Genomic DNA, 57,671 nt, shown 5'->3' with positions numbered 1-57,671 from the left:
CGTCGTAGGCGACGGCGAGGATCGGCGCACCTAGGCGGTCATGCTCCGCCAGCAGCGATACCGCATGGGCGTGGTGATGCTGCACCCGCATGACGGTCTGACCCTGGCGCATTGCCCATTTCGTGGTCGCGTAGGACGGATGCATATCGCAGGCGATCAGATCGGGCTGCCGATGGGTCATGGACGCCAGATGGTCATATGCCGACTCGAAACAAGACTGGGTGCGCGGATCGGACATATCGCCAAGGTGGGACGAAAGATGTGCGCGACCGTCGGCGGACATCAGGCAGAAGGTGGTCTTCAGGTCTCCCCCGGTCGCCAGGACCACCGCCTGCGTCCGGACACCGCGCACCGTGACGGGCAGCGGTGCGTAACCCCGCGAACGCCGAATGGGGACCGCGGCGCCGTCGCCGGCCAGCGCCACTACCGAGTCTTCGCACGGGACGTGGATCGGGCGGTCGTGGGCGATCACTCCGTCGGCCAGTCCGTCGATCCAGTCGCTATCGTCGTCACGGAACACGATCGGTGATCCACCGAGGTTAGCCGACGTCATCACCAACGGTTGGGGGCCCAGTCGGTCGAACAACAGGTGGTGCAGGGGCGAATAGGCCAGCATCAACCCGATCTCCCCAAGCCCGGGTGCGACGGCCGCCATTACTGCCTCGTCTCGTGCAGGCACGAGCACGATCGGTGCGCAGGGCGATGAAAGCTGCCGCGCTGCTACATCATTGATCACCGCGATCCGGCTGGCTGCAGCGAGGTCGGCGACCATCACAGCGAATGGCTTGACGGGTCGGCTCTTTCGCCGGCGCAGGTCCGCGACGGCGACGGCGTTGTGGGCGCGGCACGCCAGGTGATAGCCACCGATGCCCTTGACCGCGACGATCAAACCGTCTGCAAGGGCCGCCGCCGCAGCGGCCAGTGGTTCGCCCGCGCCTGGCCCCGACCAGGACAACGTGGGACCGCAGTCGTGGCAGGCGATGGTCTGGGCATGGAACCGGCGGTCGGCCGGGTCGTGATACTCGGCGGCGCATCTCACGCACATCGGGAACTTCGCCATCGTCGTTGCCGGCCGGTCATAGGGCAGGTCGGTGATCACGGTGTACCGCGGCCCGCAGTTAGTGCAGGTAATGAACGGGTGGCCGTAGCGCCGGTCGCCGGGTGCACGCAACTCACGCAGGCAGTCGTCACAGATCGCTATATCAGGCGGCACGAGCGTGCGCCGATCGCCGGGAACGCGGCGGCTTTCGACGATCGCAAAGCCTGAGTCCCCTTTCGGCGCCAGCCTTGTCACCGCCAGCTCGTCGATGCGTGCCATCGGCGGCGGGCGATTGCGGATCATGGTGACGACGGCGTCAACCGCACCGGCCGCACCTTCCAACTCGCAGTGCACCGCACCCGCGTCGTTGTAGACGAATCCACCTACGCCGTGCTCGATCGCCGCGCGGGCGACGGCGGGCCGGAACCCGACGCCCTGAACGACGCCGGTGATCTCGAGCCGGAGTCGCACGCTCGGTACAGATACGCTCGGACTGCTCCTCATGGACCTCCTGAGCAGCGTTGGCCGGCTGTGCCCGATGGGCTGCCGACACGGGCCGGTCACCTCAGGCTAGACCTGGCAAACTACGACGACAATCACCATTAGGAACAGAATGGGAGCACCATGGCAGTGTGCACGAACTCTCATTGTGTCAGGCCATCGCTGGTGTAGTCAGGCCGCACGCGGTCGGCAGGCACGTCGATATCGTGCGGGTCCAGGTAGGCGCCCTGCGCCAGGTGGTACCAGAGTCGCTGGAGTTCTGCTGGTCGCTGCTGCGGGAACACGAGGGCATGCCCGATGCCAAACTGGAACTCGAGTTCATCGCGGCCGAGGTGGTCTGCCGGTCTTGCGGACAACGCTGTGAGATCACGTCGAAATGGTCGGTGCTGTGTCCGCTGTGCGACAGCGCCGATGTCGAGGTCGTGCGCGGCAAGGAGTTTCTGGTGACGTCACTAGACGTCACCTGACCGAGCGAAAGGTCTCACGATGGGCAGATTCCATCGTCACGACGACGGCGCTGCGCACAGCCACGAGCACACCGGCAGCAGCCACGACCACGGCGACCACACCGGCTACTCGACCGGTACGCTGCGGGTCGACGTACTGGAATCGATCTTCGCCGAGAACGATGTCAGGGCAAAAGTCAACCGAGAAGCGTTCGAGGCCAACGGTATTCGGTCGCTGAATCTCATGAGCTCACCCGGTTCCGGCAAGACCACCGTGCTGGGTGCCACGCTCGACGAGCTCGCCGGGCAGCTCGCGGTCGGGATCATCGAGGGTGATATCGCTACCGACCTGGACGCAACCAAGCTGGCCGGCCGGGGCGCGCAGATATCGTTGCTGAACACCAGCAACGGCTTCGGCGGAGAGTGCCATCTCGACGCGCCGATGGTCAACCGGGCGCTGCAGGGCCTCGACCTGCCCGCGCTGGACCTGGTCATCATCGAGAACGTCGGCAATCTGGTTTGCCCCGCCGAGTTCGATGTGGGCGAGCACGCCAAGGCGATGGTTTATTCGGTCACCGAGGGTGAGGACAAACCATTGAAGTACCCGGTGATGTTCCGGTCGGTCGACGTAGTCCTGCTGAACAAGATCGACCTGGTGCCTTATCTCGACGTGGACATCGACCAGTGCATCGCCCACGTTCGCGAGGTCAATCCCACCGCGACCATCCTGCCCGTCAGCGCACGCACCGGCTCTGGGATGCAGGAGTGGTTTGGTTGGCTGAGACGATTTGTCGACAGTGCCCTAACTTGAGCGAAATCCGCTGTCCACCTTAGGGATACCGCTGCGACCAGGGTGCCTGTGAAATGGCTGTCGCGCCGATATCAGCCGGCGGCTCCTGAGAGGACAGTTAGACCTTCGTACCTGTCACCTCGAATCCGTTGACAACAACGTGTGATCTGGGCCACGCTGGGTCTAGCGACGCGCAAGTGGGCCGAAGGGCGACTCCTGCGCCGCAGGGATCCCAGCCCGGTCCCGGGAAGCTTCAGCATGCTCACGGAAGCAGCAGTCAAAGCCGAACAGACATTGATCCACGTTCTCTGGATCAACGCCGGACTCAGTTGTGACGGCGACTCGGTCGCACTGACCGCCGCCACGCAGCCCAGCATCGAGGAGATCGCGCTCGGCGCCCTCCCCGGTCTCCCCCAGATCGCCGTGCACTGGCCGCTGATCGACTTCGAATGCGGACCCAATGGTGGAGCCGACGATTTCCTCGAATGGTTCTTCAAGGCCGACCGCGGGGAGTTGGAACCGTTTGTGCTCGTCGTCGAGGGGTCGATACCCAACGAACAGCTGCACAACGAAGGCTATTGGTGCGGATTCGGTAACGATCCCGCGACCGGACAGCCGATGACCACCAGTGAGTGGCTCGATCGACTGGCGCCGAAAGCCACCGCGATCGTCGCTGTCGGAACCTGCGCCACCTACGGTGGAATCCATGCCATGGCGGGCAACCCGACCGGTGCGATGGGTGTTCCGGACTACCTCGGCTGGGAGTGGAAGAGTAAGGCGGGCATACCGATTGTCTGTGTGCCGGGCTGCCCCGCACATCCCGACAATATGGCGGAGACGCTGACCTACCTGCTGTACATGGCTACCGGCCAAGCGCCGATGATCCCGCTCGACGAAGCCCTGCGCCCGAAGTGGTTGTTCGGGAGGACGGTTCACGAGGGCTGCGACCGGGCCGGCTACTACGAGCAGGGTGACTTCGCGACCGAGTACGGATCGCCGAAGTGCATCGTCAAGCTGGGCTGCTGGGGACCGGTGGTGAAATGCAATGTGCCCAAACGTGGTTGGATCAACGGTATCGGTGGCTGCCCCAACGTCGGCGGCATCTGCATCGGCTGCACGATGCCGGGATTCCCCGACAAGTTCATGCCGTTCATGGATGAGCCGCCGGGCGGCAAGATCTCCACCACAGCGTCGGGACTGTACGGGTCGGTGATCCGCAACCTGCGCCAGGTGACGGGGCGGACGGTGGACAAAGAGCCCAAGTGGCGTCACAAAGGCCGCGAACTCACCACCGGCGCGCAACGCACCTGGTAGTCGGTGTCAATGGAATTGCCGCGCGCCAGCGGTATTTCAGTAGTCAATTAGAGAGCGAAGTCTGATGACAACGATCATCCCCGAACCGTCGCAAGTAAAGCGGGATCCCGGTTCCCTGGTCGAAATGGCGTGGGATCCGATCACCAGGATCGTCGGCAGCCTCGGCATCTACACGAAGATCGATTTCGAGAACCGCGAGGTAGTTGAGTGTCACAGCACCTCGTCGATCTTCCGCGGCTACTCGATCTTCATGAAGGGTAAGGATCCGCGCGACGCTCACTTCATCACCAGCCGCATCTGCGGGATCTGCGGTGACAACCACGCCACCTGCTCGTGCTATGCGCAGAACATGGCGTATGGCGTCAAACCCCCGAACCTCGGCGAATGGATCGTCAACCTCGGCGAGGCGGCCGAATACATGTTCGACCACAACATCTTTCAGGAGAACTTGGTCGGGGTTGACTATTGCGAGAAGATGGTGGCCGAGACCAACCCGAGTGTTCTGGCGAAAGCCGAGAACACCCTCGCGCCCCACTCCGCCGCGCACGGGTACCGGACCATCGCCGACATCATGCGCTCCCTCAACCCCTTCACCGGCGAGTTCTACCGCGAAGCGCTGCAGGTCAGCCGGTGGACCCGAGAGATGTTCTGCCTCATGGAGGGCCGGCACGTCCACCCGTCGACACTCTATCCCGGCGGAGTCGGGACCGTCGCGACGATCCAGCTGATGACGGACTATATGACTCGGCTGATGCGCTATGTCGAGTTCATGAAGAAGGTCGTGCCCATGCACGACGACCTCTTCGACTTCTTCTACGACGCGCTCCCCGGGTACGAGAAGGTCGGGCTGCGCCGCACGTTGCTCGGCTGTTGGGGCTCCTTCCAGGACCCCGACGTCTGCAACTTCGCCTATAAGGACATGGAGAAGTGGGGCAACGCCATGTTCGTCACCCCCGGTGTCGTCGTCGACGGCAAGCTGGTTACGCATTCCCTGGTGGACATCAACCTCGGCATCCGGATCCTTTTGGGCAGTTCGTATTACGACGACTGGACCGATCAGGAAATGTTCGTCAAGACCGATCCGCTGGGTAACCCGGTTGACCGCAGGCATCCGTGGAACCAGCACACCAATCCCCGCCCGCAGAAGCGCGATATGGACGACAAGTACAGCTGGGTGATGTCACCACGCTGGTTCGACGGCACCGACCACCTGGCGCTCGACACCGGCGGCGGACCGCTGGCCCGGTTGTGGTCGACCGCGCTGGCCGGCCTGGTGGACATCGGCTACGTGCAGGCCACCGGTCACAGCGTGAAGATCAACCTGCCCAAGACCATTCTCAAAGGGCCGGTCGAGCTGGAGTGGAAAATCCCCGAGCACGGCAGCAATACGTTGGAGCGCAACCGCGCCCGCACCTACTTCCAGGCGTACGCGGCAGCGTGTGCGCTGCATTTTGCCGAGAAGGCATTGGTGGAGATCCGCGCCGGACGGACCAAGACGTGGGAGAAGTTCGACGTGCCCGACGAGGCCATCGGCTGCGGATTCACTGAGGCGGTCCGTGGAGTTCTGAGCCATCACATGGTCATCAGGGACGGCAAGATAGCGAACTACCACCCGTACCCGCCCACCCCGTGGAACGCCAATCCGCGCGACACCTACGGCACACCGGGACCGTATGAAGATGCGGTGCAGGGCCAGCCGATCTTCGAGGAGAATGACCGGGAGAACTTCAAGGGCATCGACATCATGCGCACGGTGCGAAGTTTCGATCCCTGCCTGCCATGCGGTGTGCACATGTACCTCGGAGACGGCAAGTCCCTCGACAGGCTGCATTCGCCGACCCAGTCGGTCACCGGGGAGTGAACGACGAGGCGCGTTGGCGCACCGCGGGTGATCGCATGCAGACCCTTCTCGAGGCCAGCGCCACAGGCGGTCCCGTGGCTCGTGAGCGGGCCGAACAGCTGGTCCGCGAAGTGGTCGACCTCTACGGCGCGGGGCTGGCACGGGTACTGCAGATTGCGGCGCAACACGATCCCGCAGTCGTGGAACACTGCGCCACCGACGATTTGGTGGCCAGCCTGATGCTCGTGCACGGCTTGCATCCGCACGACGTGCACCGCCGTGTCGCCGACGCCCTCGACAGCGTCCGACCGTATCTCGGTTCGCACGGCGGCGATGTCGAGCTGCTCGAGATCATCGGTGGCACGGCGCGGCTCAGGTTTGCCGGCAGCTGCAAAAGTTGCGCCTCGTCCGCGGTGACACTGGAGCTGACGGTGGAGGACGCCGTGCGCAGCGCCGCTCCCGAGATCAGCGAGATCGAAGTCGTTGCGGCTGAACCGGCTCCGGCCTCGACCGTCATCCCGGTCGAATCCCTGCTCAGCCGGGTGCACTCGGAAAGCCACGGCGGTGCGAGCTGGCACCCGGTGCCCGATCTGGCCGATCTGCACAACGGTGAGGTCGGCGGTTTCATGGTGGCGGGAACCTCCGTTCTCGCCTGCCGGATCGGCGACGAATTGTTCGCCTATCACGACCGGTGCGGCAGCTGCGACGCTTCGTTGGCCGGCGCCGCGCTGCACCGGCGAATGGGCGGGGCAACCGGCGGACCCGTGCTGAGGTGCCCGCGCTGCCGCGCCCACTTCGACGTCATCCACGCGGGCGCCGCCGTCGACGCCGAGCTGGGCACCGCTGTGCACCTTGATCCCATCCCCCTGCTGGTGCGCGACGGCGTCTTGTCGATGGCGGTCCACGCGACAACCACGGCGGTGCCGTGATGGACAGTGCGTACGACGTGCTGGCCCGCATCCGGGCCACCAAGGCGCCCCAGCCGGCCGGGGAACGCTGTGAGATGTGTTCGGAGGATATCGCCGACGAACACCAGCACGTCGTGAACGTCGAAGGCAGACAGCTGATGTGCGTCTGCCGCGGCTGTTATTTGTTGTTCACCGACAGCACCGCCCAGCTGCGGTACCGTTCGGTGCCCGATCGCTATCTGCACTTCCCCGATCTCGCACTGGGCCGCCTGGAGTGGGAGGCCCTGCAAATCCCTGTCGGGCTGGCGTTCTTCTTTCGTAACTCGGCGCTGGACAAGACAGTCGGCTTCTATCCCGGCCCGGCCGGTGCCACCGAATCGGAATTGGACCTCGACGCGTGGTCGCTGATCACCACCGCGGACGCCAGGCTGACGATGCTGACCGATGACGTGGAGGCGCTGCTGGTGCGGGTGCCCGACAACTCAGGCCGGGACGGTGACCCCGAGTGCTATCTGGTGCCGATAGACGCCTGCTACGAGTTCGTCGGCAGGTTGCGGATGCTGTGGCGCGGTTTCGACGGCGGCCAGCAAGCGCGCAGCTACATCGACGAGTTCTTCGACCAGATCACCGCGCGCTGCCGGGAAGTCAGCAGGGAACGCGCGTCGTGACAGAGGTGACTTTCGCCGTACTCGACGTGGCCCCCGAACCGTACGCGGTGAGCCCTGCGCTCACCGCGCAAATCGCCGTGGTGGCAGACGATCCCGTGCATGCCATCGCGTTGCGCTGCCAGGTGCGCATCGAACCCCTTCGCCGGCCGTACCGCGATGACGAGGCCGCCGGGCTCACCGACATGTTCGGCCCGCGCGAACGGTGGGCCAACACCCAGCGCACCTTTCTGTGGCAGCACACCGCGGCAATGGTGCAGGGTTTCACCGGCAGCACCCAGGTGGCGCTGCCGCTGGAATGCACCTACGACTTCGAGGTGACCGGTGCGAAGTACCTGCACGCGCTACGCGAGGGCGCCATCCCGCTGCAATTCCTGTTCAGCGGAACCATTTTCCGCCCACCCCTGGCGAACGGCCAACGAGGATTCGCCGTGCAGCAGGTGCCGTGGGACCAGGAAGCTCAATACGACCTGCCAGTCAGTGTCTGGCACGACCTCATCCAACAGCATTACCCCAACAGCGGCTGGGTGCGGCTTGGCCATGACACGGTGACAGCGCTGACCTCCTACAAATCCGAGCGGGGCATGCTCGACATCGACGAGGCGGTCACCTCGCTGTTGGCGGGCGTGCGGGCCGGAGAGCTCCGGTGAGCACGGGCTGGGACCGGGCCCGCACCATCGCCGACGCAGTGCTTTACGAGGGCTATCTGCTATACCCGTACCGCGCGTCGTCCGCCAAGAACCAGTCCCGTTGGCAATTCGGGGTTTTGGGGCCGCCAGGAGCGGCGGAGACGGCGCTCGGCGAGGACGACACCCTTTCGGCGCAGTTCCTGATCGACGGCGACGCGACGATCACACTGGTGGTCAGGTTCCTGCACCTGCAGCGGCGTGCGGTCGAGAAGCGCACCGAAGACGGTCGTTACGAGCCGGTCGACGAATTGACCGGTGCGGGAACGTCCTGGCTGACCTGGGATGAGGCGGTGGAGTCCGAGCTGACCTTCGGTCCGCTCGATCTCGGTGACGGCGCGCAGTCGTGGACGTACCAGGTGGCGGCGCCGGCGGCCAGCGCCATCGACGAGGTCGATGGCGGCCGGCTCGTCCGTTCCCGTCGCGCCGTGCATGGACGCCTCACGGTGACAGCTGAATCCGACCACGGACTGTGGCGGGTCACCACCGCGCTGCACAACACCACCAGGGTCGCAGACGATCTCGCCTGCGATAAGGACGCCATTATCGCCGCGTCGATGATCGGCACCCATCTCATCGCCGAAGTGAGAGGAGGGCAACTGGTCTCACTGCTCGACCCGCCCGACTCGGCGGCAGCTGCGGTGGCCGAGTGCCACCAGCACCGCTGCTTCCCGGTGCTGGCCGGACCGCCGGGTGACGATGCGCTCCTGCTGATCTCGCCGATCATCCTCTATGACCACCCCGAGATCGCCGAACAGAGCGAGGGCGCCCTCTACGACTCGACCGAGATCGACGAGATCCTCACGCTGCGGGTGATGACGATGACCGACGAGGAGAAGGCACAGGCCCGCGCCACCGACCCGCTGGCCGCCCAGATCATCGACCGCTGCGATGCGATGACGCCCGAGGCGATGCAGCGGCTGCACGGTGTCCTTCGCGACCCGCACCCCGGGCTGATCCCCGAGATCCCCGACGGAGTCGACTGGTGGGACCCGATCGCCGACAACGCTGTTGCCCCCGACATCGACGCCGTCCTGGTCAACGGAGTCCGGGTGGCGCGCGGCAGCAAGGTACGGCTGCGGCCGTCGCGGCGGGCCGACGCACAGGACATGTTCTTCGCGGGCAGGCTCGCCACCGTCACTTCGGTGCACGAGACCGTCGACGGAGATCAGCAGGTCGGGGTGACGGTCGACGACGACCCGGCCGCCGAACTGCACGACTGGTATGGGCGATATCTGTATTTCGCACCCGATGAACTCGAGCCGTTGAAGTCAAGCCTGGAGACACACACCGAGAGGAGCTCGACATGGCAACAATAGGGTGGATAGCGACGGCCGCGGTTGGCGCCATCATCGTCGGCGGCGTGGTGGTGGGCGTGATATCCGTCCCCGACATCCGCCGCTACCTCAAGATGCGGAGCATGTAACCCACGTCGCGCATACTCGTCGCCGGCATCGGCAACATCTTCCTCGGAGACGACGGATTCGGTCCCGAGGTGCTGCGGCATGTGGCAGCTCAGCCGGCCGACGAACGGGTCCGGGTCACCGATTACGGCATCCGCGGCATGCACTTGGCCTATGACCTGCTCGACGACTGGGACGCGCTGGTGCTCGTCGATGCCATCCCCGACTGCGGCGCCCCCGGGACCGTCCGGGTTTTCGAGGCCGATCACGAAACACTGTCGACTCCAAACGGGTTCGATGCCCACAGCATGGATCCCGGCGCGGTGTTCGCCAGCCTGGCCGCCCTCGGCGGCACCGCGCCCCGGACTGTGGTGATCGGCTGCGAAGTGCAGACCGTCGCAGACGGAATCGGGTTGAGCGACGCGGTCAACGCCGCGGTGCCCGAAGCCGTGCTGGCAGTGCAGACAGTGGTGACGATGCTGCGGGAGGGCTGAGCGATGTGCCTCGGAATTCCAGGACAGGTGATCCGGATGCTGGATGGTTACGGCGATCAGCTGGCACTGGTCGATGTCGCGGGCGAGAACCGCAAGGTCAACATCGGCATGCTGCCCGAAGAGACTTTCTGCCCGGGCGACTGGGTGATCATCCACATGGGTTTCGTGGTCGAGAAGACCGATAGGGCAGGCGCGGACGAGGCGATGGCCGGCCTGCGGCTGATGGGATCGGGCCTCGACGAACCCGGTAAGGGTCAGCCGTGACCACGGTGTCCAACACTCCACTGCCCGGCCGTGAGTTGTTCGCCAGCTACGCCTTTCCACCCAACGAGCTGGGCTATTGCGGACCACCTGATTCGTCGGTACTGATCAACGGTCGCGGCCCGGCCGCCATCGACCGGCACGCCAAGGGCTTCGACGGCGCCTGGCCCTATCTCGAGGAGATCGCGGCAGCGTCCGGCCGCGACGACCCGCTGGACTCCGAGGTGGTTCGGGCTTACTGGGTCGGTGGCCCGCTGCTTGCGCGGGTGGACGGGCACCGCATGCTGAACCGGTTGCGATCGGCGCTGCCCGGCCAGCCCACCGGCCTGCTCGCGGACATCGACGACCATTCACCGGTGTTGGCTCACCACAGTTTCCACGTGTTCGCGGTGTATCCGTGGGTGCGTTTCCTCGATACCGATCCCGGTCATCCTCTCCGGATTCTGCAGTCCTGCCGGATCCGCTGGGGCGTCGTAGATTCCGTCGATGATGACCATGTCTTCATAACCTCACCGCCGGTCCGCTACGACCGTGGCCTCCTCGTGCTCGGCGACCCGGTGCCCGAACGGGTCCGTTGGCGCCGCCACGACGGGGTGTCACTGGCCCCGCGACCGGCGCCGGGTGCGACGGTTGCCGCCCACTGGGACTGGGTGTGCGGCACCATCGACGGGCCGGGGCGTGAAGCGCTGGCCGCCGCCACCTGCTCGACCCTGAACCTGGTTAACCGGGTCCGCTGCCAGTGGCAGACGGGTCAGCGATCGACTTCCCGCCAAATGCAAGCGCCACCGCAGAAAGGGCCGGTGACGCCGTCAGCCGGCGGGTAGTAGCTCGGGTCCGATGAGCTGCAAGCTGCTGCTGCCGGGGGCGCTGCCGGTAACCACGACACCGCCGGTGCGGGGGTCGACAGCGACCGAATTGGCCTGCTGCACGGTGGGGACGTCGCCGAGCACCCGTGGCGTCGCCGGATCGGCGAGGTCGACGACGCGCAGCACGTTCGACGCGGTCAGGGTGACGAACAGCCGGTGCCGTGCGGCATCATATGCCAAGCCGTAGGGTTTGCCGGGGGCGTCCACTGTGGCGACCTGGCTGATCTGGGGATCGACACGCTCGATCAGTACCGCGCCGCCGTCGGTGTCGGCGAACGCCGCCAGCTGATCCGATAGCCCCAACGCGTGGGTCAGCTTCACCCCGACCGGTGCCTGGGCGACCTGCTGTCGGGTAGTGCCGTCATAGACCCAGACTCCGTTGCCCTCAACGTCGGCGACGGCGGCGTAATCGCCCACGGCGGCAACTCCTCCCGGCTGGAGGGGGCCCGCAGGTAGCGACCCGACAACGGCGTCGTCCCGCACGAAGATCACCCCGCCGCCCACCTCGTTGGTCACCACGACGGTGCCCCCGGAGGTGCGCGCGGCGTCGTGTGGTTGGCGGCCGACGCTCGTCACCCTGGAGAGCACCTTTCCGTCAGGCAGGGACAGGTCATCGAGCTCGTTGGACTGCTCCAGTGGTACCAGGACGGGCCCGTCGGGTCCGGCCAGCTCGAGGTGCCGGGCCGCGCCGTTCGTCGGAATCGTTTGGCGCACAGCGCCGGTGGTGGCATCGAAGAACTCGACACCGTCGGGGTCACGTACTGCGACCGCCCCGACGCCCGATGCGCCGATCACGATTCCCTCCGGTGCGTTGCCGATCGGTACCACCATGCCGGCCGCCGGCACGGATGGCGGCCCGGCGCTTCCCGGCTCGGCGGCAGGAGCGCGAGTGGGGGTGAAAACCTGCGCCATTGAACTCGACGGCGCCATGCTGCTCGACGAGGATGCGGCCGGCGAACCGGGCCCAGCGCCACAGGCGACCAGGGCAATGCCGATCAGGCTGGAACAGCCGGTGGCCGAAAGACGACGCATGCCTCACGGAATGCCCAGGAGCGGGTCACGTCAACCAGGGTGCAGGCGCCGCCTAAGTGCTGCAGCCAAACCCGTTGGGATTCTTAGCCGTAGATCAGGGAGAATGCTCCGCCCTCGTCTGGCCGTCAACCTCCTGAGGACCTCCTGATTGTCGTCGCATAATTTGGTCCTACCCGGGTTCGTTGCGGGCTCGCAACTATTGCAGGTTGTTAGCATTCGGGCACGGCAGAGTGCCGTCCCACCAGCGGAGTCCCTCGTCGCGGTGACAACGACGAGCGACGCCGGCGGCACGCAGTGAGTCAGTCGTCCATGGAGAACGCGAGTTTTGAACTGCTTCGAAGCGAGGTCTGTCTTCGTCTGGTGCGACCGGCAATTCCGGCTCCTACAGCGGGCGCGCGACGACCGGTATCGGACTCGAGTGAGCGCCGACGATCGACTACTCGAAGCGGCGGTCGCCACCGAGGGGCCGGACGCCAGCGTCGCAAATGTTTCTCGGCCCAGCGACGCGATGCCGATCCGACGCGAACGCGTCACCCTTGCCCTGTTGGTCACCGCAGTGATGCTGTTGTTGACCGGCTGTCAGGCCACGCCCCCCGATCGCCACGATGACATCGATCGCCTCGGTGCCCAACTCGGCTCCCTGCCTGGTGTTTCAGCAGTCAACACCCGCACCTCGTACAGCCCGGCGCAAGGGCTCATCAATTTCACCATCACGGCCGAGTTGGCTGATGGAATCAGTAGTGATCAGGTCGCGGAGGTCACATCCCGGTATTTGCGTGATCTGCGGACCGCAGCCTTGACGGGATACCGAGCCGAACTTGATCTCACTCACGGGTGGGACTTGTTCGCCGTCGATAGCGGCTGGCTCCCGATCGCTAATGATCGACAGATCGTCGACCAATCTCGTGACTGGATCGCGTTGCGAGGCGAATTCCCCCATGCCACAGTCCGCTTCCGCGCCACCATCAAACACCCCGGCGGCCAGCTCGCCCCCCAGGAGGCCGGCCGGTCGAACAGAGCGACCATTACCATGGCGGACACGGCAGACTACCGTGACGTCGCCACGGTCCTGACGGCACTGTGTTCCAGATTCTCGGCTCTTGCGGGTATGGACTGGGACGTCAGCGCCGGCAAGCTGCACTCGGCACAGATCAGAACCTCGGCCCGCTATCCCACGCCAGCTGAGCTCGGCGTTTGGGATGCGCTCAACTCCGATCAAGCCATCCCCCACGTCGATCGACTCACCATCAACGGTCCGGTTAGTCCGCCGATCTGGTTTGCGGAGAAGACAATTCATTCCCACGACGTCGCCGTCGCGCTCGATCTCGCCCGCAAACACTTACCCGCCGTCGCTACGCTGCCCGGCCCGGTCCTCTACACCGCCTCTGATCAAATATCGGGCCACATCGGCGGCGCCGGCAACGCTCGCGGCCCAGTTGCGATCACCGTGGGCGGCTGCACCAAATATGACCCGCTGGTCTACCTGCCCTCCCCAGCCGAACTCACACTCCTCGACGCCTACGAATCCTGTCACCGATAGCTAACCTCCCCGCCAACGTCGTAATGCGCGGAATCGCATCGCGAGAGGGCTATCCAATGAATCTGGGGACTTCACCCGCAAAGGTTTCGTGTCATGAGTCCAGCTGTGCGCGTCCGACAATTGGCGCACGTGTCGATAGATGGATCTGCGAACGCTGTCAAATGCCGAGACGCGTGCCGCATGGCGACGGTCAGTGAAGTAGCATTTGCCCAGCTGACGGATGGCGACAAGACCAAGACCGACCATCCGGTTCGGGTGTATCGCGACGGTGTCTCAGTTACATCGGCCACAGAGTCTGCCCGTGCACCGCCGAGGCTGCGCGAAGATGTCCGCCCTGCGGACTACCATTTCGGCGGCATACCCGTGCTTGCCGAGTGGATCGCCGGCCGGGGCGCTGCGCGCTTCGGTCCTCTTTTCCCAGGCCTTGATGGAAAGGACGAGCAGTGAGTTACACCGCGGCTGACATCACCGAACTCGACGATGTCCAGCACACACGCCTGCGGCCGGCGGTGAACCTCGGGTTGGACGTGCTCAACACCGCGCTGCGTGAGTTGGTTGACAATGCGGTCGAAGAGGTTGCCGATCCGAGCCACGGTGGGGCATGCGTGACCATCACCTTGCACGCTGACGGATCGGTCAGCGTCGCCGACGACGGTCGTGGTCTGCCCGTCGACTCCGACCCCGTGACCGGGAAGAACGGCATCGTCAAGACACTGGGCACCGCCCGGGCGGGTGGCAAGTTCTCCGCTCACTCTGATGCCACGAGCACCGGGGCCGGGTTGAACGGGATCGGCGCTGCCGCAGCGGTTTTCATCTCGGCGCGGACCGATGTGACGGTGCGCCGCGCCGGCAAGACGTACCTGCAGAGTTTCGGCCGTGGCTATCCTGGCACGTTCGACGGCGAGGAGTTCGACCCAGACGCTCCGTTCACGCGCTCCGACACGCAGAAACTGCGCGGCTTGAGCAACCGGAAGCCGGATGCACACGGCACAGAAGTGCGCATCCTGTTCGACCCGGCCGTGGTGCCCGATTCCAGCGTGGATGTCAACGAGGTACTACTGCGAGCCCACGCGGCTGCGCGGATGTCCCCGGGCGTGCAGCTGATCGTCACCGACGAAGGCTGGCCGGGCGACGAGGTCCGGCCCGAATTGCTCGAACCGTTCAATGGCCCGTGGGGCACCGATACTCTGCTCGACCTCATGTGCGCCGCCGCGGGCACCCCTGCGCCCGGCGTCCGTGCCGTGGTAGAAGGCCGGGGCGAATACACGACCGGCCGCGGCCCGACCCCGTTCCGGTGGTCATTGACGGCCGGCCCCGCCGAGCCGGCTACTGTCGCCGCTTTCTGCAACACCGTGCGCACCCCGGGTGGCGGATCTCATCTGACGGCCGCGGTCAAGGGCCTGTCGGAGGCGCTGGCCGATCGCGCCTCCCGAATCCGAGACCTGGGCCTGGCCAAAGGCGAGGACGGTCCGGAGCCTCAGGACTTCGCGGCGGTGACCGCGCTGGCCGTGGACACTCGTGCGCCGGACGTCGCGTGGGATTCCCAAGCCAAGACTGCGGTGTCGTCGCGGTCCTTGAACGTGGCGATGGCCCCCGAAGTGGCGCGCAGCGTCAACATCTGGGCCGCCAACCCCGGCAACGCGGACGCCGTGTCGATGTGGACCACGCTGGCGCTGGAGGCCGCCAGGGCACGGCGCAGTGCCGAGGGTGCCAAAGCCCGCTCCCGTGCGGCGTCGAAAGCCAAGGGGCTGGGGACGAACCTGTCACTGCCGCCCAAGCTGCTGCCCAGCCGGGAAAGTGGTCGCGGCTCGGGTGCGGAGTTGTTTCTGTGCGAGGGCGACTCAGCACTTGGCACCATCAAGGCGGCGCGCGACGCCACCTTCCAAGCAGCATTCCCGCTGAAAGGCAAGCCGCCCAACGTCTATGGCTTCACCGTGAGCAAAGCCCGGGTCAAGGACGAATTCGATTCGATTGAACGCATCCTGGGGTGCGGTGTGCGGGATAACTGCGATCCGGAGTCGTGTCGGTACGACCGGATCTTGTTCGCCTCCGACGCCGACCCCGACGGCGGCAACATCAACTCGAGCCTCATCTCGATGTTCCTCGATTTCTACCGCCCGCTGGTCAAGGCCGGCATGGTCTATGTGACGTTGCCGCCCCTGTTCGTGGTCAAGGACGGCCAGGAGCGGATCTACTGCCAGGACGAGTCCGAGCGTGACGCCGCGGTAGCCCAGATGAAAGCCACCTCCAAGCGCAAGGTGGAGGTGCAGCGCAATAAGGGTCTTGGCGAGATGGACGCCGACGACTTCTGGAACACCGTGCTGGATCCGCAGCGGCGCACCGTGATTCGGGTGCACCTCGACGACGGCGATCCAAAACTGCACCACACTCTGTTCGGCGGACCGCCGGAGGGCCGGCGCACGTGGATGGCCGATGTCGCCTCCCGCGTCGACACCCTTGCTCTCGACCTCAGCTAGGAGAACCCGTGACCGCCACCCTGGATGTTCCTGAGCAGAATCCGGATCTGGTGCTCGATCAGAGCGCTGACGACTACTGGAACCACTACCAGCTGACCTTCGCGCTCTACAGCGTCAGTGACCGTGCCATCCCGTCCGCGTTCGACGGGCTCAAGCCGGGCCAGCGTCGGCTGCTCTACCAGATGCACGACTCCCGACTGCTGCCAGGAAACAAGCCGCAGAAGTCCTCCAAGGTCTGCTCAGCCGTAACGGGCAACCTGCACCCGCACGGAGGCGCGTCGATGTACGGGGCGGCGGCACTGATGGCTGCCGAGTTCCAGCGCGTGAAAGTCATTGACGGACAAGGGGCTTTCCCTCGCATCCAAGGCGACATCCCCGCCGCTGATCGCTACACCGAAATGCGGCTGTCGGCACCCGGTGCCGCACTGACCGCCGAACTCAACGACCACGCCGTGCCGATGGTCTCGACGTTCGACGGTGAATGGATCGAGCCCACGGTACTGCCCGCCCAATGGCCGGTGCTGCTGTGCAACGGTGCCGTCGGCATCGCCGAAGGCTGGGCCACCAAGGTGCCCGCGCACAACCCGCGCGAGATCATGGCCGCCTGCCGGGCGCTGCTGAAGACCCCGAACATGACCGACGACAGGTTGATGAAACTCATCCCCGGCCCCGACTGGGGTTGCGGGTCCACCGTGGTGGGCACGGCCGGGCTGCGGGAGTACATCACCACCGGGCGGGGTCAGCTTACGGTCCGCGGCACGGTGTCGGTGGACGGGAAGAACGTCGTCATCACCGAGTTGCCGCCCGGAGTCGCGAGCAACACTGTGCAAGAACGGATCCGGGCGCTGGTCGAATCCGGAGAGATGTCCGGGGTGGCCGACATGTCGGATCTGACCGACCGCCGCAACGGGCTGCGCATCGTTGTCACCGCCAAACGCGGCCACAGTGCCGAGCAGATCCGCGACCAGCTGCTCGCCCTGACACCACTGGAGTCGACGTTCGCGGCGAGCCTGGTCGCGCTCGACGAGGACCGGGTGCCGCGCTGGTGGACCGTCCGCGAGCTGATCAGCGCTTTCCTGCACCTGCGCGATTCAGTGGTGCTGCGGCGCAGCGAGTATCGGCTGGACAAGGTCACCGACCGGCGCCATCTGGTGACCGGCCTGATGACCATCCATCTGGATATCGACGCCGCAGTGGCCGTGATCCGCGGTTCCGACACCGTCGATGAAGCCCGCACCGGGCTGCAGGAGCGATTCGCGATCGATGCCGTTCAGGCCGATTACGTTCTGGCGCTGCAACTTCGGCGTCTGACGAAACTCGACGTCATCGAACTGCAGGCCGAAGCGGAGAAGCTGGACGCCGAGTTCGCCGAGCTGACCGAGTTGGTGGGCAACCCCGACGCGCGCCGGGTGGTTATCGACAAGGAACTCGTCGAGACCGCCAAGCTGTTCAAAGGCCCCGAGTTCGACCGGCGCACCGTGCTGGACTTCGCAGCGGTGCCGGTGACCTCCAGTTCGGACGAGGACGGCGCCCGCGAGCGAAAGACCAACGCCGCGTGGCGACTTGATGATCGCGGAGTGTTCTCCGACAGTCACGGTGAGCTGCTGACATCCGGCCTGGGGTGGGCGGTCTGGTCCGACGGGCGGGTGAAGTTCACCAACGGAAGTGGTCTGCCGTTCAAGATCCGCGACATCCCGGTAGCGCCGGACATCACCGGACTGGTGCGGTCAGGCGTGCTGACCGAGGGCCACCACTTGGCGCTGGTGACGCGTCGCGGGAAGGTGCTGCGCATCGACCCCGCCGCGGTGAATCCGCAGGGCGCGGCAGGCAACGGTGTCGCCGGAGTGAAGCTCAGCGGGGACGACGACGCCGTCATCGCTGCGTTACCGCTCACGTGTCAGAACGGCGAAGCGATCCTGTCGACCTCGGAAAAGGGCTGGAAGGTCACCGAAGTCGCCGACATCCCGGTAAAGGGCCGCGGCGGCGCCGGGGTCGGCTTCCACCCGTTCGTCAACGGCGAACAGGCGCTTCTGTCGGTGGCGGTCTCCGCCAGCGGGTTTATCCGCGGCAAGAGGGCTGTGCAGCCACAGAGTCGCGCCAAGGCTTCGGTCAAAGGCTCGGGCAGTGACGTAACACCCGCTACGTAGACGGCGGTTGGAGGCGGCCCATGGTGCCACCCGGCATGGCTCGTCGGTGTCAGGGGCATTTCGAACTCCGCCTGTCAATTTCCTGGATGCCGGTGGTGAATCAACTGAGTGTCGCGGCGGGTATTTGCCGAGGTGAGTGAGAATCAAACGCAGAGTGCATGCGCGGGAGTGGTCAGCCTGCGCCTGCCCACGGTGGGTTTCTTTCGTGCTTCAAAGAAGTCGCCCGCAGGATCGCCCGCATGCTGACGGCCCGAACCAGAACTCAGAAACAGACGTACACGAAGCTCGAATCCGTAGCGTCGGTTTGGGCCCGCTTTTTGAGATCCGCGGTTCGGCGGTTACGAACGGTCGACAGCTCGGTTCCGTTGGCCGAGAGGGCGCTTCGAGGGGCTTTGGTGGTGCCTCCCTTCACGGCATTGTCATTGCTGCTCAGGTTTTCGGCCGGTCGGAGACATTTGACCCGCCTTTTCGGGATAACCAATTTCGGAGCCACCCTCACGTGCCGGCTTCCTGACCTGATCGCGACTTATATCTGGGTCTTCGGGGTGTGGGAACCGGACCTGACTCGCTTCATTGCCACTCGACTCGATGAGGGGGACGTGTTCGTCGACGTCGGCGCCAACATCGGTTATTACTCGCTGCTGGCGGCGCGGTCGGTCGGTCCTTGCGGTGGCGTGGTCGCGGTAGAGGCATCCCCGACAATGTTCAACGAGTTGGATCGAAATGCCCGAGCCGATGCGTTCGGCGATCGGATCCGTCAGGTGAATGCGGCTGCTGCGGCGAAAACAGGAACGCTCACGATCTTCGCCGGTCCCGCACACAATGAGGGGATGTCGACGACTCTGCCGACCCGCGGCCTCCGCGTCGAGTCGACCGTCGATGCGATACCGCTCGATCAGCTCTTGACGTTCGATGAAGTCACTGCGGCGCGGATCATCAAGGTCGACGTCGAAGGCGCCGAACCCGACGTCTTGGCGGGGATGGTGAATTTGATAGGTTCTCTGCGGTCGGATGCCGAGATCGTCGTCGAATTGTCTCCTGACTGGTGGCCTGACCGTCAACTGCGACCGATCGATGTGCTGAGGCCGTTCGTCGATGCCGGATTCCACGTCTACACCCTGCCGAACAGTTACGCAGCGTGGCGCTATCTGTGGCCCAACGTGGTCGGCGACGTACGCCGGTTCCGCGGTGATCTCACCCAACGGGTGTCTCGCCTCGACCTCGTGCTGTCACGTTATGACGGCGACGTACTGCCAGTTGTTAGAGGCTAGTCCAGGGCTACTGAGGGCACCTTTGACTGTGGCGAGTGCGTGCCTAGGCGCATTGCGGGCTCTATGTGGCACCGCTATGGCACTCTCGCTACGTGACCACGTCCGAGAGCGGCGCCGCGCTGTTGGTCGTCGAGGACGACCGGGTGCTCAGCGCAATGCTCGCCGACTTGTTTGCCGATCAGGGCTATCGCGTCGACGCCGCGTATGACGCGCAGCAGGGACTGCATCGCGGCCTGACCGGGACCTACCAGGCGCTGGTCGTTGACCGTGGCCTGCCGGTGATGGACGGATCGGATCTCGTTGCGTTGCTTAGGTCACAAGGCGTTACTACCCCCGCGCTGATCTTGACTGCGCGGGGATCGGTCGAGGACCGTGTCGACGGTCTTGACGCGGGCGCTCAGGACTACCTCGTCAAGCCATTTGAAATCCCCGAGCTGTTAGCGCGGATCCGAGCGCTGGTCCGGCGCACCGATAGCGCCGCAGCCATAATTTGCGCGGGCGGGCTGCGCTTGGACCGTGTCGCGCGCACTGTCTCAGGCAACACTCCGGCAGGAGTCGAGGTGGAATTGTCGGAACGGGAGGCGCGCCTGCTGGGTATTCTGATGGCCGCACCCAAGCGGGTGTTCACGCGTGCGCAGCTTCTCGACACTGTGTTCCTCGGAGTGCAATCCACCGGGGCGGTCGATCTTTACGTGCATTATCTGCGCCGAAAATTGGGCCGGCAGGTGGTGTCCACGGTTCATCGCGCGGGTTATCGGTTTGGGCTGGAATGAGGCTGCGACACCGGTCGATTGGGATCGTCCAACATGAATCACATACCCCGGCCAGCGATCTGGCGTTAGTCCGCCGGGCCGCACGATTCATGGCAATCCGGGCCTCGCTGGCTCTTGCGCTGGTGCTCTTCGTCGTCGGAATTGTCGTGTACATCGTCGACGCCAGGGCACAGAACCGCCAGATGACCGCCGAACTGCAAAGAGTGGCCAGCATTGCCGATGACGCGGACGATGCCCCACCGGACATGGAACTGGCGATACGGACCCGCAGTGGGAAAGTGTCCCACAGCGACGGTGGCCTCCCGGGGGTGGCACTCCTTTCGGGCCCAACAGGATTCAGCAACCTCGACACTGAGGGCCGACGCTACCGCACGCTGGTGGTGGACCGGCCGTCCGCGCGGATCGTGGCGATGATGGATCTCGCCCCCTATCATGCTGCCCGCGACCGACTGCTGTTGTCGCTTGCCGTCGCCGAGTTGGCCGGCATCGCCGCCTCAGGTGCCGCTGTTGTGTTGTTCACCCGCCGGTCGGTGCAACCGCTTGTTCAGGCGCTGGCACTGCAGCGCCGCTTCGTCGCCGACGCATCTCACGAATTGCGCGCGCCGCTGACAGTGCTGTTTACCCGAGTCCAGCTGCTGGCGCATCGGGTCGATCCTGCCCTCAGAGGCGAGGTCGATGCCGTGGTCGCCGACACCCGGGCGCTGGGCGAAATCGTGGGTGACCTGCTGGCGTCGGCGACGATGACGGCACGCCGGCCGGCTTCCGAGCGGGTGGACATGTCGGCCATCGCCGAGTCCGTCTGCGCGAGTATGGCGCCCTTCGCCGAATCCCAGGGCGTAACACTGCGCAATCAACTCGAAAATGGCGATACTGCGGCAGAATTCGAGGTGACGGGATCAGAGACGGCACTGCGGCGCGCATTGACGTCACTGATTGACAACGCGCTAGGTCACGAACATCCCGGCGGCACAGTCGATGTGACAACAAGTCGCAACGACTCAGCGGTGAGCTTTGTGGTGAAAGACAACGGCGTCGGTATCGACCCAGAGACCATGAGCACCCTGTTTACCCGGTTCTCTCCGGGTACCAAGCACACCGCCAACGGCCGCGAATCGCACGGCATCGGGCTGGCATTGGTGCGCGAGATCGCCCAAGCCCACGGAGGCGACGTCACCGTGGCCTCGGAGCCGGGTGACGGTGCTGTGTTCACCTTCGCGGTCCCCCGCTCGGCTTAGGTGCGGGCGTATGACTTTTTACGACATTCCAACTCAGTTTTCGGTGCCCAGAGCTTGGCTCCTGAATTGGCACTTCCCGACCCGTCAGCGAAGGCGAACCATGTCGCGGATCATCCGTGCCAGGATGTAGACGTGGATGAACGTATCGAGGTTCAACGAGTCATCTCCGCTCCGGCTGCGGACGTCTTCGCGGTCCTGTGCGATCCGCAAGGTCACGTTGCGATCGACGCCACCGGCATGCTGCAGGACGCCGACGGGCAGCCGGTGCGTGCCCAAGGCGACACCTTTGTCGTACACATGAACCGCGAATCGCTCAACGATTATCCATTGGGCAAATACGACGTCACAGTGTCGATCACGCAGTTCGAACAGGACCGGCTCATCGCTTGGACGATCTTCGGCCAGCTGAAGCCGAACATCGGGCACGTGTATGGCTACCGATTAGATCCCACGGACGGCGGAACGGCGGTCACGTCGTTTTACGACTGGTCCGAGATCGATCAGCACTGGCGCGACGCCAAGATTTTCCCGATCATCGGCGAGCCGGCATTGCGCGCGACGTTGGGCATCCTCGAACGCGCCGTGCGACGAGGCTATCCGCGGTCGTCAACCTAGAGGGCACCCGCGTGTCAACGTTGGCTTGGCCGGCACCCTTTTGCTCTCTCTGGGAGTCCACGGTGCACATGGCCGAGTTGACCCAGTTCGGCCAGCACGCGCGTGGCGACCGAACCCACGGCATCGGCGAGGGCTCGCCACAAATCGTCGGTCCCGGTGTGGCTCGTGCCGCAGCCGCACGAGCAATTGGCCGCGTTGATCAGGATGGCTTTGGCGTGCAGGTTGTAGGGCAAATGCATCACGTGAGGAGGGTCATGGGATTGCGCCCCGTAGACCTGCTCGAAATGGCTCCGAATTATCTCGGGCGCCGCTCCGTTCCTGGTCAGGGAAGACGTCATGGGCTCTCCGGTGTCTGCGAGCAGCCCCAACAGGAGATGCACCGATCCGAGGAAGCCACTCCCGTAGCGATAGGCCTCGTAGTGGGCAGCGGTCACCGCGGCCTTCGCCGACTCATCGAGAGTGCCCAACGCTCGGGCAAGCTGAGCCGTGCTCATATCGCCCCTGGGTAAGGGCGCCCCCGCGACCATCATGAGAGCCTAACAATACGATCGTATTGCTCCAATACGATCGTATTGGACGCTCAGTAATTTGCCAGCGGCTCCTCGCTGGCGCTCTATCTGTTGAGCTGGCCTCCGATGAGGGTGTTGACCGCCTGCTCCCACCGGCTGAGCTGGCCGGGGCTGGTGAAGGCCTCAGGAAGATAGCGGTCCACGTGTCGGCGAAAGGTGATGGCGCCCAGCGTCAAAATCAAAGGATTGAGACCGGCCCAGACGGTGTCGAGGTCATCTATGGTGGCACCACCACGCGAGAGGTCGTCCCACCGTTGGATGCCCAAGGAGGCCACGGCGTCGAAAAACGCCTTGCCTGCCGCGGTGCCCTCGACCACTTGTCGAGCCACATAGTCCAGAACCGGTAAGTGATCGCCAAACAATGCCGTTACTCGCCGGCCCACCTCGGGAATCGACTCGGTGGCCGATGGCGGCGTGGGCTCGGCCATGGCCGTACCAATGATGCGCAGCGCGTAGCTGTCCACGGCTTCGATCAAGCCGTCCTTGGAACCGAAGTAGTGCTGGATCAGGCCAACAGACACCCCGGCGGCTTTCGCAATGATCTGCAGACTGGAATCTGCCGACCCACGGGCGGCGAGAACCTCCAACGCCGCTTGCACGATGGCGTCTCGTCGCGAGCCGTCGAGCTGGCTTTTGGGTTCCACTCGCCCACCTTCCCACGACCAGCAACGTGTTGTCCGCCCGGATCGGTCGTGTGATCCGACGTTTCGCCTCGCGTCTTTCTTGACGATGACTGACGGTTTGGCGGCTAGAAACTAATCAAGGCGATCGAGATCAACCTCAGTCAAAGAGCCAAGCCCGGTCTCGGGGGCATGCTTACTGGTGTGAAAGTGACAGCCGAGATCGTCGAGATCCGGGGAATCCCGCAGGGCGTGGACTGCAAGAATCCGTCCCGGCTCGATTTGGGTTGACGACCTGGACATCCTCGAGGGCGTTGGATCGAAGTCTCCGCTGCGGGAGGTCTACGACTATGAGAAGGGCTGGGGCATAACGTCAATGGCCGACCTGGTGGCGATCCTCGGGCTGATGGCGGCCAATCTCACTGCACCAGCCATACCTTGAAGTCGTTGCCCCACACCGTGGGGTTCGCGCGGATCATATCGATGACCGGGTCGATCGGCTGCGCCTGACTGCCCTGGACGCCGCCTGGTTCGTTCCCGTCGTCGGTGCTGGAGCTCATGCCGACGACGGTGGGACCCGGGGTGTACCACGGTCCGCCGGAGTCCCCGGGCAGCTGCGTCATGTCAGACCACACCAGTGCGAAATCGGGGGGGCCGCGGACCGACTTCACTTTGATGACGGTCCCCGTCGATTCGCCGGTGCGCACCCATTTTCGACACAGCGTCGCCCCGGTTGAGAGCACCGCCGACTGTGGTGAAGAACGGGTTCACCGAAAACCTTTGGTACACAGAGAAGGCGGCATTGCCGCGCGAGCCGGTCAGCCCATGAGCCGCCGGTGACCGCCCGAACCACCACTGCTCGTGTCACACCCGCTGTCGTAGCCGTGCCACAAATTAGCACCTCGGACGCGTAATCACGGCCATTCGGTTTGAAACTGACAAGCTCGGTAATTCTCCCTATGCAGCAATAACCCAGTGACCCATTACGGATCGGATTGATCATGATCGTTCTCGGCATCGTCCTTCTCTTGATCGGCTACTTCACCGGCATCTCGATCCTGTACACCATCGGCGGGCTCCTTGTTTTGGTCGGCGTCGTGTTGTGGATCTTGGGTGCAGTCGGCCGTCCGGTCGGTGGCCGAAAAGTCTGGTTCTAGCACGTCGCCAACCGGCTCTGCTGTTGCTGTAGACCGCGTCGGCGCACCTCCCCACAGTTAACGCGCAGTGAACAAACGTCGTCGCCCAAGGAAACTGAGGCGTAATTGACGTAGGGGTTCTGCACGAGGAGGCGCTATGACGAAATGGCTGCGCAACTGTACGTTCCTGGTGGCGGGCGGCCTGATGGCAGCGCTGGTCGCTGTACCACTGGCGAGCGCCGACGCATCGGCGGTGCCGACAGCGGGCTCGGAGTCCGCTGCTGCGACCGTGCGCGACTTGCGAAATCTCGGCTACAACGTCCAATTGAACTGGGTCAACGGCTCCTACGGTGTCGGCTTGTCGCAGTGCACGGTCGACAACATCAACACGACCGACATAGTCACGGCCTACGTCGATGTCGACTGCCCGAAGTGACGCCGACCGCAAACGTTGAACGGCACCGCTGCGCACTGAGCTGCAGCGGTGCCGTTCGGGTTTCAGGTATGTGATCGATTCAGCGCGGTCGCCGTGGTCCGAAGACCCAGACCCGGAGCAATACGAAGCGGATCAGAGTGGCCGCCAGATTTGCGACCACCAGCATCGCGACTTCCACTGTCCGCGAGGGTGATACCACGAGAGCGTGCAGAGCATCGAGGGCACCGCTGGTGATCGCGAGTGTTATCGCGAAGACGACCAGGCCCTGAAGCTGGTGCCGCGCCGCGTTGGCACTCCCCCGCACCCCGAACGTGAATCGGCGGTTGGCGGCCGTGTTCGCGATCGCGGTGATGAGCAGCGCTGCCAGATTTGCCCCCTGGGCGCCGAGTAGTCCGTGCAGCAGCACAAACAGAACCAGATACGCTGCGGTGCTGGCAATCCCGATAGCTCCGAACCGCAGCACCTGGTTCAGACCCGAGACCGGAACGGGGCCACTGACGGAAGGTGCCAGATCGGTCGCGATCGTTTCGACCGGGATGAACCCCCGGCGGAGGTCCCTGCGCATGCGTGCGACGCCTTTGAGATCGGCCGTGGCGGTCGCCACGATGTCGACCCGGCTGTCGGGGTCGTCGATCCAGTCGACGGGCACTTCGTGGATGCGCAGGCCGCTGCGTTCGGCGAGCACGAGCAGTTCGGTGTCGAAGAACCAGCCGGTGTCCTCTACGTAGGGTAGGAGCCGCTGTGCGACCTCGCGGCGGATAGCTTTGAAGCCGCACTGGGCGTCCGAGAAGCGTGCGGCCAGTGTCGATTTCAAGATGAGGTTGTAGCTGCGGGAGATGAACTCGCGCTTCGGGCCGCGCACGACGCGAGAGGACCGGTCGAGACGGGTACCGATCGCCAGGTCGGAGTGACCCGAGATCAGCGGCGCCACCAGTGGCCCGAGCCCGGCCAGGTCTGTCGACAGGTCGACGTCCATGTAGGCCAGCACAGGAGAATCCGATGCCGACCACACCGCGTTCAGTGCGCGTCCCCGGCCCTTCTGCTCCATCCTGACGAAACGAACACCGGGTAGTTCGTCAGCCAGCTCGACACCGATTCGCGGGGTGTCGTCGATGCTGGCGTTGTCCGCGATGGTGATGCGCGCCGAATACGGGAAGTTGTCTTCGAGATAGCGATGCAAGCGGCGGACCGAGCCGGCCAACGCTACTTGCTCGTTGTAGACCGGGATGACGACGTCGAGCACGGGCACGCCATGCTGCCTTGCGATTGTCGCGGCGTTGGGCCGATGTGCGTGGCTCAGGCGCGGTGTGATGTCGAAGTCAGTGTCGGCGGTGGCGACCATCGTCTCAGTCATGACACCTATCTTCGGGGCCGTCCTTGTGCTGGATGTGAGTCGTTGCTACGAGCCCGCTATGAACGTTCCGCGCCAGCAAGTCCACAGGCCCCAGACATGACGATGCCAGGCATGCAGCCGGTCCGAGTTCAGGCAGAATGACTGGGTGCAACGGCAGACGGGCTCGCCGCCGGTGCCGACGCCAGCGCGTTGGGCGCGGTGGGGGGCGCAGTCGGCAAGGGAATCTGAGGAACTCCAGGGGTGCCGATCTGTCCGGCAAGCCACGGGAGCGCTGCGGTGAACACCTGAGCCGCAAACGTCCAGCTGTGCTTGCCAGGCGCGGCGACCACGGCGCAGTTGATCCCGTTGGCCTGGCCCAGTGCGCACAGAGAATTGGCCGCTTCGGTCTGGTCGCCCGGATTGCCGGCCGCATCTCGGCCGCCCAACCCGACAGCGTCATTGCTCGCTGCGGCGTTGGCGTTCTTTCGGGGTTGCGGCGCATCCCCCGAAATCGAGAACCAGCCTGAGACACCCTGGTAGGCGCCGTGTTTGGTGATGACTGTGCTGGGATCGAATGCGGCCCACTCGGCTGCGTTCCCGCCGTAGAGTCGCGCGATGGTCTGATCCTTAGTGCCCGCGTTGGGTCCCATATCGCCGGCGATGTCCACGAAGCTGCTGAACAGTTCTGGGTGCATGACAGTGAGGTCGACGGCGCAGGTGCCGCCCATCGACCAACCGACGATGCCCCAGTTTGCCGGACTGGCGCTCACGCCGAACTGCGAGTCGACATACGGGACAACGTCTTTGGTGAGGTGATCGGCAACGTTGCCTCTGGTGCCGTTGACGCACTCGGTGTCGTTGTTGAACGATCCGCCCGAATCGACGAACACGAAGACGGGCGCGTCTCCGTGGTGCGCCGCGGCGAAGTTGTCGATGGTGGAGATCGCGTTGCCGGTACGCGCCCAGTCCGCGGGGGTGTTGAATTCGCCGGCGATCATCATCACCGTCGGAAGTTTGGGCGCCGGATTGCTCGCGAACCATGCCGGGGGCAGGTACACGTACTCGGTGCGATGTTTGAACTGGGACGCATCGTCGGGTGTGCTGACCGGGACCACTTCGCCGTGCGTCGGGACCTGCCCCTTTTGCTGCATGCTCATTGCCGTCGCGAGGTCGGTCTGATCAGGCAGCGGGCCCGCGGTGACCTCCCCCCACGCGGCCTGCACGGTCGGGAAGTATCCGACCCACAGATTCAGCGCGAGTCCCGCGCTCAGAATCGACAGCGGCACGGCCAACAACGAGACACCGCGACGCCACCACCGAGCACTCCGCCACCCCAGCACGAGGACGCCCAGGGCCAGCCCGCTCAGGCCGATCCAGATCCAGAGCGCGCGTGGTGCGGGGTCGCCCGCCAGCCCCTGAGAATCCATGTACCAGTGCGCCCCGGCGGCAACGGCAATGCCGAGCACGAGGGCCACGGGCAGCCAGACCAACCGCCAGCGACGTGACCTCCAGCCGATCGCGACGACGAGAACGACGACGGCGACGGCCTCCACGACCGGCGGCAGCCAACCGTGCAGCAGCGAGAGCCCGTGCTGATATCCGGCGTTCGGCGCGGCGACGGGGTCGGCGAGTAAGGACGTCGTGGCAACGTTCGGCGTTGGATTTGTCACGTCCCCAACGATCCCGGCTCCTGCTATGAGATTGCTATGCGATGACCATGAGTCCGATTTGCACTCGATGAGGACCCGGATATTGCGGGTGATTTCAGGCTGTGTCGAGCGCGTCAGACGTCGGCGGCGATGAGCTGGTAGTGGGAGACCAGAAGCTATTACCAGAGTCATCCGGGCTGTCGAAGTACACGTTGGTGATGTTCCAGGTGGTGTTGCCCAGGTCGATGGTGAAATTCCCCCAATCGCGGTACACCGGTACCTCCGCGTCCACCCACCCCCACTGACTGGGCTGAAGCTGATAGGTGACGGTTTGCGTGAAGGTGTAGGTGTTGGTCCACACGTGGCCGTAAGTAGCTTTGATGCCGAGGTTGATTTTGTCCTTGATGACGGTGAAGTTCGCACTGAATTCGAAACTGATGCTATTGGTTTGGGACTTCGCCGCACTGTAGCTGCTAGACACCGTCTCCGGCGATCCGGTGTTGTTGTAGATGATCGCGCCCACGATCTTGGGTTTGGACAGCAGTACTTGTTGCCGATTGGGGTCGGCGGTGAAGTCGCAGGTCCCCAGTGCATTGTTGTCGCACAGGTCCTTCAGTGTCTGGGAAATCTGCTGGGCGTCAGCGCTTTGGCTCGCATCGAGGTTGACCACGGTGCCGGGCGGATCGAGCAGGGCGACCTTGTAGCCCGGAATGGCCTTGCACTGATCACCATCGTGGACACCGCAGCTCGCGATGTGCCGGGTGACGTTTACGTTCTTGAGCACGACCGAAAGGCTCGTGCTCAAAGGGCCGCCGTTGGGCTGCGGCAGTAAGAAATAGGGTTGCACGGTGTTGTTGTGGCCGCTGTAGATCACGACTTCGAAGTCGATGTAAGAACCGGGAGCGACTACCGTGCCGGGTGCGGGCGCCGGACTCTGTAACGTGCCCTTCCCGAGATACCCGCCGAGCGTGGCGGCTTCGCCGGCGAAGTTGTAGACCTGAAATCCCTTGGTAGAGCCCAGAAGCTGGCTGGACGACGTCGATCCGGGGGTCAATGTCGGGGTCAGCGCCACCTGGTCGATGATGCTGCTGGCCAGATTCGTCACCAAGGCGGTCGTACCGCCGGGACTCAAGGCGATGCCGCTGGGCCCGCCATCGGCGCTCGTGTCCAGCCGAGTGGTCACGGTGTTGGTGACGGTGTCGATGATCGCCACAGAGTTGGTGTAGGACTCGGCCACATACACATGCGTGCCATCGGGGCTGACGGTGATCGCGCTGGGCTCCCCGCCGGTCGTGATGTTGGCGATGACGGTGTCGTAGGTCGAATCGGCGGGGTTGGTATCGATCACTGAGACGCTGTTGCTCAGATAATTCGCGACGTAGGCGCGACTGCCGGTGCCGCCGGGACCGGGTCCGAACGCGATAGCGTCGGGTTCCCCGCCCACTGCGACGGTGCTGACGGTGCTGGTGACGGGGTTGATGATCGACACCGTGTCATCGGAGGTGTTGGCGACGTAGACCTTCCCGCCGGCGTCCACTTGGATCGCCGACCCGCCGTTGCCGACAGCGACTGTGCTGAGAATTGCGCCGGGGCTTGTGTCGATACCACTGATCTGGGTGGGGTCGATCACCGACACGGTGCCGGCATTGTTGGTCGTGCCATCGGTGCTCAACAGGTACACCCGGCTGCCGTCAGACGAGACTGCCACCGCGGTGGCGGCTTCGCTGGTGTCGATGACGCCGGCGATCGTGTTGGCCAGTGCCCCGTCGATCCCGGCGGCGATCGTGATCTTGGTCAGGGTGTTGGTGGTGATGGGTGCCGCGTCCGTATCGCTGGGCTGGTAGGTAGCGCTGGTGGTGAGGTAGATCGTGCTGCCGGTGGAATCGGTGGCCAGTGCAGTCACGGTGGGAACGAACGTTGAGGTCTGCCCGGTGCCGGGGTCGGTGACGGTTGTCGTAACCGGAATAACGTCGATGACCTGGTTTTTGGTGGCGCTGGAGGGGTTGGTGTCGATCACTGAGATGGTGTTATCGGTGTTGAGCACGAACGCGCGTTGGCCGTTGCTGCTCAGCACGATCGACTTGGCGCCGGTGCCTTCGGGATTGGTGATCGCGGTTGATGGTGGGGTCACCGCCACCGACACCTTCACGGTGATGCTGGAGTTGTCGAAGAGGTGAAATCCGGTGTCGCTGATTCTGACAGTGAATTGATCGAGGCCACCGGATCCCTGCATCTCCGCATCGGGGGTGTAGGTATAGGTGCCGTTGGGGTTGATCACCACGGTGCCGTTGGCCGGCTGGTCGGTAACCGTGTACTTGACGGGGTCGGTGTAAGGGTTAGTGAGATTGACCGAGCCTATTACCACCCCTGTGAGGCTTTGGCTGATCTGCACCGGGCTTGCGCTGAGTTCGCCGTCCGACATGACGCTGGCCGCCTCGCGGCGCACGAAGGCCAACAACCCCCACAACAGTGGTGCACCCGCGGGCGCGGTCGGCTGCGACGACGACAGGCCTATCAACGCGAGAATCTTGGTCACCAATGTCGAAAGCCGTTGCAGCGGTGTGCTTGCGCCTGACGCAATGGTGGTGGCCATCGGTGTGGGAGCGGCGACCGAGGCGGATGCGGCGGGAGCCAGCCCTGCTGCTGTGGTGGTTGCCCCCGCGAGTGCTGGGCTGATGGCAGCCAAGGGCGCCAATGAGTGTCTGGATGTCAGCAGTCCCCCGACATCGGCAGACGATCTTGGGGCGGTACTCGCAACCGCCGCAGCGGAATTGGGGGCGATGCTTCCGTTGCGGCGGGGCGTATCGTTGACCCCGATTAATGTGGTGGCTGGCCCAATCGGTGGTGTGGCTGCCGCCAGTGTGGACAAACGTCGGGATTTGGCCGTCGAGCGAGCGGGCGGTATCGGAGTCGATGGGCTCGATGATGAAGTCGAGGTGGCCCCAGAAGCCGACGAAGCAGTACCCGGCGTACCCGGCGTACCAGGCGTGGCACCGGCGAGCCCGGCTCCGGGGCCTGAGGCCATGGCCAAGCCTGCCGTTGCTGCCAAACCCCATCCGCAGCAAGCGATTCTGGACCACCCATTCATCCGGGACTCCTCACAGCGTACGGTTGGCAGGCCAACCTGCCAACCGTAGCCAACCGCCAACACCGCTGCGCGACGGCCGCCAGGAATTTACGCTGCCGTTCATAAACTGTTTGCCCCCGGAATGCGATGCGGTCGCCAGTACCAGGCTCATTGCGTTGCAACGTTGATCTCGAAGCCTGCGACCGCGTGCCGTGCTCGCGCCACCCGAAATAGGTTCTACTGCAATACTTCAGGCATGCGCGTTTTGCGCACCGATTGCGGCGCTGTCCCGTCCTGGCTCGGGTCGCCACTGCAATCGCGGGTGGAAACTCAAGTCCCAGGGTTCGGTCGGGCGCCAAATGCCAGTGATGTCTACGCCGACTACGGCCGGGGTTGTCAGCCACTCCCGGCTCCGGGCCCGACTACTGCCACGGTAACCCGTGCCAACGGACCCATGGGCGAACGCATCACCCTTCGGGAGAGTCGAACTGGTCTGCCACGAGCCAATCAGCGGCGGTCAGAAGATGTTTCACGCGGCGTACCTCACTCGGAGTGGGTAGTTCGCCGGTGATCATGCTGATCTGTACGCGAATGTCGATGCCGTTGATCGCACCGGCTGAACTCCTTGTCAGCCCGTAGGCGACTGCTGCGGCGTCGTCCTCGGAGAGACAACGAGGCTGCGCACCTGCCGATGATCTCAGGCCCAGGGCTTTGGCGACATGTGCGACGATCGGGGATCGGAACATGCTGTCCTCCTAGGTCAGCTGCCCCGCTCGCCGCGGTAGCTCGTGGTGAATGCCCGCAAAGTGCCAGGCCCAACCAGTCCACGATCACCAATCCCCCGCCCGCCCGCCACACGCGAGCGGGGTACGTCAGATGGGCTGCATCTGCGCTAGCTGCTGGCGGACGCGCCGCTCAACAAGAAGAGGCACAAACTCGCGGACCGACGCCCCGCTGAAGCCGGCCAACACATCATGGACAGTCAATGTGATCTGCTCAGATGGCACATCGGAGTGCGCATCAGCAAGCCGCTCGATGAGTTGAGCGATGCGGGCTTGTTCATTGTTCTGACCCATGCACGAAAGTTTGCCGCTCACTGTTGACACCTGTCAAAAATTGTGAGGTTGATCTCGCCCAACGGGCCAGCTCGTTTAAAGCACATGCCGGCGGCTCTGACCCCGCCCAAACATGCGGTATCGGTCTGACACCAAACTGATCTCGGCCTGAGTCGCTACGTCGTTAACAACATTCGCACCGTTACCATCGCGCGATGCAGGATTTGCCCCTGGGGACCGGCCTTCGGCGAACGAGTACGGTTAGCCGGCGAGACGCGCTGCGCTACGCCACGGCGTTGGCGGGTCTGGGGGCGGTATCACTTGGTGGCGGCATCCCCACGGCGGCCGCCGCCGCTCCCACGCTGATCGATTTCGCCGCCAAACAGATCCCCGCACAGGACATCCGCGCTGCCGGCCACGCCGGGGTGGTCAATTACGTCTCGCTGTCGCGGCCCGGCTCGTCGTTTGGCGCCAAGCCGATCACTCGGCCTTACGCCCAGTCACTGACGGCCGCTGGCTTGGTGATCGTGAGCAACTATCAATACGGCAAGCCCGGAGGGACGGCCCCGTCCGATTTCACGAGAGGCTACGCGGGCGGCATCGCCGACGCGCGCACCGCCTGGCAGCTGCACACCGCGGCAGGGGGCGGCCAGAGTGCACCGATCTTCTTCACCATCGACGAGGACATCAACCGCGACACGTGGAACAACGTCGCGCTGCAGTGGTTTCGCGGAATCAATTCCGTGCTCGGAGTTCAGCGCACCGGGATCTATGCGGGTATCGACGCATGTGAGTGGGCCGCGGCCGACGGCGTCATCGGGCGGTCAAGCACACCCGGCCGCTGGTGGGCGTGGCAAACGAAAGCCTGGTCAGGCAACCAGGTCCACCCCGGCGCCGTTCTCTATCAGCGCGTGGTGAGCACCGCGTCAAACCCCGGCCCTCTGGTCGGTGGACTCGAAGTCGATGTCAACGACGCATTGGCCTCCGATGTCGGCCAATGGAATCTGCACCCCTGATGTAGCGCTTTCTTTGCGTCCCTTTGTGCGAGCTGTGCCTTGGTGATGAGTTCCGTGGCGACGCTGGGCATGCTGGGCTCAGCTGGGTAGATTTTAGTTGTGCTTAGTAAGTGTGGCGGGTATCCGTATACACACTGGCCAGCACGCATCTAATAGCCAATATCGCGTGGTCGGGAGCGACGCAACCAGCGGCTAAAGGTCGCTATCAGGAGATCGCCATGACGACTCTGAGTCCCCCGCCCCTGCGGGAGAACGTTTACCAATTCTCTGAGCCGCGGTCGCGATGGCGCAGGCTCATCCCCAGCTCACGCCGCGCGAAGATCGCCACAGCCGGTGGTTTGGCCGTCGTACTCGTCGCGGGTGTACTCGGCGCAACATGGGAGACCTCGCCAGGAGGCACCCTGTGGGGCGTAGAGAAGACGGTCTTTCCCGAGCATTCACAAGACGTCGCTTTGACCGCAGTCGTCAACGATCTCAAGCAGGCGCAGGACATCCTCGGCGGCGGGCAGCAGCCCACGGCCGACCAGCTGACAGAGGCCCGCACCTCGCTCAATCAGGCCAAACAGGACTTGGATTACCTGTCGGCATCAACCCAGCGGACCAGCCTGCAGAACCTGTATTTACAACTGACGCAACAACTTCTGCAGTACACCCCCGACGCAGTACAACAACTTCCTGCTTTGCCTGTGCCACCCGTTGCCGATCCGGGTGATCCGTCCCAGACGCCGGATGTGGCGCTGACCAGTGCGTCCGCGCCGAGCTGGGGATACCCGATTTCCGACGAGGCAGGCAGCCTGGCGCCCGATGATGACGGCCCACCGCCCGCCGGGGTTCCGGATGCCCCGCTGGCCGATTGGCCGCAGCCCTACGCGCCTCCGTTGACACCCAACCTCGATGACCTCGGGTATTACGACCCCTCGTGGGGCCAGCTCTACGGCTATGACCCCACCGATTGGTACAACTACGACCTCAGCGGCTACAACCAGTACGGCTACGACTTCCTGGGCTTCGACCGTTGGGGCTACGACCGCTGGGGTTACGACCGGTGGGGCTATGACCGTCGCGGCTACAACTGGGCCGGCTACAACTGGGCCGGCTATGACCGCAACGGTTGGGATCGCGACGGCCGCAACGACTGGGGCCAGCGCCGAGACCATCCCGGTGATCCGCGCGACCAAAACTGGTACAACGGCCACCATCCGTATGAGCAGTACTACCAGTGGAAGTTCCAGGACAGCGACCCGGTCTACGACCGCACGCAATGGGATCAGGCCCGCGGATTCAACCCGAACCTCTATCAGAACTGGAACATGAACCGGGACTGGCACAATCCGCGCAATCGCGACTGGGCACCGCTGCCCACCGTCTCGAACTCCACCGCCGTCAACGTCCACGTCTCGTCCCCGGTGGTGAATCTGAATGCCTCTCTGACACAGTTTATTTCCACTGGCCAGACGAGAAATCAGGGGCCGTCGATGAAGGACCTCGCGAACAAGTCAACCCGAGACTTCACCAACGAACTCGGTCCGCGGGTCATCCCGATGTCCACCGGGCTGCAGCCCCCCTCGCCGCTGGGGCAGCAACTTCCCAAGCCCACGACGGATCATCAAACATCCTTTGCGCCACCAGCTTTGACTGCGCCCGCGCCAACCGCGCCGCCATCGAAGGTGTCACCCGGGTTTACCGCACCCAAGGTTGCGCCGGTGCCCGTCTACACTCCGCCGAAAGCTGAACAACCACAGCGGAAATCAGAACCCGCGCCGGCCAACGTCACGCCCGGAAAGGAACCCAATCCTTCCTCGGGATCGATAATGGTCCCGCCGAAGGCTGATTCACCGAACCCGGCCGTGGCGCCGTCCACCGACCAGAGGCCAGGGACTCCCCCCGAGCCTGTGGCTCCTGGACCCGACGACTCGGTGCCGCAACAAGCGAATCCTCTTCCGCAGGATTCGGAGTCGCAGCCGCGAGACCGCACGGCGACACCGCCGCAAGATTCACCGCAGCAGCGGACCGCGCCGGACTCGCCCGAGCCGGAGGTCCCGACCTCCAAGGCGCAAGCTCCCGCGCCAAAGGTGGAGGCCCCAGCACCCCGGGCCGAGGCTCCGGCCCCACAGGCGCCAGTCCGGCAGGCGCCGCCCGTCCATGAAGCACAGGCTCCTCGGCCGCAGGAACCCGCTCCCGAGCAGCCCGCCCGTCAGGCACCGCCAGTGCATGAGGCGCCGGCTCCGGCCCCGCGGCCAGCTCCCGAGCCGCGTCCGGCACCGGCGCCAGCTGGACCCAAGTGTGCGATGCCGTCGATGTGTGGATGACCGGCAACACGAACTGTGACGATAGGAACAGTTGGGTCCGCGCCCCGACCCGATTTGCGATGCTGAAGGTGCGATAGCTGTTTGTGGGAGGTGACTTGTGAGCGCGCCCGTTCTGCTCTACGACGGTGTATGCGGCGTCTGCAACAGCGCGGTACGCACGATTCTTCGATACGACCGTGAAGGAAGCCTGCGGTTCGCTGCCCTCGACAGTGACTTCGCCCGCGAGATGGCCTCTCGCCATCCCGAGCTCATCGGCCTGGATTCCGCCGTCTTCGTGCGCAATACCGGACAACCTACCGAGTCGGTATATATCCGCTCGACGGCTCTGCTGCAGGTCGCGGGGTATCTCGGCGGCTGGTGGCGACTGGGGTATGCGGCCTATGCGATCCCGCCGTTTGTGCGTGATTGGCTGTACGAACGGTTCGCGAGGGTGCGCTATCGCATCGGAGGCAGGCACGACACGTGCCCGATTCCGTCAGCCGAAGTGCGGAGCCGATTCTTGGATACCGCGTACGGCTGAGGGCCGTCGGCACGTGCGAAGGTAGATCGGGGCCAGATCAGGGACGGAGATCGCTTCTCCGTCGCCCACTGGCTGATCCATTTCGTTGTCTAGCCTGCCTCATTGGCATGCGGGTCGAAGATTCTCGAAGCGAGGACGTGGCCCAGGTCCCGGAGGATCTGAATCTGCCCGGTGGTCCAGTGGTGAGGCTGATTGTCGCTACAACACAGCGTTCCCACCGCATGGCCGCGGCCGTCGGCCAGCGGCACCCCGATGTACGCGCGGATCACACCACCGCGAACCATCGGATGATCGGCCAATAGCGGATGCGTCGCCGCATCATCGACCACCAACAAATTGCCCACGGCAACGGTGAACTTGCAGACCGAATACTCCAGGCCAAACTGGCGCGGTAGGGACCCATCGGTGACAGTGCATCCGGCGAATGTCTGTGTGTCCTTGTCGACCAAGGAGATGGCCGCGTACGGTGCCCCCACCGCTTCGGCGGTCAACGCGGCGAAGTTGTCGAGCGCAGAGCTTGGCCCGGAATCCAGGAGCCGGGTTCGACGCAGTGCGGCCAGCCGGTCCGGGTCGTTGATCGCTGCGGCGAGGAGACTGCCGATCGTGCTCTCATCGCCGGAGATTTCGCGGATGAGGGCGCTGACAACGGCGTCACTGTTCGCGGCCGCCGTCAGTAGACGTCGCGCCGTGTCCCGGTTACCCGATGCGCTCGCGCCGGTCGAGCTCGCCACGCCATCGCGGCGTTCATCGGACACCAGGCTCCCCTTTGATCGATGACAGGCCGGGGTCGGACATCCCAACGTATGCCGACAGCTGCGGGAACTCTAGGGTGGCGCCGTTCCCACGGCGCGCGTAGTCGGCTACTCGAATTCCTCTTTACTTTCATCGCAACCCATCGAAACTCATCGAATCGCGAACTCCACCCCGCTCTGGGGTCGAAGGTGAGGGCTCGCTAGCGTCACGTAGACATACGAACGGAGGTTCACATGGCCGAGCGGATCCCGATGGTCGACTATCTGGTGCTCGACGATGGTGAACCCCACCTCGTCGCGCATGAGTGCAGGGCCTGCGGTGCGCGTTTCTTCGACCGGCGTAACGCCTGCGCGAACTGCTTCGCCACTGATTTCGCTGTCGCTCCGGTGGCAACCGAGGGCACGGTGCGAACGTTCACCATCGTCACCTTCGCCGCTCCCGGTGTGCCCGTCCCCTTCGTCGCCTCCATCGTCGACTGCGACGGCACACAGGTCCGCGCCAACCTCGTCAACGTCGAACCCGATCCCGAGCACGTTCGCGACGGGATGAAGGTGCGTCTGAGTACCTACTCGCTTGGCGCCGACACGAACGGGACCGAGGCGATCGGTTTCGGCTTCGAGCCCTTCGCGTGATCCGCCGCCATCTGAAGTTTCCCAAGGAGATGCCATGAGTGCCAGTGACGAGATTTGGATCGTCGGTATCCGGATGACGAAGTTCGGCAAGCACGCCGACAAGGACACTGTCGATCTGGCTGCCGAGGCCGCGACGGCGGCGCTCGCCGATGCCGGTCTGACCATGGCCGACATTGGCGTGCTGGCCGCGGGCAACCTGATGAACGCCAGTGCTGGGATCGGCCAGCAGTTGCAGAAGCAGATCGGCCAGACCGGCATCCCGGTGTACAACGTCGCTAACGCGTGCGCCACCGGAGCCACCGCATTGCGGACCGCGATCATGGCAGTCAAATCCGGCGAGGTGCGCTACGGCATGGCTGTTGGCGTCGAAAAGCTCTCTGGTGCTGGACTTCTCGGCGCTGGCGGCCGGCCCAAGGACGACTCGGATGTCTGGTCACCGTCGGGCCGCTTCGGTGCCGTCGCACCGATCGACGGGCGGATCGGCACCGAGGCAATGCCCGGTGTGTTCGCCCAGATCGGTACCGAGTACGGCCACAAGTACGGCGGCACCAGTTTCGAACTTTTCGCAAAAATCAGCGAAAAGAACCATGCTCATTCGACATTGAACCCGCTGGCCGCCTACCAGAAGCGGTTCACGCTCGAGCAGATCATGAACGACGTCATGATCGCCTACCCCAACACCCGGCCGATGTGTTCGGCCAACTGCGATGGCGCGGCCGCCGCGATCGTGTGCAACGGTGAGACGCTGAAATCCTTGTCGCTCGAACAGCGTCGGCGTGCGGTGAAGGTGTCGGCCTCGGTGCTGACCACCGATCCCTACGAAGCGGGTTGTCAAGTGCTGCCGAATGTCAACACACTGACGCGCAATGCCGCCGCCACCGCCTACGAGCAGGCTGGCGTTGGGCCAGGCGACCTCGACCTGGTCGAACTGCACGATTGCTTCGCGACGGCCGAGTTGGTCCACTATGACAACCTGATGCTGTGCGAGCAGGGCGGTGCCGCTGACTTCTTCAACTCCGGTGCCACCTGGCGAGATGGCTCGACGCCGGTCAACGTCTCCGGCGGTCTGCAGTCCAAGGGACACCCGATCGCCGCGACGGGCATCGCGAACATCTGGGAGATCTGTCACCACCTGCGTGGTGAGGCTGGCGATCGCCAGATCGAAAATGCCAAGGTGGGTTTGGCGCACGTCATCGGCCTCGGATCAGCCTGCGGTGTCCACATTTTGGAGAAGTCCGCGGCCTGACGACGTTCATAGCAGACGCATAACACCAACAGAGCGCATAACTAGCTGCCCGCCTTACGCTGGCGTCAACGGCCGCATAAAGGCAGTGGAGATGCGCCCAATCAGTTGCCGCTGTGCATTGTGGGCGTCGTGCAGGGAGGCGTCCTGTGATAGGTCGACAACGAGTCGTCAAAGCAGCACTTGCGTCAGGGCTCAGTTTTGGATTGTTCTGGGGCGCAGCGGGAATAGCGAGCGCGGGCACTCCCCTGCCCGAGGGGCCGGCACCGCTGTCGCCGAGCGACTCGAGTTCGTCGTCCAGCAGCTCAAGTAGTTCCAGCAGTTCGAGTGACTCGGGTTCTTCGGTGTCGTCACCGATTCTGCCCAGCGATTCCGGGACGTCATCATCGACGGGTGGCGGCGTCGCTTCGGCTCAGGCGCCGTCCGATTCGGCAGGTAGCGCGGCGCCGTCGCCACCGAGCACCGGCGGCGAACCTGCGGTCAGCGCGCCCGAAGGCTCCACGCCCGCTCCCAGCGTGAGCCAGCCGGGCCCCGGGCCCGGTGGTTCGCCCACCGACAGCGGTATGTCTGATCAAGGCCCGCCACCGCGCGGTCCTGGTGGCCCACCTGATGGTGGGCCTCCGGGTGGACCTGGCGGTGGCCCTCCCAAAGGTGGGCCTCCGGGTGGACCTGGCGGCGGCCCTCCCCAAGGTGGGCCCCCCGGTGGGCCGGGAGGCGGCCCAGGCGGCCGCGGACCATGGCACCAGCCTCCGCCCACCGCGGAACCATCCTGGTGGTGGTGGCAGCTACCGGACGTCGACACCCCAGACGTCGAGCCCTCCTGCCAGCCGCAGCCGCTTCGCCGCGACGAGCAGGCTCCGCCGCCGTTTCAGTATTTGGATCAGACGGTGACTCCCGTCTTCGATCCGAATATGCAGCAGTGGGGATTTTTGTACCAAAGCCGGTGGATCCCGCTCTACGAGCGGGGTTGTTAGACAACGACATCCCTCAGGGCGTGCGCAAGGGCGGCGTGCAGCAGCTGCCAGTCGTCACGTACCGCAACGCGCAGATAATTGTCGCCCAATCCGACAAAGGTGTCGCAACGGCGCACGGCTATACCATTGTCGTGAAGGTACATTCGAACCAATTCCGCGTCCGGAACACCGACCAGGAGAAACGGTGCACGCCCGTCGACGACGTCAAGGCCCAATGACGTCAGCGCAGCGCTCATCTCGAGACGTATCTGTGCGAGTCTTTCAGCCTCGGCCGACGCCGCAGCCACCGCGCCTGGCGCGCAACATGCTGTGATCGCCTCCAGCTGAAGCGTTCCCAGCGGCCAGTGGGGTCGCCGAGCTGACAAGCACGCAAGGACGGCAGGATCGCCGAGCGCGTAGCCAACGCGAAGTCCGGCCAAGGACCACGTTTTGGTCAAGCTCCGCACCACAATTACGTCAGGTAGGCCCAGCCCGGCGAGTGACTCGGGCTCGCCGGGCACGGCGTCGGCAAACGCCTCGTCGACGACAAGAACGCGCCCCGATCTCCGAAGTCCGAGAACCGCCTCCCGGGAATGCAGGACACCGGTCGGGTTGGTCGGATTACCAATGACGACAAGGTCTGCATCGTCTGGCACTCGGGCAGCTTGGAGGTCGAATGGTCTTGGCAGCACGACATGCTGTATGGCGATACCCGCCGTAGTCAGCACGGCCTCGGGCTCGGTAAACGACGGGGCAATCAGCGCAGCGAGCCGGGGATTCAAGGCGGGTAGTAGAGCAAACGCCTCCGCACCCCCTGCCAAGAGCAGCACATTGTCGGGGGGAATCGCATGCCGAGCGGCGACTGTGGAGACAGCCGCTCCGTGGTCGTCAGCAGTGGGATATTGCCCGAGTTCACGCAGCCGTGCGGCGAGGCGCTCCAACAGCCAATCAGGCGGGCCGCCTTGTCGTACGTTCACCGCGAAGTCGAGCATGCCCGGCTTGACGGACTGATCTGCGTGGTAGCGCGCTCGCTGCTGTGGGCGGTCAGGTTTCGCGTGAATCACATCGGTCACATTAGTATTCGCAAACCGCCGCCGCGGTTGGCGATTGGTTCGCGTACGGCCGCATGCTGGTCAGGGCTTGGCGAAACCTGCGGCGCTGAGGATTTCTTGGCCTGACTAGCCCACCATCGCGTCGATGAATTTGCGTGCGACCACAAACGCGGCGGCCGGCAGAGCTCGACCCCATCGGTTACCCGTGCTCATACGGAATCACCAATCTGCGCCCGACTCGCCGCTTTCCCGATGATGCAGTCAGCCAAAGTCAATGTGCACGAGCTGAATCGAGACAAATGGATCAGTCGCTCAGACCCGCACAGAGGCTAGGCGTCGCGAAGTCCGCACGGCCGCAATAGTGCTGACGCGGCGAGTTCACGTCAACTCATTTCCATGCCACGCGCATGATTTTGACGATTTCTTAACGCGGCGCAGAGAGTTGCACCGAGCGCCGCCGATCGCTGTCATCGATTGCGCTAAACGGATTCACGTAGGGCCGTGGGTATCGTTGCCGTCCAGCATTTTTCGCACAACCAACGCGGAGGGGGTTCGGCGCTTTCTCACAGCTAGACCACGGCATGGCGGTGTAGGTTCCGCGATCAGTCGCTGGCGCTGGAGGCAACAACATATGTGGTGGTTAGGCAGACGGGCAGTCGTTGTGCTCGGTGCTGGCATGTTGGTTGTGATAGGCGGCTGTGCGCATAACGAAACGGGCATTGCCGTAAAAGCTCCTGGTGGCCCGCGGCCCGGTGCGGTCGACGTTGAACTCTTGAGCACTGGAACATTCCCGACCCAACCATTGCCTTCGCTGGGCCTCGCCGCTACAGCTTCCGTCGGAGCGCTGATCGACGCCCGGCGGATGGCGGACGACGTCGTCGGGCCATGGCAGGTTGACCCGGCATTAGTGGTTCCCGGCGCCAACCGTGCGATCACGCTGAAGGACGCCGCCTCGGTTGGTCTTATCGAGCCGTTAGAGGTGGCCAACGCCGTGCGAGCTCACAACCTGATCAATGGATTCGCTTCAGACCGGCAGGACGGCGGTCAAGGGCGACTGGTCAATGCGGTGCTTCGGTTCCCCGACCCCCAGTCGGCGGCAGCAGCTGTCCAGGACATGGCGGCCGCATCGCGCAGCCAGCAGACCGACGCGACCGCACCTGCCGTCCTCATTCCCGGCTACACCGACGCCCAGGCATCCGCTGTCAGCTCGTCGTTGGACGCCGGCGCCGATCAACCCGTCACGGTCTACTCGTATACCCCCCATGGCGCATATGTGCTGTGCCAGATCGCCCACGCCCCCAATCTCGACACGGCAACAGCCCTGATCGCTCGCACCCTCGACCTCCAGGTGCCGTTGATTGACCAATTCGTCCCAACCGACCCGGCCGACTTCGCTAGCCTGGCCGCCGACCCGACCGGCCTACTGGCGCATACCTTGCCGCCGCCTTTGTGGCCCGGAGAGCGTCCGGCACCGCCCAACCCGAACGTCGGTGTGTATCCGCCGCGCGGCGCACTGCATTTTCAGGATGCCCCGCCTGACGTTGCGGGCGCCTTGTCGAGCGCGGGCGTTCAAGCAGTGTCCTACTACACCACCACCGTCTTCCAAGCGCACGATCCGACCGCGGCCGCCCAGTTAGCTGATGATTTGGCCGACATCGCGATGCGCACGCAGCAAGGCGCCCCGATCAACGGGGTGGATTTCATGCCTGCCAGCCGCTGCATCCAAGGCGAAAGCCCGGCTGCTGCAACTACATCGGAATACTATTGCTTTGCTTCCGTCGACACCTTCGCATTCGAGGTTCATAGTGCCGACCCAACTGGCGCGCGCGAGCAGACGGCCGCCCAGTACAAGATGCTGCTCGCGCGATAGCCGAACGGATCATGGATTTTCTCTGGACGCGTGGCGATCGTGCGACGTTTCGGCGGCAGGATGCCGTCGGCGAACTCGGCAACGCTCCCGCTCGAGCACGCCGATCTGAACTGGCACTTCTGGGTTATGCAATCGCAGTGACGGCTGCAGGCCTGACTATCGTCACCTCAACCTTGCAGAGCCCCGGCCGTCCTGCGGTGGGGGCGATCGTCGTTTTGGCCGCGGCGTTGCTGTGCGCCCACGGCACAGTGAGGCGGTTCGCACCCGACGCCGACCCGGTGCTGCTTCCAGTCGCCGCGCTGCTCAATGGCCTGGGGCTGGTGATGATCTACCGGCTCGGCGTTAGCCAAGAGGACACGACACTGCTCAATCCCGGCTTGGCGCAACTGATGTGGACTGTAGTCGGGATCGGCGCATTCTGCGGCGTACTGATCGCGGTTCGTGACCACCAGATATTCGCCCGCTACGGCTATCTTTGCGGTAGCGCCGGCCTGCTACTACTGGCGATACCGGCTGTCTTGCCCGCGGCGGTCGCCGAGCAGAACGGCGCCAAGTTGTGGATTCGGCTGTGGGGCCTGTCGATCGAGCCGGCCGAGTTTGCAAAGATCTTGCTGATCATCTTCATGAGCGCCGTCCTGGTAGCCAAACGCGACCTGTTCGAATACGCGGGCACCAGAGCGGCATTCCTGAACTTGCCCAGACCGCGGGATCTGGCACCGCTGGCCGCGGCGTTGATCATCGCCATGATCGTGATGGTTTTCGAGACCGACCTGGGTGCAGCGCTGCTGGTCTATCTGACGTTCCTCACCATGGTTTACATCGCTACCGCGCGGGTGGGCTGGGTTCTGATCGGGATTGGGGTGTTCGCCGCCGCCAGCGTTGTGGCCTATCACATATTCCGCCACGTCCAGATCAGAGTGCATAACTGGGTAGATCCGTTCGCGGACCCCGATAACACTGGCTATCAGATGGTCCAGTCGATGTTCAGCTTCGCCACCGGCGGACTGATGGGCACGGGCTTGGGCCAGGGCCAACCCGAACTCATCCCGGTCGCGTCATCCGACTTCATCACGGCTGCCTTTGGTGAGGAACTCGGCCTCGTCGGCTTGTCCGCAGTGGTGTTGTTGTACGGCATCCTCACACTGCGCGGACTGCGTACTGCTATCGCTGTTCGGGACAGCTTCGGCAAGCTACTCAGCGCCGGTCTGGCAACCACACTTGGACTACAGGTCTTCCTCACCGTCGGCGGCGTCACCAATCTGCTGCCCCAGACCGGTTTGACCACACCGTGGCTGTCCTACGGCGGATCGTCACTGGTGGCCAACTATGTGCTCCTGGCGATCGTGTTGCGTGTCTCTGATGCCGCACGCCGGCCCGTACGATCCCCTCGCGCTCCGGGACCAGCGCTCGCCGAGGCCCGGACTGAAGTCATCGCGGCCTGGGCGCCGGCTCAGGCGCCACGCCCAAGCTGAATTGCTTTGACTACTAACAGGATTGCCCCAATGACCAGATAGCCGCGCAGGGCAATCATGCCAAGTCGGGTTCCTGCGTTCCATCGGACCGGCTCCAACAACGCCAAGGGTGGCATCCGCCATGTTTCGCGGGGTCGAGTGACCACCGGTTTCGTTTGCGCGGTCGCTGGTTGACGACGCGACAGCCAGCGCAGTGCGACCATTCCGATCGCGGCACCCGCTACCAAACCACCGGCAAGATACTCGGTCACCGCGACCACGTCGAGATTGCTGAACAGCGTGGTCGCCATCAATATTCCAGACAACAGCAGCAGTACCCCGACGATAAGCGCGGCAACGGCATTCAGCCAGGGACGATTCACCCAGGGCCCCAGTACTTCCCGATCGTTGCACAACAGCAGCAGGAATACGGTGGCGCTGGGCAGTAACAATCCCGCGAGTGCTTGCACAGCGGTGGTGATCAACCCCAGCGGCGCCCCTGGGATGAGCACAATCGCCGCCGCCAGCGCGATCATGGCGCAGTAGGACACATAAAACGCCTTGGCGTCTTTGAATCCGCGGTGCAGGGAGTGCTTCAGCCCGAACACATCGCCGAATGCGTAACTCGTCGCGAGAGTGACTGCCGCGGCCCCGACGATGGAGGCGTCGATCAGCACGATCGCGAAGATCGAACCGAGTGCATGGCTGTGTGCGCCCAACAGATGAGCGACGTCGCCGGCGTCGATGAAGTCGGTCTTGCCCGATACCCGCGCGGCGAAGTCGCCCACCATCACCAGAGCTGCGGCGCCGATGACGACGACGAAGGCCCCGATTACGGTGTCGGCGCGTTCGTATCCGATGAACCGCGGAGTAATGCGCTTGTCCACGATGTTGGATTGCTGAAAGAACAGCTGCCACGGCGCCACCGTGGTGCCCACGATCGCGATGATCAACAGCACCGCATCTGACGTCACGCCGCCGGAAATACTCGGTGTCACAAACGATCTGGCGGCTTCTCCCCACCGAGGCTGAGCCATCAACAGCATTGGCAGTTGCAGCACGGTGATCGCGATGAACACGAACATGGCCCGTTCCCACCGTCGGAAACTGCCACTGGCCATGATCGCGATCAACGCGACAGCGGCGGTGGGCACCACAATGTACTTCGATACGTTGAAGTAGTCCGCCGCCAAAGCGATTCCGATGAACTCGGTGACGAGGGTCAGGAAGTTCAACAGGAACAGGTCCCCCACCGAAAACCAACCCCAACCGCGCCCAAACCGTTCGTTGATCAGCCGCGCATGCCCGACGCCCGTGACGGCGCCGAGGCGCACAACCATCTCCTGATTCACGATCAGCACCGGAATCAACAACAACAACGTCCACAGCAGGCTGTAGCCGTAGCTCTGCCCGGCTTGGGCGTAGGTGGCCACGCCGCCGGCATCATTGTCGCCGACCATCACGATGATGCCCGGGCCAACGATCGCCAGCAGTGTGAGCAGCCGGGTCTTTAGAGTGGAGCCGGTATCGGAGTCGCTGATGCTGATGCGGCCGAACGCACCCTCGATATCGCCAAGGTGCGCCGAATCCAGAACCGCGCTTTGCTGCTTTTGCCGCTCATCGGTCATGGCTGCGTCCCGTCGGACGCGGTTCCGATGTCGCGGATGGGGCGGGGCGCGGGTTCGCGGCGTCGCCAGTCCTCGGGGATCAGCGCTTCGAGAACGTCGTCGTAGGTCACGACGCCCAGCACCATGTCCCGATCGTCGACCACTGGCACCGTCGCCAGATTGAAATCCGACATTAGTAACGCGATGTCGGTCAGGTCGGCGTTCGGCGCAACCCGCACCGGGTCGGCGTCCATCAATTCGGTGACGCTGGCGGCCGGGTCCGCCTGAAGCAGCACGATCACTGACACGACACCTGCTAGCTGGCCGCTCGGGTTGAGCACATGCATCTTCAGCAGTGCTTCCGGCTGCAGCGTCCGTGCCGCGGAGATGATCGAGAGTGCCTGCGCGGCAGTGCTTTCTAGTTGGCAGGTGACGATGTCGATATTCATCAGGCCGCCCGCGGAGTCGCGGTTGAAACTCATCAGGGTGGTGACCTTGGTGCGCTGGGGCGCCGGCAGCAGATTCAGGACCACACGACGCCGTGATTGGCGCAGATCGAACACGGCATCGGCGGCGTCGTCGGCGCGCATGCGACTCAGCACAGCGGCGACGTCGTTGTCCGACATGTCGTCGAACAACTTGCTGGCCTTGTCAGGGTCCAATTCTTCGAACACATCTGCTTCCAACTCTGGGTTGGAGCGCACCCGCTCGAGAATCTCCCCGCCTTCGGCCTTCGTCGCATCTTCGAGAAGGTCGGCAATCTGGGCGGGCCTTAGGGTGTGCACCCGACCACCGACACGACGAAGCAACATGGACTGGTTGTGCCCTATCAATGGTTCGAATGCCTTCCAGTCCCGGCCGGCGTGCCCGCCGCCGGACTTGATCAGACCGAAAAGTCGGGCCGGACGACGTGTGTCCAGCCGGGCCAACACCCAGCCTCTGCCGGTGTCTTCCAGCTCAATGTCGTAGGCATGCACCAGTTCCGCGTTCGGCACGTCGATGAATCGGTGATCAAGCACGTCGGCCTTGAGCAGGTATTCACCGTCGCGGCGACCAAACGAGCGCAGATCGACCTTGTTCTTCGTCAGGTCCACCTGGTGCTCAGCCAGCGATCGCACATTGTCGGCGGATACGAACACCTGCCGACCACCGACACCGACCACAAGGCCTGTCACGGACGGATACTCCTCGCCATCACCGAGCCGGACGATGACATCGTCGACCTTGCCGACAGGCTCGCCAGATCGCGACACCACCGGCGCTTTCAGCAGCTCGGAGAGGTGGATGACCGGTGCGCCGTTGGTGCCGGCATCGCCGTCGCGGGGGGTTTTCTTGCTCACAAGGACTCCTTTGATTCAGTGCCGCGCGCAAGCGCGGGGAGGGCCGAAGAATAGGGACAGCGGTCGACATCAGGGTGAACAGCGGATGCCTGTTCACCACCTCGTGGTGGGTGACTGCGGGTGCCCACCCAGCGCGGCCGTGAACACTGCGGGCCGCGGAGCGGCGGTGTAGAGGATGGCCCGCTCCTGGGCGGTGGGGCGACTCCGAACGGCGAATTGCCGCAATGCGAGGCGGATCCTGGCGGTCGCGGCGATACGGGGCGCAGCGGCGCCGGGCTGGGTGATGGTCATCACGGACTCCTCGAGTGGCTGCAGACCGCGACGTAAATCAACCGAATGATACTGCGCCTCAACATCACTGAGCTAATCGCAGATTTGCGGCCAGCGTTGTTCAGATGCGGGGTGTCAGGGATTCAGTGATCGCCACGCCGTGGCGAGATCGGGAACAACGTTGGATTCAGATGGGCATAGGGACTATCGCTGGGACTCATCTGGTTGTCCGTCACCTCCTTCACGGTCGCGACGCGTGGCGCGCCTGTTCCATCGCAGCACCAAAGTAACGAGAGGGAGGTTCGCCGGCGCACATTGCCGACGGGGCACCCCTCTCGTCAGGGCTTCGGCACTATGGGACGTAACCCCGCTGCCGCGGGGAGCCACTTTGGATCATCCCTTAATCCGGGAAGATCTGTCCTAACCTTAGGCGTCTCTCGACGTCGTCAGATCAGTGGCCTGTGTTCACATAGGAGCCTCACCTAGCAAGGTGCTAACCGGGACCTATAGTGAACCCGATATCGAGATAAGTCAAGTGAGAACTAACGTGGGATAAGGAGTTTCGCCGCGTCGGTGCATAGCTGTAAGGGCTTGACCCATTGACGCGACTGCTAGATCGCTGTGAAGAGTCGGGAGGTTGTGTTCGCGTCACCTCGATGCATCGCGTTGACGCCGATCGCTCTCACCCGACGGGGAGGTCATATGTGCATTCCGGCTATTCGGCCGCACCCGTGGCGCCTTCTCCCCTGTGCCCTGATTTGCAAGGACTGCAATGGTTTTCGGCGAGGAGCGCGTTGTTCGCCAGTGATGCCGTCAAGTCGATGAACGATGCCAGCGAAAACCCCGCCTTCGCGACGTCGATGCAGGGATAGGGCATTGCCAGACGGTTCACAGCATCGTGAGCAGTGCTTGGCCCGGTTCGCAAAGTGCTGCAACAAATCCCAGTTGGCGTTGGCTGTGAGTATCGCCACGGAAGGCGTGCGCAGATCCAAGGCAATGCACCCGAGTCCCGCGGCCAGGGAACCGGGCTCGGGGCGGCCGGTACGGCCGAAAACTCATCGCACTGAGCACATGTGGCCGGGCCGCGCCAGCGCGGCAATAACGGCGGGGTCGCCGATCTTCACCGTCATCGGCTAGCCCAGGATCGGTAGGCGCCGTTGGCGCGCAAGCCGTTTGAGCGCGTCACCCATCACCGATCGCACATGTGCGTCGACCTCGGCGACGTCGGGATCGGGCCCGAACTGGGCGACGATGTCGATGGGCTCGAGCACCTCAGTGACGATCTTCGCCGGCAGTGGCAGGTTCGGCGGCGCGATAACGCTCAAGCCGAACGGAAAACCTACGCTCACTGGCAAGATGTCCAGGCGCGCCTTGGTCAGTCCCAGGCGTTTGGCCAACCAGTTGCCCCGCGTGAGGAACAGCTGGGTTTCCTGGGCCCCGATCGACACGGTCGGGACCAACGGCACCCCCGTCTCCAATGCGGTGCGGACATAGCCGGTGCGGCCGTTGAAGTCGATCTTGTTCTGCGTGAACGTCGGTCGGTAAGCGTCGTAGTCGCCGCCGGGAAACACCAACACGGCGGCACCGGAATGCAGTGCCGTGGCGGCGTTCTCCCGGCTGGCTTCGATGACGCCCAGGCGCCGAAACCAGCCGCCCAACGGTCCTAGTAACACCCCGTAGTGAGCCAAGGTGTAGAGCGGGCGGTCGTAGCCGAAACGGCGGTAGTACTCCGGGGCGAATATGAGCACGTCGGGCGTCAGCATGCCGCCGGAATGGTTGGACACAACCAAGGCGCCGCCGACGGCCGGCATGTTGTCGATGCCGCGCACCTCGGCGCGAAAATATCGCCGGACGATCGGTGACACCACATTGCTCACCTGCGCGGTCAGTGCAGGGTCCCATTTGGCAGTCTCGTCGAGATCAACAGTGTCGTCGCTCATAGCTTCCCCTGGACGGTCTTGTGCCGTTCCCGCTGGCGGCCGCCTCCCCGTTGGCCACCCGCACCCAGCGGATATGAGATTATCTAAAAACGAGAATACCATATCCGCAGGTCGAGCGGGTAGCTCTAGCTAGACCTGGCCCAGCGGCCGGCAGGCATTGGACGCAGGGTTCCAGTACTGCCCGTCCCCGCAGTTCGGCGGGAACGGCGCCAGCGGCGGCTTGCAGGAGTTGCTGACCGGGTCCCACCAGTTACCGTTCGTGCAGCCCAAGGGCACCGGCGATACCGGCGGTTGGCACACGTTGGTGACTGGGTCCCACCACTCGCCGTTCTGGCAATTGAGCGGGTCCGCCGAACCGGGTGCGGGCGCCACAAGAGACAGAGCGGCGATGGGGGCGAACGCGGCCGTCAGGATTGTTGAACGACGGATGAGTTTCACCATGACCTCAGCCTGCCCAGTCCGGGAAATTCTCAAACCGACGGGAGGCTCGTCCGGTCCCTTGCCGATACGCAGCCGAAACAACCCCCGACTACCTTGGGCCGGGAACATATCGGGAGGAGTCGGCGATGGGCACGCAAACACGGGCGACCTACCGCACCATGGCCGAGGGCACCGCCGCAGACTATGCGCTCATCGATCGGGCAGAGGCCGCCAACAACGCGGGACTGGTCCCCCGTGTCCTCAAACTCGTCGAAGCCCTCGCCGATGGTGAGCAGGCATACCCGGTCAGCCGGCTGGAGCACTCACTGCAGGCGGCAACCCGAGCGCACGACGACGGCCGCGCGACCGAGTACATCGTCGCCGCACTTCTTCATGACATCGGCGACACGTACGCGCCCCACGCACACGGGGCGTTCGCGGCAGCGGTGATCGCACCGTATGTGTCGGAACGTATGGCGTGGATTGTGAAGGTGCACCCCGAGTTTCAGCAGTACTACTACGCGCCCTACATGGGCGGGGTTCGGGATGCCCGGGAGCGGTATCGCGGCCATGCGTGGTTCGACGATGCCGTCGAGTTCTGCGAGAAGTACGACCAGAACTGCTTCGATGCGCACTTCGTGCACCGGCCGCTGGAATTCTTCCACCCGATGGTCGAAGAGATCTTCTCCCGCGACCCCTGGGTCCTTGCGTAACGGCGATCAGTTGCCGGGATCAACCTGCGCGGCGGTCTGCACCAGCACCGCGGTCGCGGGTGCCGAGCCAGCGAGCTTGCCGGCTACGAAATCGGCTGCCTGGTCGGCCATACCGTTGGTTTTGTACGAGCTGTGGGCGGAGCGATCAAGTCCACCTGGGTAGCAAACCGGGTCGCCCGTCGCGCACAGCTGGATCGTCTTGCCGGCGTACAGATCGCCGATGCTGATCGGCGGCGCACTGCGATCGGCCAAGCCCAGGAACCAGTCGTCCGGGGTTCCGAATAGCGCGACGGCAGCGACATGGGAGGCGACGGATGCGGGCATCGGGCCGGAGATCCCAGCGGGCAATGTAAACCCGGCCGGCACGGCGCTCGCGGTCGTGTACCCGGCAACCGCTGCCCCTTGCGAATAGCCGCCGATCACGATCTTGGTCGCGGGACATTGTGCCGCGACCGACTCAATCTTGTTGGCGGCGTCCGCAACGCCGTCCACCGCCTGCCCGAAGTTCAATGACGCCGGGTAGTTGACCCCGTAGGAATCGACCGTCTTGCCCGGGAGTCGCGCGCTCAAGGCGTCGACGAACGCTTGCCCAGTCGCGCCTACGCCGGGTGCCTCGAAGGTGCCGCGCGCAAACACGACCTCGACCGCGGCGCAGGAATCCTGGGCGGCGTTCGCGACTCCGGCGGGGCCGGTGGCCAAGCCTGCGGCGATACCCACCGCGGCCAATGCGGTGAATGCGGCTTGGGTGGTGCGGCCCAGCAGTGATGTGCTCATACCAGCTACAAGCTGGACTTCCCTACCTGCGATTCCACCAATGTCAAGTGATCTATCTCACCGGCGGAAAACGCGGTCGACGGGAATTGTTTTCGCAGCCGTTTGATTGAGTTTCGGGCTTCGTCGCAGTATCGCGCACGGCGTGAGCCTTGCCCTGATCGACACCCACGTCGACCCGCCGATCAGTGAAGAGCTTGTGGGAGTACACAATTGGGCGCAAAGAGATTCACTTAGGTCGGTTTAACAATCCACTGGGCGGGCGGGGGTAGTCGATCTGCCTGAAAGCAATGCTCTCGAAGCTCACACCAGTTCTGTCGGCGAGTGTTGCTGCCGCTGGAATTGCAGCCGCACCCAAGGCTTTTGCCGATCCTGCACCGGGCTGTTACAACCCGGATGGCACGCCGTGCAGTCCCTCCGCAGGCCCCCAGGGAGCCGGAGCGGAGGTCCCCGGTGGACCGGGAGCCCAAGCCGGCTCCAATGGCCAGGTTTCTGCCGGAGTCCCCGGTGGGCCCTGGGCTGTTGCCGGCCCCGGCGGCGGAGTCGCTTGTGTTCCCAACGGTCCCTGCCGGACGGTCAACCTTCCGGGGTAGATGACTCCGGGAACCTGGACGCGGACCGGCGCCGTCAGGCGTTGGTGCCGCCGTCCACGGTGAGGTTCGCGCCTGTGATGTAGCTCGACTCGGGTCCCGCGATGAAGCTGACCAACGGCGCAATGTCGTCGACATGCCCGTAGCGCTGGAGGGCTGTCGCCGCGAGCTGTGGTTCGGCCCACTCGTCCGACGCCGGATTGAGGTCCGTGTCGATGGGACCTGGCTGGATGTTGTTCACGGTGATGCCGCGCGGGCCCACTTCACGGGCCAGCCCTTGGGTGAACATTTTGACCGCTCCCTTTGTCGCCGAATACGCCACCAGGCCGGGAGTCATCATTCTCTCGCCGACGCACGATCCGATCGAGATGATCCGGCCGCCCTGCGAGAGATGTTTGAGCGCGGCTTGCGTCGCGATGAACACGCCGCGCACGTTCACATCGATGACCCTGTCGAGTTCCTCCAGCGTGGCTTCCTCGAACGGTTTCGGAATCGCAGTGCCGGCGTTGTTGACCAGAATGTCGAGCTTCCCGAAGGCCGAGATGATGGTCTCCACCGCCGCCCGCACGGCGGCGGCATCGGTTGCGTCGGCCTGGATTGCGATGGCAGTGCCTCCACCCGACTCGATGTCGTTTACGACGCGAGCGGCGCCCTCGGCCCCCTTGGAATAGGTGATCGCCACGGTGGCGCCGTCAGAGGCGAGACGCTTGGCAATAGCGGCGCCGATGCCGCGGGAGGCTCCCGTGACGAGGGCTACCTTGCCGTTGAGATCAGACATAGCAGGCACTTTCGAGGTAGCAGCGATGAGTCGCGCACAGCGACAGGCTGGCACGGATCGAATATCTCCTGCGGTCCCCGTGCGGTCTTTTACGAAACGACTAGGATTTGGACAAAACTGCCGGCGAGCGCATCAACGGCGCCAGGCGGGAACAGTTCCCAGGGAACCTGAAGGTTGCGGATGTCAAACAGCGACAGCTACGGCGACGCATTCGGCAGGCGATTGAAGGCGCAAGCGAGTTCGTTCGCATCGCAAGCGCTGCCCAAGTCCACCCTCGCGGTGACCGAATTGCGCTACGACGAACCAGAGTTTGTTCTGTCCACGCCGCCCGCGGAAGAGGATGCCTTCGTGCTTGGCGTGCACTTCCAACTGTTCGAGCGCTACGAATACTGGGAGAATGGCAGAGCCGCACCGGTTTCCACCCTGCGCCCTGGCGACACCATCATCTACGACGTCAAGCGCAAGCCCACGTTCCACCTCAACAGCGCGTTCCATTCGGTTCACTTCTACCTGCCGACAAGCGCTCTTCATACACTCGCCGATGACGCCGAGGTTCCGCGGATTCAGGAGCTCCGTTATCAGCCAGGCGTCAGCCATGCGGACAGGTTCCTGCGCAGCATGGCTGAGGCACTGCTTCCGCTGTTCACGGCGCCCGCCCGCGTGAGTCAGGTCGTCATCGACCACCTCATGCTGGCGGTTGGGCATCACGTCGCCTCCACCTATGGTGGGCTGGCTCGCTCGCAGGCTCCGACCATCCATGGACTCACGCGGCGGCAGACGCAACGCGCTAAAGAGCTTCTGGTGAGCGACCTTTCGGGAAGCATTCGGCTCGCAGATATCGCGCGGGAGTGCGGATTGTCTCCCTCACGGTTCAGCAGGGCTTTTCGTGCCAGCGTCGGCGAGGCACCGCACCGATGGCTGATCCGTCAGCGGATCGAGCGGGCGAAAGCTCTCCTCCGTGACGACGAGGTCTCGCTCGCCGAAATCGCCTTGACGTGTGGCTTCTGCGACCAGAGCCATTTCACGCGAAGTTTCGCCGCCTCGACCGGGATGAGTCCGGGACGATGGCGCAGGGCAGCGCTCGCCTAGGAGTCGTACGCTCGGAGCAACGTCCGTGTGCGGGACCGGCCCTCGGGGGATGGATCGAACGGCGCGGCCACATACTCGTCGACACCCGCATCTCGCAGCTCGTCGAGGCGTCCCCGGACGGTGTCCTCGTCGCCGATGATGGCGGCATCCTCCGGCCCCGCATAGCCCTCGCGATCGAGCATTGCGCGGTACGACGGCAACTGTCCGTACATGGCGAACTGCTCGGCCGCCTGCTTTCGTGCGGCGTCGACATCGTCGGTGACGCTGATCGGCAGTGACGCCGCAACGCGCACGGCGCCCTCCCGTCCGGCGTCGGCTGCCGCCTGCCGCAGCGCTGGTCCCACGTGCTCTGCGAGCGTTTTCGGTCCGGTCATCCACGTGCAGGTGCCCGCCGTACGGCGGCCCGCGATCCTGAGCAATTGCGGACCCAGTGCCGCGATGTAGACCTGGGGCGCCGGCGCCCCAGGGATCATCAGTGCTCCGCGCGTGGTGGCCGTCTCCCCCGCCGCATTGACGGGTTCACCGGCCAGCAGCGGCAGCAGTCCGTCGAGGTATTCGTTCAGCCGGCGCACCGGCTTGTCCCACGGAATGCCCCACATGCCCTCCGTCACCGCCTGATGCGTCATACCCAGTCCGAGAATGAACCGGCCACCGGAGGCGAGGCTCAGTGTGAGTGCGCGCTGCGCCATCAGCATCGGATGCAGGTTCTGGATGGGTACTACCGCGCTGGCCACCTCGATCGTGTCGACCTCATGTAATGCGATCGCCAACACCGTGAGAAGGTCTGGCTCGTAAGGCAATTGGCTCATCCATACCCGTTTGAAGCCCTCGTCGCGCAACATCGCGAGGTTGGCGATCGTCGCGTCGATCGGTGACTCAAAGCCCGATCCGCTCAGTTGCCCGAACATAGAGACCTGCATGACCACCACGCTCCTTTGCGTTCACTGCCGCCCAACTTATCCCCAGCATGCATCTTGCCTTTGGTTCCCGGTGATTTTTGCGCAGCCAGCTGCTGGTCTGAACGTCACGCGGCAAGAGAACCCGCAGATGTTTGCCTTGGCCTGCTAGCGTGCACGCCGCCACCGCACGCCACGTGCGGCGCAGAAAGGCCATGACGAGGGCGATGAGCATGGGCGACGTGAGCCGGCGTCGGTTGTTGTTGCTCGCCGCGACCGTGGTGGCCGGCGGAACTCTCACCGCAGCAGACTGGATCTATGACCGGCCGGTGCGCCCATTCGCCGGCATCTCTCCGGCCCCACCGTCGCCTTCCCCCGTGCTGGCAGCCGCGACACCGACGCCGGCTCTGCTGCCGCCTCCCGACCGCAGCCAACGCGTGCGCCTACCCGGCGGGGGTGTGCTGAGCCAGCTGCCGGCGCACGGCAACACGATGGCTCTCACCGTCGATGACGGCGTGAGCAGCGAGGTGGTGGCGCTCTACATCCGGTTCTCGCGCGACACCGGTGTTCGACTGACGTTCTTCCTCAACGGCGTGTACCGCTCCTGGACCGACAACCGCGACCAACTGCGTCCGCTGGTCGATTCAGGGCAGATCCAGCTCGGCAACCACACGTGGTCGCATCCCGACCTCACCAAGGTGTCGACGTCGACCATCCGCGACGAACTGGCCCGCAACGATCACTTCGTGAAGAACACCTACGGGGTCGATGCCGCGCCCTACTTCCGGCCGCCGTACGGCAGGCACAATTCGACGGTGGCTGCCGTCGCGGCCGACCTGGGCTACACCGTTCCGACACTGTGGTCGGGATCGTTGGCCGACTCCACGGTGATCACCGAGGACTACATCGTCAAGATGGCCGACCAATACTTCACGCCCCAGATGATCGTCCTGGGCCACCTCAACCACCTGCCGGTGACTCATGTCTACGGACAGCTCGTCGACATCATCCGCGCGCGCAGCCTGCGGACCGTCACCCTGAACGACGTGTTCCTGCCTGCCCGCTGACGGGCGCCGTACGGCCTGCTGCCCGCGTGGATGCGGGAAATCAGGGCAGAGCTGGGTGCGTTCCCATCCGGCGTCGACTGGGACCACTGACTGTTGTCCACAGTCTGATCGAAGTCCGCCCGCGCTGTGGCAAATGGGGCCCGGTTATCCGGTGAGACAGCCGAATTCGTAGAGCGCGGCGGGAATCTTGGCGTCTGCGGGCGCCGGCGTGGTCGATGCGTTTGTGCCACAGACCTTCTGCTTGTCCTGGCCGACCCACTGGGTGCCCTGTTGCTGGAACACCAGTGTGCTGGGTGCGCCCATGTCGGGATTGGCCTTGCTGGACCACAACCCACTGGTCACCGCCCAAGCGTCGGCGCACTTCACGTCGTCGATCCGGTAGAGATTGTCCTTGGCCACCGCCTGAACGGCTTTGGTGGCGGCGTCAGCCAGACCCGCCTTGGTGCAGTCGGCTACCGGCGCCGTCGCCGAGGACGCCGGTGCGTTCGTCGTCGCCGTCGTCGTGGTGGAGGACGCGCTCGTGGACGACCCGGACGGCGAGCAGCCCGGCAGGCTCACGGCGGCAACGCCTGCGAGTACGACGGCGGCGCCGAGCCGGCGGGCGGTGCGGTTCATGAGCGGTCTCCCTGCTGTCGCAAAAACGGGCGGTAGCTGAGGGACTATAGCTACCGCCCGTTTCGGATCAGGGAACGCGACCCGAATTACCTGAGTACCAGAGTGTTTCAGGACTGCATCTGGCCCAGGGTGACCTGCACGGTGTGCGAGGCGCCTGACGGGTCGTTGAAGGTCACGGCGACGTTGTCACCCGGCGCCTTGGAATGAATCGCGGCGACAAGCGATTCCGGTCCGTCGATCAGCTTGCTGTCGACCTTGGTGATCACCGCACCCTTCGGCACGCCCGCTGTCGCGGCCGGGCTGCCATCGGCGACTCCTGCGACGAGCGCGCCCTGGTTGCTGTCGTCCGAGCTGAGCTGGACTCCGAGCGAGGCGTGCTGGACGGTGCCGGTGGAGATCAGTTCATCGGCAATGCGTTTGGCCTGATCTACCGGGATGGCGAAGCCGAGGCCGATCGAACCGGCCTGACTGCCGCCCTGCGAATCCTGGCCGCCGCCAAGGGATGCGATCGCGGAGTTCACGCCGATCAGATTGCCGTTCATGTCCACCAACGCTCCACCGGAGTTACCGGGGTTGATCGCCGCGTCGGTCTGGATGGCACTCATCACCGAATGCTGGCCGGTCTGGTCGTCGCCAGTCGCGACCGGGCGATCGAGCGAGCTGATGATGCCCGTCGTCACGGTGCCCTGCAGGCCCAACGGCGAGCCGATCGCGACGACGTTCTGACCGACCTTCAGATCCTGCGACGAACCGATGCTGATCGGGGTGAGGCCGGAGACGTTCTGCGCCCGAACCACCGCGATATCGTCGGCGGGATCGGCGCCGACGACCGTGAACGGCACCGTGCGGCCGTCGGAGAACGTCACGGTGGCCTTCATTCCGCCGGCGCTCTGACCCGACGGGCCGGCGCTTGGGCCGTCACTCGGATCCTGGGCGTCGGGTCCGTCCATCTGACCCGGCAGCTGGCCGCCGGGGAACATGCCACGCGGCAAGCCCGGGAACTGACCGCCGGGCCCGGCCTGCGACGCCATCGGCTGCTGGCTGCCCTGCGCGGCCGCGGCCACCACGTGGTTGTTGGTCAGGATCAGTCCGTCGGCGCTCAGGATGATGCCCGATCCTTCCTCGCGTCCCTGTCCGGTGGTGATCTGGATCTTCACGACACTGGGCAGCACCTTGGCCGACACCTGTTCGACCGTCCCTGCGGGTGCAGCGGTGGATGGCTGGTTCGAGACGGGTCCTGTCTTCGCCAATGGCGATCCTGTCCCGACGGGTGCGGGTTGAGCGCTGGGCACGGTGGCGCCCGAGTGATCGACCAGGGCAACCGCACCGGCGGCGCCCGCGACCATCGCGATTGCCGCGGTGCCGCACACCAACACGCCCACCCGCGACTTCGTCCGTTGCCGAGTCATTTGCTGTGATGCAGGTCTCCCCGACTTCGTGCGAGATTCGTAAGGCGGCGGGTACATTTGCTCGCCGCCGGAAGGGGTGTAGTGCGGCTGATAACCGGTCTGGCCCCACTGGCTCCACTGACGCGATTTATCCTGATCAGAATGGTCGTTTGACTGCCACTGGTAATGGTTCTCCGGCGGCAAGTTCTCTGGCCTGTAG

At 64.4% G+C, this 57,671-nt stretch carries 55 protein-coding genes, 1 pseudogene and 1 riboswitch (1 of these 57 only partly in view); of the genes and pseudogenes, 33 read left to right on the top strand and 23 right to left on the bottom strand.

What is annotated here, in order from left to right; genetic code table 11:
- Positions 1–1,510, bottom strand: the 5' portion of a protein-coding gene (gene hypF, locus CG716_RS22055) for a carbamoyltransferase HypF (protein WP_337360775.1). It extends 764 nt beyond the left edge of the window; only the first 1,510 of its 2,274 coding nucleotides appear in the window; the start codon lies at positions 1,508–1,510; its stop codon lies off the left edge, out of view.
- 161 nt (positions 1,511–1,671) lie between these two features.
- Between hypF and CG716_RS22050 the strand changes: the two genes are divergently transcribed.
- The 12 genes from CG716_RS22050 (at position 1,672) to CG716_RS21995 (ending at position 11,171) form a co-directional block, all read left to right on the top strand.
- Entirely contained in the window at positions 1,672–2,007 is a 336-nt protein-coding gene (locus tag CG716_RS22050; protein WP_094483238.1) for a hydrogenase maturation nickel metallochaperone HypA, read from the top strand.
- Between the two features lie 19 nt (positions 2,008–2,026).
- Positions 2,027–2,797: a hydrogenase nickel incorporation protein HypB gene (gene hypB / locus CG716_RS22045; protein ID WP_094483237.1), complete on the top strand. Its 771-nt coding sequence runs from the start codon at positions 2,027–2,029 to the stop codon at positions 2,795–2,797.
- A 237-nt stretch (positions 2,798–3,034) separates the two neighbouring features.
- The gene (locus tag CG716_RS22040) at positions 3,035–4,090 is read left to right on the top strand and encodes an NADH-quinone oxidoreductase subunit B family protein (protein WP_094483261.1); all 1,056 of its coding nucleotides are present in this window, start codon (positions 3,035–3,037) and stop codon (positions 4,088–4,090) included.
- 64 nt (positions 4,091–4,154) lie between these two features.
- Entirely contained in the window at positions 4,155–5,951 is a 1,797-nt protein-coding gene (locus tag CG716_RS22035) for a nickel-dependent hydrogenase large subunit (protein WP_094483236.1), read from the top strand.
- 35 nt (positions 5,952–5,986) lie between these two features.
- Entirely contained in the window at positions 5,987–6,859 is an 873-nt protein-coding gene (locus CG716_RS22030; RefSeq protein WP_234817952.1) for a NifU-related iron-sulfur-binding protein, read from the top strand.
- The gene (locus CG716_RS22025; RefSeq protein ID WP_094483234.1) at positions 6,859–7,506 is read left to right on the top strand and encodes a DUF5947 family protein; all 648 of its coding nucleotides are present in this window, start codon (positions 6,859–6,861) and stop codon (positions 7,504–7,506) included. The genes CG716_RS22030 and CG716_RS22025 overlap by 1 nt, the downstream gene beginning before the upstream one ends.
- Positions 7,503–8,153 (top strand): DUF6084 family protein, encoded by a 651-nt coding sequence (locus CG716_RS22020; RefSeq protein WP_094483233.1) that lies wholly within the window; start codon positions 7,503–7,505, stop codon positions 8,151–8,153. Before CG716_RS22025 ends, CG716_RS22020 begins: the two co-directional genes overlap by 4 nt.
- Positions 8,150–9,508 carry a hypothetical protein gene (locus CG716_RS22015; RefSeq protein ID WP_094483232.1) on the top strand — a complete coding sequence of 453 codons (1,359 nt, stop codon included), beginning with the start codon at positions 8,150–8,152 and terminating at the stop codon, positions 9,506–9,508. Before CG716_RS22020 ends, CG716_RS22015 begins: the two co-directional genes overlap by 4 nt.
- Positions 9,496–9,615 carry a DUF6893 family small protein gene (locus tag CG716_RS31370; protein WP_094483231.1) on the top strand — a complete coding sequence of 40 codons (120 nt, stop codon included), beginning with the start codon at positions 9,496–9,498 and terminating at the stop codon, positions 9,613–9,615. The genes CG716_RS22015 and CG716_RS31370 overlap by 13 nt, the downstream gene beginning before the upstream one ends.
- Before the next feature lie 12 nt (positions 9,616–9,627).
- Entirely contained in the window at positions 9,628–10,086 is a 459-nt protein-coding gene (locus CG716_RS22005; protein WP_094483230.1) for a hydrogenase maturation protease, read from the top strand.
- Positions 10,087–10,089: 3 nt separating this feature from the next.
- A complete protein-coding gene (locus tag CG716_RS22000; protein ID WP_094483229.1) occupies positions 10,090–10,350 on the top strand; it encodes a HypC/HybG/HupF family hydrogenase formation chaperone in 261 nt (86 codons plus the stop codon).
- Positions 10,347–11,171, top strand: a complete 825-nt coding sequence (locus CG716_RS21995) for a DUF6390 family protein (RefSeq protein WP_234817951.1) — start codon at positions 10,347–10,349, stop codon at positions 11,169–11,171. Before CG716_RS22000 ends, CG716_RS21995 begins: the two co-directional genes overlap by 4 nt.
- On the opposite strand, the gene CG716_RS21990 is transcribed toward CG716_RS21995, so the two are convergent.
- On the bottom strand, positions 11,157–12,245 hold the full coding sequence (locus CG716_RS21990; protein WP_094483228.1) for a YncE family protein: 1,089 nt from the start codon (positions 12,243–12,245) through the stop codon (positions 11,157–11,159). The genes CG716_RS21995 and CG716_RS21990 overlap by 15 nt on opposite strands.
- A 418-nt stretch (positions 12,246–12,663) precedes the next feature.
- Between CG716_RS21990 and CG716_RS21985 the strand changes: the two genes are divergently transcribed.
- From CG716_RS21985 to CG716_RS21950, 8 genes are all read left to right on the top strand, one after another.
- Positions 12,664–13,785, top strand: a complete 1,122-nt coding sequence (locus CG716_RS21985; RefSeq protein ID WP_094483227.1) for a hypothetical protein — start codon at positions 12,664–12,666, stop codon at positions 13,783–13,785.
- Between the two features lie 180 nt (positions 13,786–13,965).
- Positions 13,966–14,232 (top strand): hypothetical protein, encoded by a 267-nt coding sequence (locus CG716_RS21980; RefSeq protein ID WP_094483226.1) that lies wholly within the window; start codon positions 13,966–13,968, stop codon positions 14,230–14,232.
- Positions 14,229–16,262: a toprim domain-containing protein gene (locus CG716_RS21975; protein ID WP_094483225.1), complete on the top strand. Its 2,034-nt coding sequence runs from the start codon at positions 14,229–14,231 to the stop codon at positions 16,260–16,262. Before CG716_RS21980 ends, CG716_RS21975 begins: the two co-directional genes overlap by 4 nt.
- Positions 16,263–16,270: 8 nt before the next feature.
- Positions 16,271–18,409: a DNA gyrase subunit A gene (locus tag CG716_RS21970; protein ID WP_094483224.1), complete on the top strand. Its 2,139-nt coding sequence runs from the start codon at positions 16,271–16,273 to the stop codon at positions 18,407–18,409.
- 455 nt (positions 18,410–18,864) lie between these two features.
- The gene (locus tag CG716_RS21965) at positions 18,865–19,680 is read left to right on the top strand and encodes an FkbM family methyltransferase (protein ID WP_165774240.1); all 816 of its coding nucleotides are present in this window, start codon (positions 18,865–18,867) and stop codon (positions 19,678–19,680) included.
- Between the two features lie 92 nt (positions 19,681–19,772).
- Positions 19,773–20,453: a response regulator transcription factor gene (locus CG716_RS21960; protein WP_094483222.1), complete on the top strand. Its 681-nt coding sequence runs from the start codon at positions 19,773–19,775 to the stop codon at positions 20,451–20,453.
- An 89-nt stretch (positions 20,454–20,542) separates the two neighbouring features.
- Positions 20,543–21,688 carry a sensor histidine kinase gene (locus tag CG716_RS21955; protein ID WP_234817950.1) on the top strand — a complete coding sequence of 382 codons (1,146 nt, stop codon included), beginning with the start codon at positions 20,543–20,545 and terminating at the stop codon, positions 21,686–21,688.
- Positions 21,689–21,820: 132 nt separating this feature from the next.
- Positions 21,821–22,303, top strand: a complete 483-nt coding sequence (locus CG716_RS21950) for an SRPBCC family protein (protein WP_094483260.1) — start codon at positions 21,821–21,823, stop codon at positions 22,301–22,303.
- Positions 22,304–22,317: 14 nt separating this feature from the next.
- On the opposite strand, the gene CG716_RS21945 is transcribed toward CG716_RS21950, so the two are convergent.
- On the bottom strand, positions 22,318–22,797 hold the full coding sequence (locus CG716_RS21945; RefSeq protein WP_165774239.1) for a Clp protease N-terminal domain-containing protein: 480 nt from the start codon (positions 22,795–22,797) through the stop codon (positions 22,318–22,320).
- 119 nt (positions 22,798–22,916) lie between these two features.
- Positions 22,917–23,471, bottom strand: a complete 555-nt coding sequence (locus CG716_RS21940) for a TetR/AcrR family transcriptional regulator (RefSeq protein WP_234817949.1) — start codon at positions 23,469–23,471, stop codon at positions 22,917–22,919.
- A gap of 159 nt (positions 23,472–23,630) precedes the next feature.
- Here CG716_RS21940 and CG716_RS21935 point away from each other — a divergent pair.
- A pseudogene (locus CG716_RS21935) lies at positions 23,631–23,768 on the top strand (glutamate synthase-related protein); the annotation flags it as partial.
- Between the two features lie 143 nt (positions 23,769–23,911).
- On the opposite strand, the gene CG716_RS21930 reads toward CG716_RS21935, so the two are convergent.
- Positions 23,912–24,163 (bottom strand): chymotrypsin family serine protease, encoded by a 252-nt coding sequence (locus CG716_RS21930; protein WP_133066997.1) that lies wholly within the window; start codon positions 24,161–24,163, stop codon positions 23,912–23,914.
- 330 nt (positions 24,164–24,493) lie between these two features.
- Between CG716_RS21930 and CG716_RS21925 the strand changes: the two genes are divergently transcribed.
- Both CG716_RS21925 and CG716_RS21920 read left to right on the top strand, forming a co-directional pair.
- Complete coding sequence (locus CG716_RS21925; RefSeq protein WP_094483216.1) at positions 24,494–24,649, top strand: hypothetical protein; 156 nt, start codon at positions 24,494–24,496, stop codon at positions 24,647–24,649.
- A gap of 136 nt (positions 24,650–24,785) precedes the next feature.
- Entirely contained in the window at positions 24,786–25,064 is a 279-nt protein-coding gene (locus CG716_RS21920) for a hypothetical protein (protein WP_094483215.1), read from the top strand.
- Between the two features lie 79 nt (positions 25,065–25,143).
- On the opposite strand, the gene CG716_RS21915 is transcribed toward CG716_RS21920, so the two are convergent.
- The 5 genes from CG716_RS21915 to CG716_RS21895 form a co-directional block, all read right to left on the bottom strand.
- On the bottom strand, positions 25,144–26,418 hold the full coding sequence (locus tag CG716_RS21915; protein ID WP_094483214.1) for a bifunctional glycosyltransferase family 2/GtrA family protein: 1,275 nt from the start codon (positions 26,416–26,418) through the stop codon (positions 25,144–25,146).
- A gap of 128 nt (positions 26,419–26,546) precedes the next feature.
- Positions 26,547–28,067: an alpha/beta hydrolase gene (locus tag CG716_RS21910; protein ID WP_420093215.1), complete on the bottom strand. Its 1,521-nt coding sequence runs from the start codon at positions 28,065–28,067 to the stop codon at positions 26,547–26,549.
- Between the two features lie 94 nt (positions 28,068–28,161).
- On the bottom strand, positions 28,162–30,732 hold the full coding sequence (locus tag CG716_RS21905; RefSeq protein ID WP_165774238.1) for a beta-propeller fold lactonase family protein: 2,571 nt from the start codon (positions 30,730–30,732) through the stop codon (positions 28,162–28,164).
- Between the two features lie 848 nt (positions 30,733–31,580).
- On the bottom strand, positions 31,581–31,859 hold the full coding sequence (locus CG716_RS21900) for a DUF3349 domain-containing protein (protein WP_094483211.1): 279 nt from the start codon (positions 31,857–31,859) through the stop codon (positions 31,581–31,583).
- A gap of 126 nt (positions 31,860–31,985) precedes the next feature.
- A complete protein-coding gene (locus CG716_RS21895; protein WP_207760738.1) occupies positions 31,986–32,210 on the bottom strand; it encodes a three-helix bundle dimerization domain-containing protein in 225 nt (74 codons plus the stop codon).
- Positions 32,211–32,383: 173 nt separating this feature from the next.
- On the opposite strand from CG716_RS21895, the gene CG716_RS21890 reads away from it, so the two are divergent.
- The 3 genes from CG716_RS21890 (at position 32,384) to CG716_RS21880 (ending at position 36,013) form a co-directional block, all read left to right on the top strand.
- Positions 32,384–33,184 carry a DUF1906 domain-containing protein gene (locus CG716_RS21890; protein WP_094483209.1) on the top strand — a complete coding sequence of 267 codons (801 nt, stop codon included), beginning with the start codon at positions 32,384–32,386 and terminating at the stop codon, positions 33,182–33,184.
- Between the two features lie 218 nt (positions 33,185–33,402).
- The gene (locus CG716_RS21885; protein ID WP_133066996.1) at positions 33,403–35,493 is read left to right on the top strand and encodes a hypothetical protein; all 2,091 of its coding nucleotides are present in this window, start codon (positions 33,403–33,405) and stop codon (positions 35,491–35,493) included.
- Positions 35,494–35,590: 97 nt separating this feature from the next.
- Entirely contained in the window at positions 35,591–36,013 is a 423-nt protein-coding gene (locus CG716_RS21880; protein WP_094483207.1) for a thiol-disulfide oxidoreductase DCC family protein, read from the top strand.
- Between the two features lie 89 nt (positions 36,014–36,102).
- Here CG716_RS21880 and CG716_RS21875 read toward each other — a convergent pair whose 3' ends face one another.
- A complete protein-coding gene (locus tag CG716_RS21875; protein ID WP_165774237.1) occupies positions 36,103–36,768 on the bottom strand; it encodes a GAF domain-containing protein in 666 nt (221 codons plus the stop codon).
- Positions 36,769–36,999: 231 nt separating this feature from the next.
- Between CG716_RS21875 and CG716_RS21870 the strand changes: the two genes are divergently transcribed.
- Together CG716_RS21870 and CG716_RS21865 are read left to right on the top strand one after the other, a co-directional pair.
- Positions 37,000–37,398, top strand: coding sequence for a Zn-ribbon domain-containing OB-fold protein (locus CG716_RS21870; RefSeq protein ID WP_094483205.1), 399 nt, complete (start codon positions 37,000–37,002; stop codon positions 37,396–37,398).
- A 34-nt stretch (positions 37,399–37,432) separates the two neighbouring features.
- Positions 37,433–38,644 carry a thiolase family protein gene (locus CG716_RS21865; protein ID WP_094483204.1) on the top strand — a complete coding sequence of 404 codons (1,212 nt, stop codon included), beginning with the start codon at positions 37,433–37,435 and terminating at the stop codon, positions 38,642–38,644.
- A 409-nt stretch (positions 38,645–39,053) separates the two neighbouring features.
- On the opposite strand, the gene CG716_RS30295 is transcribed toward CG716_RS21865, so the two are convergent.
- Positions 39,054–39,194 (bottom strand): hypothetical protein, encoded by a 141-nt coding sequence (locus tag CG716_RS30295; RefSeq protein ID WP_165774236.1) that lies wholly within the window; start codon positions 39,192–39,194, stop codon positions 39,054–39,056.
- A 417-nt stretch (positions 39,195–39,611) separates the two neighbouring features.
- Positions 39,612–40,667, bottom strand: coding sequence for an Rv2231c family histidinol phosphate aminotransferase CobC (gene cobC / locus CG716_RS21855; protein WP_094483202.1), 1,056 nt, complete (start codon positions 40,665–40,667; stop codon positions 39,612–39,614).
- A gap of 610 nt (positions 40,668–41,277) precedes the next feature.
- Between cobC and CG716_RS21850 the strand changes: the two genes are divergently transcribed.
- A complete protein-coding gene (locus CG716_RS21850) occupies positions 41,278–42,516 on the top strand; it encodes a DUF7373 family lipoprotein (protein ID WP_420093214.1) in 1,239 nt (412 codons plus the stop codon).
- A gap of 11 nt (positions 42,517–42,527) precedes the next feature.
- Entirely contained in the window at positions 42,528–43,988 is a 1,461-nt protein-coding gene (locus tag CG716_RS21845; RefSeq protein ID WP_094483200.1) for an FtsW/RodA/SpoVE family cell cycle protein, read from the top strand.
- Here the strand turns inward: CG716_RS21845 and CG716_RS21840 are convergent.
- From CG716_RS21840 to CG716_RS21820, 5 genes are all read right to left on the bottom strand, one after another.
- Positions 43,967–45,595: an Nramp family divalent metal transporter gene (locus CG716_RS21840; protein ID WP_094483199.1), complete on the bottom strand. Its 1,629-nt coding sequence runs from the start codon at positions 45,593–45,595 to the stop codon at positions 43,967–43,969. The two genes, CG716_RS21845 and CG716_RS21840, sit on opposite strands and share 22 nt — an antisense overlap.
- A complete protein-coding gene (locus tag CG716_RS21835) occupies positions 45,592–46,860 on the bottom strand; it encodes a magnesium transporter MgtE N-terminal domain-containing protein (RefSeq protein ID WP_094483259.1) in 1,269 nt (422 codons plus the stop codon). The genes CG716_RS21840 and CG716_RS21835 overlap by 4 nt, the downstream gene beginning before the upstream one ends.
- A gap of 147 nt (positions 46,861–47,007) precedes the next feature.
- Positions 47,008–47,205, bottom strand: coding sequence for a hypothetical protein (locus tag CG716_RS21830; protein WP_133066995.1), 198 nt, complete (start codon positions 47,203–47,205; stop codon positions 47,008–47,010).
- A gap of 302 nt (positions 47,206–47,507) precedes the next feature.
- Positions 47,508–47,681, bottom strand: a riboswitch (M-box (ykoK) riboswitch).
- Between the two features lie 636 nt (positions 47,682–48,317).
- Complete coding sequence (locus CG716_RS21825) at positions 48,318–49,124, bottom strand: lysophospholipid acyltransferase family protein (protein WP_094483197.1); 807 nt, start codon at positions 49,122–49,124, stop codon at positions 48,318–48,320.
- Positions 49,125–49,253: 129 nt separating this feature from the next.
- Positions 49,254–49,565, bottom strand: a complete 312-nt coding sequence (locus CG716_RS21820; RefSeq protein ID WP_094483196.1) for a hypothetical protein — start codon at positions 49,563–49,565, stop codon at positions 49,254–49,256.
- A gap of 125 nt (positions 49,566–49,690) precedes the next feature.
- Between CG716_RS21820 and CG716_RS21815 the strand changes: the two genes are divergently transcribed.
- Positions 49,691–50,257, top strand: a complete 567-nt coding sequence (locus tag CG716_RS21815; RefSeq protein ID WP_094483195.1) for an HD domain-containing protein — start codon at positions 49,691–49,693, stop codon at positions 50,255–50,257.
- Between the two features lie 6 nt (positions 50,258–50,263).
- On the opposite strand, the gene CG716_RS21810 is transcribed toward CG716_RS21815, so the two are convergent.
- A complete protein-coding gene (locus tag CG716_RS21810) occupies positions 50,264–51,031 on the bottom strand; it encodes a cutinase family protein (RefSeq protein ID WP_094483194.1) in 768 nt (255 codons plus the stop codon).
- A 624-nt stretch (positions 51,032–51,655) separates the two neighbouring features.
- On the bottom strand, positions 51,656–52,396 hold the full coding sequence (locus CG716_RS21800; RefSeq protein ID WP_094483192.1) for a 3-oxoacyl-ACP reductase family protein: 741 nt from the start codon (positions 52,394–52,396) through the stop codon (positions 51,656–51,658).
- A gap of 180 nt (positions 52,397–52,576) precedes the next feature.
- Here CG716_RS21800 and CG716_RS21795 point away from each other — a divergent pair, with 180 nt between their 5' ends.
- Positions 52,577–53,485, top strand: a complete 909-nt coding sequence (locus CG716_RS21795; RefSeq protein WP_094483191.1) for a helix-turn-helix domain-containing protein — start codon at positions 52,577–52,579, stop codon at positions 53,483–53,485.
- On the opposite strand, the gene CG716_RS21790 is transcribed toward CG716_RS21795, so the two are convergent.
- Positions 53,482–54,405 (bottom strand): TIGR03564 family F420-dependent LLM class oxidoreductase, encoded by a 924-nt coding sequence (locus tag CG716_RS21790; RefSeq protein ID WP_094483258.1) that lies wholly within the window; start codon positions 54,403–54,405, stop codon positions 53,482–53,484. The genes CG716_RS21795 and CG716_RS21790 overlap by 4 nt on opposite strands.
- A gap of 218 nt (positions 54,406–54,623) precedes the next feature.
- On the opposite strand from CG716_RS21790, the gene CG716_RS21785 reads away from it, so the two are divergent.
- Positions 54,624–55,448, top strand: a complete 825-nt coding sequence (locus CG716_RS21785; protein ID WP_165774243.1) for a polysaccharide deacetylase family protein — start codon at positions 54,624–54,626, stop codon at positions 55,446–55,448.
- A gap of 144 nt (positions 55,449–55,592) precedes the next feature.
- On the opposite strand, the gene CG716_RS21780 is transcribed toward CG716_RS21785, so the two are convergent.
- Complete coding sequence (locus CG716_RS21780) at positions 55,593–56,063, bottom strand: hypothetical protein (protein WP_094483189.1); 471 nt, start codon at positions 56,061–56,063, stop codon at positions 55,593–55,595.
- 107 nt (positions 56,064–56,170) lie between these two features.
- Positions 56,171–57,472, bottom strand: a complete 1,302-nt coding sequence (locus CG716_RS21775) for a S1C family serine protease (protein ID WP_234817948.1) — start codon at positions 57,470–57,472, stop codon at positions 56,171–56,173.
- Positions 57,473–57,671 lie beyond the last annotated feature (199 nt).

It is taken from the genome of Mycolicibacterium sphagni (assembly GCF_002250655.1).
Classification (GTDB): Bacteria; Actinomycetota; Actinomycetes; order Mycobacteriales; family Mycobacteriaceae; genus Mycobacterium; species Mycobacterium sphagni.
This window is presented reverse-complemented; position numbering and strand designations above follow the sequence as displayed.

Excerpts from the sequence above, each read along its gene's own strand:
- hypB (WP_094483237.1), top strand. The coding sequence starts at position 2,027 with ATGGGCAGATTCCATCGTCACGACGACGGCGCTGCGCACAGCCACGAG.
- CG716_RS22040 (WP_094483261.1), top strand. The coding sequence starts at position 3,035 with ATGCTCACGGAAGCAGCAGTCAAAGCCGAACAGACATTGATCCACGTT.
- CG716_RS22035 (WP_094483236.1), top strand. The coding sequence starts at position 4,155 with ATGACAACGATCATCCCCGAACCGTCGCAAGTAAAGCGGGATCCCGGT.
- CG716_RS22030 (WP_234817952.1), top strand. The coding sequence starts at position 5,987 with ATGCAGACCCTTCTCGAGGCCAGCGCCACAGGCGGTCCCGTGGCTCGT.
- CG716_RS22025 (WP_094483234.1), top strand. The coding sequence starts at position 6,859 with ATGGACAGTGCGTACGACGTGCTGGCCCGCATCCGGGCCACCAAGGCG.
- CG716_RS31370 (WP_094483231.1), top strand. The coding sequence starts at position 9,496 with ATGGCAACAATAGGGTGGATAGCGACGGCCGCGGTTGGCGCCATCATC.
- CG716_RS22000 (WP_094483229.1), top strand. The coding sequence starts at position 10,090 with ATGTGCCTCGGAATTCCAGGACAGGTGATCCGGATGCTGGATGGTTAC.
- CG716_RS21990 (WP_094483228.1), bottom strand. The coding sequence starts at position 12,245 with ATGCGTCGTCTTTCGGCCACCGGCTGTTCCAGCCTGATCGGCATTGCC.
- CG716_RS21980 (WP_094483226.1), top strand. The coding sequence starts at position 13,966 with ATGGCGACGGTCAGTGAAGTAGCATTTGCCCAGCTGACGGATGGCGAC.
- CG716_RS21955 (WP_234817950.1), top strand. The coding sequence starts at position 20,543 with ATGGCAATCCGGGCCTCGCTGGCTCTTGCGCTGGTGCTCTTCGTCGTC.
- CG716_RS21945 (WP_165774239.1), bottom strand. The coding sequence starts at position 22,797 with ATGAGCACGGCTCAGCTTGCCCGAGCGTTGGGCACTCTCGATGAGTCG.
- CG716_RS21925 (WP_094483216.1), top strand. The coding sequence starts at position 24,494 with ATGATCGTTCTCGGCATCGTCCTTCTCTTGATCGGCTACTTCACCGGC.
- CG716_RS21920 (WP_094483215.1), top strand. The coding sequence starts at position 24,786 with ATGACGAAATGGCTGCGCAACTGTACGTTCCTGGTGGCGGGCGGCCTG.
- CG716_RS21915 (WP_094483214.1), bottom strand. The coding sequence starts at position 26,418 with ATGACTGAGACGATGGTCGCCACCGCCGACACTGACTTCGACATCACA.
- CG716_RS21900 (WP_094483211.1), bottom strand. The coding sequence starts at position 31,859 with ATGTTCCGATCCCCGATCGTCGCACATGTCGCCAAAGCCCTGGGCCTG.
- CG716_RS21890 (WP_094483209.1), top strand. The coding sequence starts at position 32,384 with ATGCAGGATTTGCCCCTGGGGACCGGCCTTCGGCGAACGAGTACGGTT.
- CG716_RS21885 (WP_133066996.1), top strand. The coding sequence starts at position 33,403 with ATGACGACTCTGAGTCCCCCGCCCCTGCGGGAGAACGTTTACCAATTC.
- CG716_RS21870 (WP_094483205.1), top strand. The coding sequence starts at position 37,000 with ATGGCCGAGCGGATCCCGATGGTCGACTATCTGGTGCTCGACGATGGT.
- CG716_RS21865 (WP_094483204.1), top strand. The coding sequence starts at position 37,433 with ATGAGTGCCAGTGACGAGATTTGGATCGTCGGTATCCGGATGACGAAG.
- CG716_RS21850 (WP_420093214.1), top strand. The coding sequence starts at position 41,278 with ATGTGGTGGTTAGGCAGACGGGCAGTCGTTGTGCTCGGTGCTGGCATG.
- CG716_RS21845 (WP_094483200.1), top strand. The coding sequence starts at position 42,528 with ATGGATTTTCTCTGGACGCGTGGCGATCGTGCGACGTTTCGGCGGCAG.
- CG716_RS21840 (WP_094483199.1), bottom strand. The coding sequence starts at position 45,595 with ATGACCGATGAGCGGCAAAAGCAGCAAAGCGCGGTTCTGGATTCGGCG.
- CG716_RS21830 (WP_133066995.1), bottom strand. The coding sequence starts at position 47,205 with ATGACCATCACCCAGCCCGGCGCCGCTGCGCCCCGTATCGCCGCGACC.
- CG716_RS21825 (WP_094483197.1), bottom strand. The coding sequence starts at position 49,124 with ATGAGCGACGACACTGTTGATCTCGACGAGACTGCCAAATGGGACCCT.
- CG716_RS21820 (WP_094483196.1), bottom strand. The coding sequence starts at position 49,565 with ATGGTGAAACTCATCCGTCGTTCAACAATCCTGACGGCCGCGTTCGCC.
- CG716_RS21815 (WP_094483195.1), top strand. The coding sequence starts at position 49,691 with ATGGGCACGCAAACACGGGCGACCTACCGCACCATGGCCGAGGGCACC.
- CG716_RS21810 (WP_094483194.1), bottom strand. The coding sequence starts at position 51,031 with ATGAGCACATCACTGCTGGGCCGCACCACCCAAGCCGCATTCACCGCA.
- CG716_RS21800 (WP_094483192.1), bottom strand. The coding sequence starts at position 52,396 with ATGTCTGATCTCAACGGCAAGGTAGCCCTCGTCACGGGAGCCTCCCGC.
- CG716_RS21795 (WP_094483191.1), top strand. The coding sequence starts at position 52,577 with ATGTCAAACAGCGACAGCTACGGCGACGCATTCGGCAGGCGATTGAAG.
- CG716_RS21790 (WP_094483258.1), bottom strand. The coding sequence starts at position 54,405 with ATGCAGGTCTCTATGTTCGGGCAACTGAGCGGATCGGGCTTTGAGTCA.
- CG716_RS21780 (WP_094483189.1), bottom strand. The coding sequence starts at position 56,063 with ATGAACCGCACCGCCCGCCGGCTCGGCGCCGCCGTCGTACTCGCAGGC.
- CG716_RS21775 (WP_234817948.1), bottom strand. The coding sequence starts at position 57,472 with ATGACTCGGCAACGGACGAAGTCGCGGGTGGGCGTGTTGGTGTGCGGC.